The sequence below is a fragment of the Demequina litorisediminis genome, assembly GCF_030161615.1.
Taxonomy (GTDB): domain Bacteria; phylum Actinomycetota; class Actinomycetes; order Actinomycetales; family Demequinaceae; genus Demequina; species Demequina litorisediminis.
On record NZ_BSUN01000001.1, the window covers coordinates 1,439,211 to 1,492,602 of the forward strand.

A 53,392-nucleotide genomic window follows, 5' to 3' on the forward strand; every position below is an offset into this window, starting at 1 on the left:
GGCGTCGAGCGCACGCTCCAGGACGGCGGCGGCCTCGTCGCCGCGGCCCAGTCGCCTCAGCACGATGGCGCGCACGGCGGCACGCCTGGCGTCGTGGCTCACCACGCCATCGAGCGAGTCGAGCACCCTGAGCGCGGCGCGATGCCTGCCACGCCGGGCGAGCGAGCGAGACAGGCTCGAGTCCCGCGGCCGCCGCCCAGGTGCCATCCCAGCCGGCCTTACCCCATGCGGCCTCGGCCTCCTCGTCGCGTCCGAGCCGGGCGAGGATCAGGCCGGAGAGGTAGAACGCCTCGGCGTCGGCGGGGTTCGCATTGCGACGGGTCAGGCGGTCCAGGGCGTGCTCGACGCGCGTCAGGGCCTCCCCGTAGCGGCCGGCACGGTAGAGGCGATCGGCCATCGCCACCAGCGTGGGGACGTGGCCGGCGTCACGCGCGAGCGCGCGCTCCCAGTACGTCTCGGGAGAGCGTGTGGGGTGACGGTACTGGGCCAGGTGCAGGCCCGTGAGGTACAGGCTCGTCAACGCTCTCGGTGGCGTCAGCCGAGGGCGGCTCGGACGCGACCCATGGCTCCTCGTCGTCCACCTTCGCGGGTTCCCAACGCACCAGGAGCGAGCCGGCGGCGTCGGTGAGCTCCACCGCGGCATCGGCCCTGGCGGCGGCGGCGCTGATGCTCGCGACCTCGCCCGGCGCGAGGTCCACCACGGCCTCGGCGATCACCTCGCCGTGCGCCAGGATGCGCGCGCGTGCCCCCGCCTGCGGCGCGGTGACGGCGAACGATGCGACGAGCGAGCCGTCCTCGGTGACGTTGACGGCGGCATCGGGCGTGGCCTGGTGCGCGGGGCCGATGCCGGGGATGGGGTACCAGGATTGCGTGAAGGTCTTGGTTTCTCCCGGCAGCAGCCACGTGAAGTCGGGTTGGTTGTCCGTGTAGACGCCTGCCATGAGTTCCACGTAGGGGCCGTCGCCGTCGGTGAGCCTGGTCGTCCCAGGCGTGGCCGAAGGGTGCGTTGCCCCAGGTCCACTGCTTCTTGCCGGGAGAGACGCGGCGCTCGGCCCAGTGCACGAATCCGGCGCGCGCCGCGTGGTCGTAGCCGCCGAAGAAGTCCTGCTGCGAGTCGACGATCATGTAGGAGGTGGGCACGGGGATGTTGCGGTACCAGTCGATCCGGTCCGCACCCACCGTGGCCGAGTCCTGTTGCGCGGCGGCCAGCGCCGGATAGTCGACGTTGTAGTACGGCCGGTCCGCGGCGGGGAAGGCGGTCAGCGCCCGGCGCGCGTGGTCGGCGACGTAGCGCACGTCTTCGGGGAAGAACGACTGGTAGTCGTCGTGAACGCGCGCCGCCACGTTGGACCACCACAGGAACGTTTGGCGCTCGCTCGAACGATTGTGGACGCGCACCGCGAGCTCCACCACGGAGCCTGTCGGGCCGCAGCCTGATGCCGTGCTGCGCGGACATGCGCGCAAACGGGTCGTGATCGTGGCACCAGACGGTGACGGTGCCGTCCGCGTCGCGCTCGATCTCGGTCTCGACGGGGAGGTAGGTCGCGGGGCGGTGGTGCTGCGGCCAGTTGAACTCGACGCCGCCGCTGATCCACGGTCCCGCGAGTCCCACGAGGGCGGGCTTGATGACGTTGTTGCGGTAGAAGAAGTCGTAGCCGGTGGTCTTGTCGTAGCCGATGTGGATGCGGCCGCCGAGGCTCGGGAAGCACCACCAGGCGCACGTAGGCGTTCTCGAGGTGGACGGCCCGCCAGTCGCGCGCCACGGGGGTGTCAGCGATCGACTCGGTGAACGGCAGGGGGTAAACCCGGCCGCTGGAACCCTGGTAGACGCGTCGGTCCAGGTAGAGGGGGTAGTCGCAGGGCTCACCCGCCTCGTAGGTGCGGATGGTCAGGGGCTGCTCCCAGGCGACGGCGCCGCCCGCGGCAAGGGTGGCGGCGTGCTCGCCGGTGGCGTCCGGCAGCACGATGCGGTCGGGTCCGGTGCTCATCGGGCTTCCTCCGTCGCGCTCAGGGTCACGCGGCCGATGCGGTGGATGGTCAGCGCTCGCACGCTCACCCCCGCGGGCACCGGCCGGACGCTCGGGTCCACCCAGACGCCGGTCGCGTCACTCCAGGGCAGGAGCGCGAGCGTCACGTCCTCGCCGTCGGTGACGTCGATGTCCCATGCCCTGCCATGCCAGAAGTGGTCGCTGACCACCTCGCCGTGGCGCAGCGCACGGCCCACGTCGCCGGTCCACTCCACGCGCAGCAGGGCGCGGTCGGCGCCCGACACCACGGAGGCGGGGATGGCGACCTCCACGCGCGCGGCGTCGGAGAAGTCCGTGGGGGCGCTGAGACGGTCCATCGGTCCGCCCCGCTCGGGAGACGGCGCGGTGGCGGTGAGGTCCCCTGGGGTGTCGAGTGCCACGGGGCCCGCGGCCGCGGAGACGGTCCAGCGCGACCAGGTGAGGGCATCGGCCGCCGGGGAGGAGGTCCGGGCAGCGGTGCCGCCTGCGGCGGCGAGTCCGCCCACGCCCGGGAGGATGGCGAGCGAGGTCAGTGGTGCCTCCGGGTGGACCACGAGGTCGCCAGCCGTGGCGGTGACGGGCTGGTCGGCGAGGATCAGGCGCTCGCGGCCGAAGACGTCGAGGACGTACGCGCGGGTGGCGGAGGCCTCGTCCAGGATGAGGATGCGCGTGCCGTCGATGTCCACGACCGTGGTCTCGGAGGGCTCCTCCGTGAGGGTCACGACGGTGTGCCCGTCGACGGTGGCGGTGGTGACGGGGCCGGTGACGCTCGCCTCGCCGGTGAAAACGAGGCTCCACGGGGACGCCGTCCGTCGCCGTGAGCACCAGGAGCTCGTCGTCGCCATCGAGTGCGAGGCGCGTCAGTATCTGCGCCGTCGCCGAGCGCAGCGTGTGGCGCGCGAGCGGCAGATTGAGGGGCCACGCGACGTGGACGCCTGCGGGAAGACTGACCGGCGACGTGGGCACCGTCACGGTGTCGCCCGTCACGCTGTCTCCAGGCAGCGTGACGGCGAACTGCACGTCCGCGACCGCGGAGAGAGGCTGGCGAGCCGGCTGATACGTGGTCGCGAAGACGTAGCCGCGTGACGCATCGGCCCGCACGGCCCAGCGCAGCGCGTCGTCACCGCCCACGGTGCTCGCCATCGCGGCGATGCCCGCGCCGTCGGTGTGCAGCCACAGGTGCTGGCGGCGCAGCAGGTGGTGGTGCAGGCGAACCTGGCCGTGCTCGCCGAGAGGTGCGTGGAAGTCGTAGGTGCGCGTGGGGACGTCGTTGGGGTAGCCGGTGGCGTGGCTCTCCTGCTGGGTGCCCTCGGTGCCCACGCGCTGCGTGCCGCCGGAGTACATGTAGTAGCCCTGCCACACCGATCCCGAGCCGATCTTCGCGTGGGCGAGCGCCGCGACGTCGTGCTCGGTGACGAGCGGGCGGCGGTGGTAGGCGACGTGCATGCCGCCGCCGAGCCTCGCAGGTGGCGAACGGCACGGCGGAGTCGTCCTTGAGGGCGATGGCGCCGTCATCGACGCTGACCCCGTCGAGGGCCTCGCGCAGGTCGGCGCCCACGCTGAGGTCATCCCGCACCGTCGAGTAGTGGAAGTGCACGGGGGCGAAGGACGGCCAGTCGGTGTGCTCGTCCTCCCAGAACCCGTCCACGTAGGCGCTGTAGACGGGCAGCAGCGTGTCCGGCACCTGCGCTCCACCCCACCCCGTGGCGGTCCACAGGGGGACGTCGAGGCCCGCCTCCTCGGCGATGCGACGCAGCGTGGCGAGGTGCTCGGGCTGGTCGTAGAGCCTCGTTGTCCATCTGCGCCGCGATGATGGGCCCGCCCTCGGCGTGGGCCAACCCCTCGAGTTGCGCCACGATTGCGCCGTAGAGGCGGCGCACCAGGTCCAGGTAAGCGGGGTCATCGGTGCGGGGGGTGAGGGGAAGGGCGAGCAGCCAGTCGGGGAAGCCGCCATTGCGGGCCTCTCCGTGCGCCCACGGGCCCATGCGCACCACCACGTCGAGGCCGTGCTGGCCAGCGAGGGTGACGAATGCGCGCAGGTCGAGGTTGCCGTCCCAGCGGAAGTCTCCGGGGCTGGGCTCATGCGCCTGCCACAGGACGTAGGTGGCGACCGAGGTGAGGCCGCCGGCCTTGGCGTGAGCGAGGGCATCGTCCCAGCGTTCGCGGGGAAGGCGGGAGTAGTGGATCTCGCCCGTGATGGGGAAGGTGGGGTCGCCGCCGCGCTCCACCGAACGGCTGGTGATCTCGATGCGGTCGGCGGTGCCTGCGTGCTCGCCCATGGGCAGATGGCCCCGGCGAGGCGCCTCAGGAGTGTCGAGGGTGATGGTGTGTGCCGGCGTCATCGCCGGCCGGGGTGCGTCCGTGGCCATGGAGTCAGCCTATGGAGATTGTCGCGCGTCTTGAAGGCAGATTCTCCGGTTCTCTATGGACAAAACGATGGTGCGTGGCAGGCTGGGTGCGTGACGATCTCCGAGGGCTTCGCGAGCGAGCGACTGTGCGTGGTGCCGCGCCCCGAGGTGGCACTGGCCCTGACCCGGCCGGTCACGAGGCGCCTGGTGGTGACCGATGCAGGAATGTTCCCCGAGGCCCGCGGTCACGGACGTGCCAGGGGTCATGGGGCACGCGAGGCAATCGTGATGGTGTGTGCGAGGGGTGCGGGCTGGGTCCAGGTCGAGGGGCGCAGGTACGGGGTCGGCGCAGGCGAGGCCGTGGTGCTTCCGCCGGGAGTGCCGCACCGGTACGGGGCCTCGCCGGCCGCGCCATGGACGCTGTGGTGGTGTCACCTGCGCGGGGCGGACCTAGCGGAACTGCTGGAGGCCACCGGGGCGTCGGTGGAGCGACCGGTGATCGCGCTGCATCGGCCCGAGCGGGTCATCGGGCTGATCGACGAGGTGGTCACCGCACTGGAGGGGGCGCGACGCCCGCACGGCTCCTGGAGGCGTCCGGGGCGGCGTGGCGCATGCTCGCACAGGTGGCCGCCGACCGCGTGACGCCGGGGGCTGGCAGCCCGCTGGAGCGAGCCATCGGCTACCTGGAGGACAACGTGGCGCGCGCGGTCGCGGTGGGGGACCTTGCTGCGCTCGTGGGGGTTTCCGCCTCGCATCTGGGCGCGCTGTTCAGGCAGGCGACCGGCGGCGGCGTGCTCGCGTACCAAACGTCGCTGAGGATGGGGCGCGCTCGCGGGCTGCTCGATGGCACGGAGTTGACGGTGGCCGAGGTCGCCGCCGCCGTGGGTTACGACGACCCCCTGTACTTCTCGCGCCGGTTCTCGCGGGTGCACGGGCTGAGCCCGCGCGCCTACCGTGCCCTCGGCAAGGGGTAGGGGTGGCGGTCCGGGACCGCTGGCGCACGCGGTGGCTCGCGGGGCGCGGTAGTTTCGCCTCATGACCCTCACCGGACACCAGATCACCCTGACCCACGGCGCCCAGGTCGCCACGCTCGCCACGCTCGGAGCGGCGCTGCGCACCTACACCGTCGACGGCCGCGACGTGGTGCTGCCGTACGGCGAGGACGAGTTCCCGCCCGCCTACGCGGGCATGGTTCTCGCGCCGTGGCCCAACCGCCTGCGCGACGGCCGGTACACCTTCGCCGGTGAGGAACTTCAGGTTCCGGTGTCCGAGCCCGACCGCGGCACCGCGCTCCACGGCCTCGCGTCGTTCCAGTACTGGGCGGTGGGCGAGACCACCGACACCTCGGTGACCTTTACCCTCGACCTCGCTCCGAGCCCCGGGTACCCGTTCCAGTTGGCGCTGGCCACGACGTACGCGCTGTCCGACGCCGGGCTCAGCATCACGACCGAGGCCCGCAACATCGGCCCCACGGCCCTGCCCTACGGCGTGGGCTTCCACCCGTGGTTCGCCCCCGGCGGCACCGAGGTGGACGCCTGCACCCTCCAGGCTCACCGCGGGCAAGAACGTCACCATCGACGAGCGTCTGCTGCCCACCGGAGCGGTGGACGTCGAGGGCTCGTTCGATGTTCGCGAGCCGCGCTCGCTTGAGGGCGTCGCGTTCGACGACGCGTGGGTGGAGCCGACCGTGGATGCCGACGGACGCTCGTGGGCCCGCCTGGGCTGGGCCGACGGTTCGACCGTCGAGATCTGGGCCGACTCCGAGGCGAAGGCCTGGCAGGTGTGCACCGGCGACTTCGTCGACAGCATCCGCCGCGCCGGTGTCGCCATCGAGCCGATGACCTGTATTGCGGACGCGTTCCGCACGGGCGACGACCTCATCACCCTCGAGCCGGGCGCCTCGCACTCCCTCACCTGGGGCGTGCGCCTCACCCCCGCGCGCTAGGAACGTCAGCGCTCATTTTCCGGCTGGCGTGCGTCCTGGAGGAACGTCAGCACTCATGGGATGCTGCGGCGCGTCAACTGCGCCGCAGCATCACCACGTCCGTCTCGCGGTTGCCGCCCACCACGAACGTCCGGGCGCCCACTTGAGTGAAGCCGTGACGGCGGTAGAACGCCCGGGCACGCAGGTTCTCGTCGTTGGTGCCGAGCCACACGGGGCCGATGCCGTGGGCTGCCCTGGTCGCGACCACCGCCGCCTCCATGAGTGAGGCGGCAAGGCCGCTGCCGTGGGCGTCGGCGCGCACGTAGATCTTCGACAGTTCATGGATGGGATCGGTGTCTACCCCTGCGGCCGTAAGCGCCACCGCGGCCTCGGGGTCGCAGCACGGGCCAAACGTGGCGAGGGCATAGCCGTCCAGGCGGCCGGCGACCCCGGCATCGGCCACGACGACCGAGTGCGTGGCGGCGGTGATCCAGCCACCGATGACGTCCGCGTTGAGCCTTGTCCGCGATGTGGTCGGTGATCGCCTGGGCGGGCGTGCTCGCCGGGCAGGCGAGGGGGAACGTGACTGCGGCGAGGCTCGACCAGGGCCGGGAGGTCCGATGCGGTGGCGGGGCGGACGGTATGCGTGGCGGTCACGCGGGCAGTGTGGCACACGGGGTGCGGAGCCTGCGCCCAAAAGGTGAGGAGCGCCTCAACTGGCTCGCCTTCCGACCGATCGGGGAGTCACCATGTCAGACGCACTCACCATCGCACCCCTCCTTGATGCCGACGACGCGGTCGACGGCGCGGTGTCCGACCACGCCAAGGCCATTGCCGAGGCCGACGACGCGTCCCGTCGCATCGGTGAGGTCCCCTGGTGGCGTCGCCGCGCCGCCCGGGCCGAGCACGCCGCACTCGTGCGTCTCGCCGAACGGCTTGCCGACCACGTGCGTGCGATCAATGGCTGGGCCCGCTTCGTGGACAGCCTCGTCATCGACGAGTGGCGCACCATGCAGCGCGCCCTCAGCACGCGGCACGCGTTCCATCCGTCGCTGGCGAGCAGCGTCCCGGCGCATCGCGCCTCGATCGCGCAGAGAGTCGGCGCGAAGCACGCCACCCTCCTGCCTGAGGTGGCGCACGGCATCGCCCCGACGGATGCCGTACGTGTGGAGGCGGTGCCGCAGCCTGCGCGAACTGTGCACGGCGGACCGGGTCGAGGAAGTCCTGACCGCCGAGTTCCGTCGCGTGGATCGAGTGCGCGCGGCGACACCCCTGACCCGCTGGACCGACCCTCAACGACAGGCTCATTGTTGAACACCCGATGAGCGCCCACCGCGCCACGTTCACCAGTTGCATCAACGACCCGTTCGGCGCGATCAACTCCAACCCTGCCCAGGTGCCGTCCCTCGCTGCAGGCGACGGAGACCGGCACCCGGACGTCGACGCCACGATGAACGGCCTCGGCATCGGGGAGCAGATTTACCTGGCAGGAGCGGCGGAGTTCCCCGGAACCCGCTGGTCGGCCGCTGGTCTCGCCGCACCCGAGATCAAGGGACTTCGCAACAAGGCTCCACAGGACCGATCCGTACACGTGGGAGGCGTCCGCATGCGACTGGTGCGACGACAACGTGGCCCTTTGGGCGCAGGCCACTCCGGCCGACTTCGAGGGGCACAGGTAGGTCGTCGTCGAGAGAGGTGCCTACCAGGCTCACGAAGGCATCGGCGACAGCGGCTCTCTCGGCTTCGGACCACCACGACAGGATCCTGGTGTCCTGTGCCAGTCCGAAGCCGTCGAGTACTCCCATCAATGTCTCTCTCGGCTGATCCTTGATCAGCACCGAGAACGTGTCCGTGCTGGTGTGCGTGACGAGGACTTGTGCGTTGGCGAGTGCCACCCAGGCCTTGGGCTCGAGATCATCCGCATACGGCTTGCTGAGAGTGACCAGTGCGCCTGGCATCAGCGATGTCACTGCACTGACGAGCCTGCGTCGATGAGCGCCGGGAGAACTCCACGAGATCGCCACCAACGAGCGGAAGGCGAGTGGCGGAGTCGGCCAAGTGTGCACTATTGCTGCCTTGGCCGAAGGGGAGCAATGTGACCTCTTCTACAGCCACGCGACCGTCCCTGAGCGAACCGAGCGACGCCGTCACTGGAGGCTCAACGGGGTGTCCGATGAGGTCATGTGCCGAAGCCTGTCACGGTGCCCCCTCTGCGGTGGTCTTCAACGCGGTCGAGTCGGATGGGCCCTGGGAGTCGGCATAGTGGCGAGCACTGTCGTGACGGGCCGCCGATGATCGCGCGCGTGGTCCCTACATCTCACCCTTGCGCGTCATCCAATTCATGGCCACGTAGCCCAGCGGGATGCGCAGCCAGTAGGTGATGAATCGGTAGATCAGCACCACGGGCGTCGCGACGGGCAGCGGCACGCCAGCACCCGTGAGTCCCGCGATCAGCGACGCCTCGACGGCACCGAGGCCACCGGGCGTCGGCACCACGGCACCCACCGCGTTGGACAGGAAGAACAGGATGGTCACGTCAATGATCGCGAGGTCTTGGCCAAACGCCTCGAGCGTGCAGTAGAACGTCCCCACGAACGCGACGGTCTGGATGAGGTTGCCCGCGAGTCCCACCGCCAGGCGCCACGGCTGGCCAAGGATCTGCACCAGGCGCGGCCAGGTCTGGCGCAGCGTCGGCATGATCTTCGCAAGCGTCCAGCGGCGCACCTTGGGGATCAGCATGAACGCCGTGATGACGGCCGCGGCGGCGCCGATGCCGATCAGCACCGCAGTCGAGGGCAGGGCCGCGAGCGTGCCCTGCGACCCGGTCACCAGGGTGAGGGTCAGCAGGCCGATGACGGTGACCACCACCGCGGACACCTGCACCAGGGCCACGGTCGCCACGGCGAGCGGCCCCGTCACCTTGCGCCGCGTCAGGAGGCGCAGGTTGAGCGCCGCCGGACCCACGCCTGCGGGGACGGCCACGGCGATGTAGCCCGCGGCTACCTGGGCGAGCAGCACGCGCATCCACGGCAGCCGTACAGGCGAGAACGCGAGCATGGCGAGCGCGGCACCGATGTAGGTCACGAAGGACCACAGCAGCGCCCCGAGGATCCACCACGGGTTTGCGGTGCTGAGCGCCCCCACAATGTCCTGGGTGTTGAACGTGGTGAGAATGACCGTGCCGATGAGCACGGCCGCGGCGAACAGCACGATGGTGCGCCACCCGAACCGCGTGATGTTCTGCTGCTCGATCTCCGCATCGGGCACCCGGGCCACGATGGCGGCGCGCGTCTCCTTGAGCACGTCGCCCTGCTCCTTGAGGACGCGTTGCGTGGCGCGGGGCAGCACGATGGCCTGAAGCAGCGGCGCCACCTGCTCGATGATGTCCTCGCCCAGCGCCCTGAACGCGGCGTCGACGGCGCGGTCGGCTCCCACGATCGCGGCCGTCGCCGCCAGCACCTGCACGTTGTCGAGACGCCTCGCCAGCGTGGACGTCGCCACCTCGCCCATGTCCCAGGCTCGTGATCCACACCAGCGGAGTGCCGGTCTCCTCGCCGTCACCCACCAGGATGGTGTCGCCGGAGATCTGGCGGTGCGAGATGCCCGCGGCATGGGCCTGGACGAACTGGTCCCAGATCGAGTCCAGCATCGCGTCGTCGACCTCGTCGCCGGACATCTCCGAGAGCGCTCGCATCGCGACGGGACGTTGGTAGACCACGAGCATCGAGTCGCGGGCCTGACTCATGCCGAGCACGCGGGCGGTGCGCACCCCGGCGCTGCGGGCAGCGTGGGACACGAGTGCGGTCGACTCGGCGGCGTGGCGCAGGCTGACCTCGGCGCGGGGGTCGATCCCGCGGAAGCGGATGGTCTGCCACCACTTTGCGAGGAAGCCGGCCGTGTGCTGGTCGCCGTCCATCGCGAGCACGATGAGCCTGGTGGCCTTCGATGGTGGTCACGGAGTAGATGCGGCCCGAGCGGGTGCGGCCGATGGCGGCGGCGACATCGTCGTGGGTGTCGGGCACGTTGGAGTCGCGGTGGTCGGCGCGCACAATGCGTCGTGGCTCAAAGCCCGCGCGCCTGATGCCGTCCGCCAGCGCCGCACCATACGCGCGGTCCGCGGTGGAACCCACGGCCCAGCGCAGCATCAGGCCCGATGCGCGGCCGATCAACACCACGGTGATGGCGGCGGGCAGCGTCACGATGCCGGAGATCACGGCGACGGCGGCGGCAATCCATACGAACGGCCACGAGATCGACAGCACCCTGCGCGTGGTTCTCAGCCCGGCCGCGGTGAGCATCGCGGCCACGGCGGCAAGGTAGGCGGGAAGCCTGCACCACCATGTCGCCCTCGGAACTGCGCACCGACAGCGAGGTGATGAGTTCGTCGGCGCCAAACTCGAGGGTGGTGATCGCCGCGATGACGGTCACGATGAACGCGAGGACGCCCGCGCCCAGCACCTCGAGGATGCGACGCGGCTCGCGACGGAAACCGAGATCGAGGATGACCGCGAGTGGCACCACGATGGTGACGATTCCGGAGAAGATGTTGACGGGCGCCACGAGGAGGCGCTGCAGCACGCGCGCGAAACCCTGCACGTCCTCCGTGAGGCCCTCCGTGGTGGCCGTGCCGTACGCGCCGAGCAACAGCACCAGGACGATTCCGAGAACCGTGAGGCTCGCGGCAAGCAGGTCGGACACGCGATGCACGCGCGACTCGGGGGCATCGATGACGGTGACCCCGCGCAGCGGATCGCTGCTCGCAGCGGCATGCTGCGTCGCGTCGGGTCCGGCCATGGATCCGAGTGTAGGAGGTAGGTGGCCCGGTCAGGCTCACCCCGAGCGCATCAAGCCACTCGGCTGGCACCACCTCGGGTCCGATGAACGACACCGCATCAAGCGTCCAGTGCGCGAGGATCAGTGGCCCCAGGCGGCCCGTGCGGTGGAACCAGTACGCAAAGACGAGGCCCATGACCACGTTGCCCAGCGCCATCGGCCACCCCTGATACAGGTGATAGGCGCCGCGCAGCAGCGCCGAGGCGAGGATGGCCGCATACGGCGACCACCTCAACTCCTTGAGGCGCGTCACGAGATACCCGACCGCGATGGTCTCCTCCAACACGCCCGCGACGGCCGCGGACAGCAGCAGGATGGTCGCCGCCCACCACGCGTCCGGCAGCCCGGAGGTGTCGATGCGCACCGTCTGGCCCAGGGCGCGCGACACCGCGTACAGCACGAGCCCAGGGATGCCGATGCACGCCGCCAGCGCGAGCGCACCAAGTGCGTCGCGTCGCAGCCCTCTCCAGCCGCCGGTGAGGCCAAGGCGCCTGCGCGCGGAGCGTCCGCCCATGCTCAGCAGGTACAGCGCGAGCGCCACCGGCATGAGCAGATACGCCTGGCGCACCACCTGGGAGATGAGGTCCACCCAGTCGATCGACGAGCGCGACGGGTTCAGCGTGGTGGACTGATCGCCGATCGCGGGCTCGGCCAGATAGCGCTCGATGAGCGTCAGCGCGGCCGTGATTGCGTAGTAGCCGAGCGAGAGGCCAAGGACGATGCCGATCTCGGCCTTGAGGCGGCGCGGACTGGGTGCGGCGGCATCGGTCTCGACGGCCGATGCCGCGGCCGGTTCGGCGCCGGCGTCCGGTGAGGTGCTCATGGTCACGCCACCCTAACGAGCGGCGGGAGCGGGCCGTCACCCGGGTGGGGCGAACATCGGCCCCCAACGATTCGCCGTGGCAGCCACGTTGTGTGGGCGACAATGCAAGCCGACCCTGTGGAGGACCGCGATGGCGCGATGGGAGCCGATGCTCGACACGCTGATGCGTGAACGGGCCGGAGGGCTGCTCGCCTACGCACGACTGCTCGCGGGGGACGATGCCGAGGACGTCCTCCAGGACGCGCTCGTGAAGGCGTTCTCGCGGGGCCGCTCGTTCCCCACGGTGCCGATGGCCGAGGCGTATGTGCGCCGCACCATCCCGAGCGTCTTCATCGATCGGGTGCGCCGCGCGGGCGCCGCCAGACGAGCCCACGACAAGGCTCCGCGAGGTGCCGGTGCATCGGCCGGATGCCGCCGAGGTGCTCGACGTCAGGGCCGCGCTGGCGCGCCTCAGCCCCCGCGAGCGTGCCTGCATTGTCCTGCGCTTCTACGACGACCTCACGGTGCCCGCGATCGCGGAACGCCTGGGGCTCGCCGAGGGCACCGTCAAGCGCTACCTGTCCGACGCATCGGCAAGGCTCGCGACGGAACTCCACACGGTCGCCGACTGGCGTGCCGAACCCACCACGGTGCCGGTCGTGGCACCCCAACTCAAGGGAGCAGTGCGATGAGTGACCTGAGGGATTTGCTGCATGGCGAGATGGGCGGCGGCGAGGGCTCCGACTTCGCGCATCGACACGGAGCCGCGGTGCGCGGCCGGGTGCGGCGCCGCCGCGTGGTCCGTGCCGCCGGGGTGGGCTCGGCGGCGGCCGTCTCAGCGGGTGTGCTCGCGTTCGGCGGCGTGGCGCTCGCGCAGGGGCGGTCGGCCTCGCTGGCGCCTGCGGGACAGTCCGCGAGCCCCTCCTCGGGGGCATGCCTCGATGTTTCCACCGGCAGCGCCGACGAGGAGATCACGATCAGCCTCGGCCCCGAGACGTCCCTTCCCGCTAGTACGGCCGCGCGGGATCAGTGGTCCGTCTTCGACGGCGAAACCGGGCTCACCACGCTGCAGGACGCCGCGAGTGGGGCCGTGCTGGCTGTCATCTCCACGGGTGCCGACGGCGACTTGGTGGTGCAGATCGCCGCAGATGCGGCGGTGGCGGTGACACCCGACGAGGATGGCGTCGCGGTGTTTCGCATCGCCGACGGCTCGTGGGTGACTTGGGATGCGAACCTCAACGTGCAACTCGACCGCACGGAGGAGATGCCGGACGGCGTCAGCGAGGCCGTCCCTGCCGAGCCCAGCGCCTACCCCGAGGCGGGCTATGCGTGCGCACCTGAGGTGGCTCTCGCCCCCGACGAGGCGCTCTACGCGTCCCTCGAGGTCGGTACCGACCGGGTCCTGACACTTCTCATGCCAAGGGCTGACGGCACCGCGGTGCTCACGCGTGAGGACGGCACCACCGAGGTCCTTCAGCCCACCGAGGAGGGCACGTTCACCTTTGACGACATCGACGCCGACGGCGTCACCACCCACGTCACGGTGGACCCCGATCCCGCGCAGGGCGAGAGCTCGGTGACGGTCGAGTTCGACTGACAGCCAAGCCCCCACGGCCGATGCGCCGGTCGCTCAGGTGACCGGCGCATCGGCCGTAGTCTCGAGGCATGACCCTCGTCACCGCACTGCGCCGCTATCCCGTGAAGTCCATGGGAGGCGAGGCGTTGGAGCGAGTGGAACTCGACGCGCGTGGGCTCGTGGGCGACCGCGGCTGGGCCGTGCGTGACGGCGACTCGCGGTTGGCCTCGGGGAAGAACACCAAGCGCATGGTGCGCCGTGATGGAGTGTTCGCGTTCCGCGCGGCCACGACCGCCGAGGGTGTCGTGGTGAGCGGACCCGGCGGCAGGCAGGCGCTCGCGGGAGACCCGGAACTCGACGCGTGGCTCTCGGAAGCACTGGCCGCGGACGCGACTCTCGCGCCCGAGACGGACGTCAAGCACTTCGACGACAGCCCCGTCTCGCTCGTAGGTACCGCGACGCTCGCCTGGTGCGCTCGCGAACTGGGCGCCGACGCCGACCCGCGCCGCCTGCGCGCCAACGTGGTGGTGGACACCACGGAGCCGTTCGAGGAGGAATCCTGGGTCGACGACGTCCGGATCGGCGGGGCGGTGCTGCGGCCCATCGGACGCATCGAACGCTGCCGGACCATCGACCTGCCCCAGGACGGCGTGGCCGAGAAGACCCGGTGGCTACAGCCGCTGGGCCGCCAGCGCGATATGCGCGTGGCGATCTACCTCGACGTGGTCACCCCAGGGGTGATCGCGGTGGGCGACGCCGTCGCTGTGGGGGCTCCTGCGAGTCATTGAGTGCCCGCTCTCCGGTGAAACCGCGCACTCAACGACTCGCAGGGCGCATTCGCGACGCCGTGCGCTTAGTCACGCGGTGCGTCGACGTCCACCGTGTGTCCCGCTCCGCGGAGCGCTCGATCGGCCTCATCGTGGCGGTCGCTGGGAGTCATGAGGACGTCGCCGTCGAACGTGGAGATCACGAAGACCGGGCAGCCGATTGCCGCAAGCGGGTCCACGAGCGACGCGACCACGCCGGTGAGGCCGAACGGGATCGGCCCGCCCGCGTACAGCGCCCGCCAGGGGCCATCGAGTTCCGCGCCCGAGGGAGCGGCATCGGAGCCGCAGACGATGGAGATCTCTTGGTCGGTCTGGGTGAAAGACACCAGGGACTCAGCCCGAAGCAGGCTCGGCGAGCACGGGAGCGACGTCCGCATCGGTGGAGAACCGCGCGATGACGTACTCGCCTGGCAGGGAGCGGAGGGGGACAGCAGGAAAAGGCATGGAAGCACCCGATCAGATAACGCGGAAGGCAACCTGGCGGTGCCACTGCAATCGCGCTGCCACGACTGTAGCGACTGGCCCGCCGGTCCCCTCACCATGTTCCTGGCGGGACATGAGTGCCACAATCTGGCCGAAAGTGACGCCCATGTCCCGCTGAGGCGTACCGCCTATGTAGCGGGCACGCCCTTGCAGAGCGCCACAGGGTTGGCGAACACCGCGTACCCGGAGAGGTACTTGTTCGACACTGCTGGGACATCGGCCCTGAGCCGATGCGGAACACGCCGGTGGTGTTGAGCGACATCGTGGTGGACTTGCCAACACCGAACGCCGAAGACGTGAACGCTCGGCTTCCATCGAGGTCAGCGCTGTAGATGACGTTCATCCCGCTGTCGCTGCTGTCGTCTAGCCCCATCGCTGACTTCACTGTGACGCACTTAAATGAGAGGTTGTACTCCGACGAGAAATCTGATCCGCCGTCGTACACGGAGTCTTTGACGACCTTGCCGTAGTACTTGCCCGCCACGGTGGCGGTGGACTCATAGAAGTCGCCGGACTGCTCCAGTGGACCTAGTGCAAGCCACTGCCAGAGCGTCACTTTCTTGGCGGAGGTGGATTGCGCCTTGGTTGACGAACCCTTGAAAGCGATCCGATAGTTCTTGCCTCCGATGCCCCGCGGGGTGAACTTGAGCGAGAACGTTTTGTCCTTCTTGATGGTCGTCGCGTATCCGGTGTCGACCCACTTCTTGCCCTTCTTGGTGAAGGTAGACCTTTGCGCCTGCGAGGTTGGCGGACGACTTGCCTTTGACGAGCACCGGCGAGCCCGAGATGATCCGGGTCCCGGACACCTGCTTGAACGACGTGATCGTCACCGAGGTCTTGGCCTTGGCGGCTGCATCGGCGGCGGGGCTCGTCGCGATGCCAGCGCCGAGCGCCAGCGCGACAGCGACCAGGAGCGCGATGAGAACGCGTGAGCGAGATGACACTGAAGAATTCATGGCTTCCTCAAGCATGGATTCACTTCAAGCACCCACAGGCGGGGAGGCTCGACCCCCTCGGGCTCCGCCCCGACGGCCTGCGCGCACGCGGCCCATCTGCTCGCTCGCAAATTAGCACCCAGGGGTGATGGACACAACGATCGCACGAAAGTGACGCCCATGTCCCGCCAGGGCACGGAGTGCTCAGCGCAGGTAGGAATCCACGAGCCTGCTCGGCGAGACCCACGTACTTGCCGGGGGTCAGCGCTGCCAGGCGTGACTTGGTCTCCGCGGGGAGCTCGAGCCCGTCCACGAAGGTGCGGATCGCTTCGGCGTCGATGACGTGACCGCGCGTGAGGTCCTTGAGGCGCTCGTAGGGGTTCTCCATGCCGGGCACGCCCGCGATCGCCGCGGCGCGCATCGCCGACTGGATGGGCTCGGCGAGCACCTCCCACGACGAGTCGAGGTCTGCCGCCAGCGCCGCCTCGTTCACGGACAGGGCTCCCAGCCCGCGGCGCACATTGTCGATCGCCAGCAGCGAGTGGCCGAACGCGACGCCAATATTGCGCTGCGTGGTCGAGTCCGTGAGGTCCCGCTGCAGGCGCGAGGTGACCAGCGTCGAGGCGAGCGTGTCCAGCAGTGCCGCGGAGATCTCGAGGTTGGCCTCGGCGTTCTCGAAGCGGATGGGGTTGATCTTGTGCGGCATCGCGGACGAGCCGATGGCGCCGGCGACCGCGGCCTGCGCGAAGTAGCCCAGCGAAATGTAGGTCCACACGTCGGTGGCCAGGTTGTGCAAAATGCGGCCGAAGCGGGCAACGTCCGCGTACAACTCGGCCTGCCAGTCGTGGCTCTCGATCTGGGTGGTGAGGGGATTCCAGGTGAGACCGATGCCCTCCACGAAGGTGTGCGAGACGCTCACCCAGTCGGTGCCGGGGACGGCAGCGGTGTGTGCGCCGAAGGTGCCGGTGGCGCCGTTGATCTTGCCCAGGTACTCCTGGCGCTCGATGCGGCCGAGCCTGGCGGCCGAGGCGGTGGGCGAGCACCGCGAGGCTCCTTGCCCAGCGTGGTGGGCGTGGCGGTCTGACCGTGGGTGCGCGAGAGCATCGGCACGGCCTTGGTCTCGCGCGCAAGGTCCGCGACCTGCGCCACGAGCGAGGAGGCGGCGGGTAGCCACGCCTGCACGACGGCGCCCTTGACCATGAGCGCGTAGGACAGGTTGTTGATGTCCTCTGAGGTGCACGCGAAGTGGACCAGTTCGCTCAGCGGCTCGAGCGACGTGCCCTCGATGCGGCGCTTGATGTAGTACTCGACCGCCTTGACGTCGTGAACGGTGACCTTCTCGATCTCGGCGTGCTCACGGATGCCGTCGGCACCGAACTCGGCGGGGATGGCACGCAGCAGCGCCACCTCTTCCGCCGTGAGCTCGCGCGTGCCGGGCACGGCGGCGGTCGCGCACAGGTGAATGAACCACTCCACCTCGACGAACAGGCGCGCACGGTTCAGTGCGGGTTCGCTCAGGTGGTCGATCAGCGGCGCCGCCGCGGAACGGTAGCGGCCGTCCAGCGGGGTGAGCGCGATCGCGGGCTCGACGTCGGCGAGGGTCACATACGAGGCGGGGTTCCACTCAGTCACGGCCCTCATTGTTCCATGCACAGGCCACCGCGCCACGGCGCGTTGTCCACAGGCGCCACGACGGCCGATGCCGGGGCCGGGCCGCGTACCTAGCGTCGCCCCATGAGCGATCCCGAATCCCTGTTCGATGCGTGGCAGCCTGAAGCCTCGTACCTGCCGGATCTGTGGCTGCCCGTGGCGGACCTCGAACGCGCCTTCGATGAGGCACAGGCGGCCTGCGCGAGCCTCGCCGATGCCGACGACGTCGAGTGGGCATCGGCAGCGGCGGAGTTGTACCGGGCGGAGCCGGCGGCGATGCGCGACCGGGTGGTGGCCCTTGTCGGGCGCCTTGAGGAGGCACGCGGCACCTGGTGGCAGATGCAGATCGCGGCGCGCGAGGCTGGGCAGTGAGCACGCCCGAGCCCGTTCCCGTGGGCGTCGCGGGTGGCGCGGGCGGGACCCAGGCCGTGACGGAGGACCTCGCCTCGGCATCGGCGGTACTGTCCCGCGCTGGCGATGCGCTCGACACGTGCCTGCGCGCGCTCGACTCATGTGCGGCGTTGCTGGATGACGCGGCGCGCGACGCGGGTCCCGCAGTGGCGGGGGCCGTTACGAGGGCCGATGCCGCCGTGGGGCACGCCCGTTGGGGCTTTGGCGGGGTGGGGGCCTTGGCGCGGGACGCCGATGACCTGGGGGTGCGGTTGACGGCAGTGGCACGTACCTATGAGGAGGCGGAGGAGCGGGCCCGCGGCGGCATCGGCATCGCGACGAGCGTCGCGCGCGCTGCGCACGATGCCGTGGCGACCCAGACCTGGGTGACGCGGACGGCCATGGGGCTGGGCTGGGCGATCTCGGTGCCGGGCATCGTGGGACGCCTCATGGGCAGGGACCCGGTGGGCGAGGCCGTCATGCCCGACGGCGCACCGCCCATGACGGGCTACATCAACCGCGGCACCGTGGGCACGGTGACGGGAGCGCTGGGCACGGACGTGATCATGGACCAGAGCGCCTACGACGCTGTCGTGATGGCACTGCTCGGCGCCACCCGCGGGCTCGACGCGCTCTTCGAGGATCGCTACACCGCCGCGGTGCCGCGCGGCCCGCGCACGCGCTCCGAGGTGGCGACCTCCATGGAAGACCTAGCCTCCAGCCTCGCGGACCTCCCCGCTCCGCCCGAGGGCGCCGTCGCGATCGACGAACTGATGGGTGCCGACGGCAAACGCCGCTACGTGGTGACCATTCCGGGCACCGCCGACTGGGGACACCGCAGCGTCAACACCGCCGACGGCGAGGGCAACGCCGCCGTCGCGGCAGGTCAGGAGTCCGACGCGATGCGGCTCGCCGTCGACGCCATGGAGCGGATGGGTATTCCGCGAGACGCCGAGGTGATGCTCGTGGGCCACAGTCAGGGCGGCATGGTGAGCACGGCCATCGCGGGCGTTGAAGGGATCAGTGAGCGTTTCACCATCACCGACGTGGTGACGTTCGGTTCGCCGGTGGGACACCTGCCGCGCGTCGACGGCGTGAGGTACGCGCATGTCGAGGACGTGTCCGACATGGTTCCCGCGCTCGACAAGGGGGCCAACCCGGAGTCAGCCAACGTCACCACGTGGACGGGAGACGCACGCGCCTCGGGCGACAAGACCGTCGCGGCGGCAGCGGCGACGGTGCTGGGCGCGCATGCGATGACCACCTACCGGGCTACGGGCAAAGCCATCGACGGACTCGACGACGCCTCGACCAAGGCGTGGCGCGACGGCACCAAGGGCTACACCACGTCGGTCAGCGCCAACCGGACGCTGTTCAGCCCGGCCACGCCACCGCGCGAGGTGGGCTCCCAGCCCGCGCCGCAGCGCGAACCCGAGCCGGTCCCTACTCCTGCGCCGAGCCGGTGAGGCCGCGCACGATGGACGAGATGATGGTGATGACGAGCGCGCCGACGAGCGCCAGCCAGAAGTCACCAATCACCAGGCTCGATGCCCCCGAACCACGTGGTGACCCACGCCGCGAGCCACAGTACAAACCAGTTCACCACCAGGGCGAACAGTCCGAGCGTCAGGATGGTGATGGGGAGCGCGAGGATCTGCAGGATGGGCTTGATGACCTGGTTGAGCAGGCGCAGGATGACACCGACGGCACCGAACACCAGCAGGCGCGTCCACCATTCGCCCTCTCCGCCCGTCACGGCGATGTCGAGGGGCAACAGCGTCGCAACCCACACGCCCACGGCCATGGCGATCACGTTCAGCACGAACCTCATGCCAAGGAGTCTTTCACACCTGGCACGATGTCCCCATGAGCCTTCCCGTGCCCCGCCCCGCCGTCGCCGGCCTCCCCGCGTACGTTCCCGGTGCTCGTGGTGCGGCCGACAGGCTCCCGCCCGTCGGCTCTCCTCCAACGAGACGCCCTTCGACCCGCTGCCCTCGGTGGCCGCCGCGATCGCGCGAGCCGGTGACGGCATCCACCGCTACCCCGACATGTTCGCGGTCGACCTGCACGAGCGGCTCGCCGCCCGGTTCGGCGTCACGCCGCGCCAGGTCGCGGTGGGCGGCGGCTCGGTAGCGGTCCTGCAACACATCCTCACCGCCTACTGCCAGGCGGGCGACGAGGTGGTGTTCGCCTGGCGTTCCTTCGAGGCGTACCCGATTCTCACCCACATCGCCGGGGCCACCCCGGTGATGGTGCCGGTGACGCAGGACGGCCGCCACGACATCGACGCGATGATCGCCGCCGTCACCGACCGCACCAAGGTGGCGATGCTGTGCTCACCGAACAACCCCACCGGGCCGGCCCTCACCCGCGATGAGTTCGCTCGCTTCATGGCGGCCGTGCCCACGTCCGTCCTCGTGGTGCTCGACGAGGCGTACGTCGAGTTCGTCACCGACGCCGACGCGGTGGCGGGCCTGGAGGAGATTCCTCGCCACGACAACCTCCTGGTGTTGCGCACGTTCTCCAAGGCCTACGGCCTCGCGGGCGCCCGCGTGGGCTTCGCGCTCGGATCCGAGGCTCTGATCGCGCCCGTCAGCGCATGTGTCACGCCCTTCTCGGTGTCCTCGGCCGCTCAGGCCGCGGCCCTCGCCTCGCTCGAGCCCATCGCCGAGCAGGAGTTGCTGGAGCGTGTCCAGCAGGTGGTCGCCGAGCGTCCACGCCTGCGCGACGGCCTGCGTGAGCTCGGCTGGGAGGTGCCCGAGGCACAGGGCAACTTCGTATGGATTCCGGCGGGTGACCGCACGGTCGAGATCGCCGTAGCGCTCGCGGCCCTGGAGCCTGCCGTGTTGGTGCGCCCGTTCGCGGGTGAAGGCATCCGCGTGACCGTCGGCTCGACCGTCGAGAACGACGCGGTTCTCGCCGCGATGGCGTCGCATCGGGCCGCGTGAGGGGGCTGGGGTAATCTTGTCGCGTGTTCCGATGCCCCTGCGTCTGTCCGGCGCCGAGAACTGAGCCTGGAACTGTAGGAGCCTACGTGACCCCCATCGATTACGAGGCGATCGCGCGCGACGCGGGCCTCGAGCGCGTCGGAGCCCGCCCGCCGCTCGGCGAGTACCTTGCCGAAATGTGGCGGCGCCGCGCCTTCGCCACTTCCCTTGCGAAGTTCCGCATCCAAGCGACCGTGGCCGAGAACCGCCTGGGTCTCGCCTGGATCGTGCTGCGCCCACTGCTGAACGCGGCGCTGTACGGCACCATCTTCGGCATCATCCTGCCGCGCTCCACTCGCCCCGGCGACGTCGCCTTCATCCCGTTCCTGGTCGTCGGCGTCTTCATCTTCGAGTTCTTCTCGAAGTCGTTCTCCGACGGCGCCAAGGCGATCACCGGCAACGCGTCGCTCGTGCGGTCCCTGAACTTCCCGCGCATGCTGTTGCCCGTCGCACAGATCATTCAGCAGGTCATCGAGCCTCATTCCGATGCTCGTGATCATGGGCATCATCGTGCTCGCGTTCGGGCTACCACTCACATGGTGGTGGCTCCTCGTGATCCCGGCCATGGTGTTGATGGCGATGTTCAACCTCGGCATCGCGCTCCTGGCGGCCCGCCTGACGGTGCACCTGCGCGACCTCACGCAGGTGATCCCGCTCATCTCGCGCCTGTTCTTCTACGCCTCGGGCATCTTCTACTCGCTGGAGGAGGTCCTCAAGGACCAGCCGGACTGGATGCTCACGGTGGCGCAACTGAACCCCGTGCACGACTACATCACCATCGTCCGTGACACCGTGCTGCTCGGCGAGAGCGGACCCGGCTGGATGTGGATCATCGCGGCCGGGGCCGGCGTGGTGACCTTGGCGGTGGGCATCGTGTTCTTCTGGCGTGCCGAGGAAAGGTACGGACATGACTGACACCCTCGGTGCGCCCACGGTCGTGGTCGACGACCTCCACATCAAGTACAAGACGTTCACGTCCGGCAAGCGGGCCGCGCAGAACCGTGCGCTGCTGACCCGCCAGCGCGGCATCCGCGTGGTGCATGCGTTGAAGGGCGTGTCCTTCGTGGCGCGCGAGGGCGAGTCCATCGGCGTCATCGGCCACAACGGCTCCGGAAAGTCGACCCTGATGCGGTCCATCTCCGGCCTCATCGCTCCGGCTCAGGGCCGTGTGTTCGCCTCGAGCCGCCCCGCACTGCTGGGTGTCAACGCCGCACTCATCCCGAGCCTCTCGGGCGAGAAGAACGTCATCCTCGGTGGTCTGGCGCTGGGATTGACGCCCGCGGAGATCGAGGCGAAGTACCAGAGCATCGTGGACTTCGCGGACATGGAAGAGTTCATCGACCTGCCCATGAAGAGCCTACTCGTCGGGTATGTCCTCGCGCCTGCGCTTCTCCATCGCGGTCTCCCGTGACCACCAGATTCTGTTGGTGGATGAGGCGCTCGCGGTGGGCGACAAGGGCTTCCGCCAGAAGAGCGAGGCCCGTATCCGTGACATGCGTGAGCAGGCGGGAACCGTGTTCCTCGTCAGCCACTCCATGACGTCCATCCTGGACACCTGTAACCGGGTCATCTGGATCGACCACGGCGAGCCTGCGGATGGACGGCGACCCCGACGAGGTCGTGAAGGCCTACAAGGCTTCCAAGTAGACACACACTCGCAACCGACCGTTCAGGTCGCTGTGCTGTGCTGTGCCCATGGCACGCATGGGCTGGGTGGAATCACCCTTACAACTGGTGAACGCAGTGGAGTACGCCGCGGCGACGGGCGACGGCGTTCACCTCTGCCTGCGCGAGGGCGCCCGCCGGCTCGGTGACACCGGACGCCTCCTCGCGCCGCGACTTCCGCGCGGCGTGACGATGTCCGGGCCGTGGCGCCACGCCACCCTGTCGCCGTTCGCCACCGCGCGCCGCAGGCTCGCGGGTGATGCGAACTCCGGTCAGGTCCGCGCAGTCGCCACCTTCGCTGGCGCGCAGGACACGGTACTGGTGGACGACGGCTCGGGGATGCTGTCCATGGCGCGCCGCCTCATCGAGGGCCGCCCCCTTGGCCGCCACGCGAAGAACGAGTCTCGCCTGCACCGCGCCCTCGGAGCCGCGGCGGCCGTACGACTGCGCACCGCCGCCCAGGAGGGCAGGCTGACCGTCTTCACCGCCTACTCCGACACGGAGACCATGGCGCGTCTCGGCGCGCTCGGCGCGACCGTCATCCACAACGACTACGCATGGCTGCGCGGCACCTCCCTGGTGGCCGATGCCGCGGTGGGCTCGCACGTCGTGGTGGGCTCGGCGCTCGTGGACGACGGCTACCTCGACACCGATGCGTACGCAGGCTGGCTGCGTGACCTCGCCGCACAGGGCCCCGTCACCTACTACCCGCACCGGCGCGAGCGCCGCGACTCGCTGCAGCGCTGGGCCCAGGTGCCTGGCGTGGCGGTCCAGCGGCCCCTGCTGCCCATCGAGGTGCTGCTGGCGAGCGCGCCGGGAGTACGCCGGGTCAGCACGCTGCCATCTTCGGTGGTGGCGACGCTGTCCACCATCTTGGACCGCTCGGTGGACCTGGACGTCTCCGCGGTGCCTCATCACTGGCTGACGTCCGCGGCGGACGACTCCCTACGGAGTCTGCTGGAGGATGTTTCCGCACGGGGGCGAGCGCGTGCCGTCGCGTAAGGGTATGACCGTCGCGATCATTCCCGCGCGCGGCGGCTCCAAAGGTGTGCCCGGCAAGAACATCGCCAGGGTGGGCGGCGTGCCGCTCGTGGCGCGCGCCGTCGCATCGGCTCTCGATGCGCCGGGGATCGATGCGGTCTACGTCTCGACCGATGACGCCGCCATCGCGGCCGTGGCGCGCGCCGCGGGCGCGGGCGTCATCGACAGGCCCGCGAACATCGCGGGCGACCTCGCCAGCAGCGAGGATGCCCTGCTGCACGGGCTGGGGGTCCTCGCCGACCAGGGTCACGATGTTGCGGCGTTGGCGTTCCTCCAGGCCACCTCCCCGTTCATCGATCCCGATGCCCTGGGCAGGGCCGTGGCACGGGTGCGTGACGGCGACGAGGACGCGGTGTTCTCCGCGTTCGAGACCCACGGCTTCCTGTGGCGAGTGGGACCCGACGGCGCCGACGGTGTGAATCACGACAAGTCCTTCCGGCCGCGCAGGCAGGACCGCGAGGCGCAGTACCAGGAGTCCGGAGCGTTCTACGTGATGGACGCCGCGGGCTTCGTCGAGGCCCGTCACCGCTTCTTCGGCACCGTGGGTCTCGAGGTGGTCGACGCGCTCGCGGGACTCGAGATCGACGACCCGCACGAGCCTAGAGGCGGCGCGAGCCCTCGCGCCCCTGCTCAGTCGCCCCCGCATCGGCGCCATCGACGCTCTCGTCATGGACTTCGACGGCGTCCACACCGATGACCTCGTGGAGGTCAATCAGGAGGGCACGGAGGCCGTCACCGTGAGTCGCTCGGACGGCATGGGGCTGTCCATGCTGCGTGCCGCGGGCGTGCCCATGCTCATCCTCAGCAAGGAACGCAACCCCGTCGTCGAGGCCCGCGGCCGCAAGCTCGGTATCGAGACGGTGTACGGCGCTGACGACAAGGTGAACATCCTGCGGCAGTGGAGTGAACTTCGCGGTTTTTCGCTGTCGAAGGTTGCCTACGTGGGAAACGATGTGAACGACGTGGAAAGCATGGCCTCGGTCGGCTGGCCCGTCACCGTCCCAGACGCCCATCCCGCTGCGCTCGCCGTGGCCCGGGTCCACTTGACCCGGCCGGGAGGGCGCGGAGCACTCCGCGAACTCGCGGAGATGATCCTCACCACACTTGAAGGAGCATGACATGGCTGAAGCAGTGCAGATCGGTGCCCACAAGGTCGGACCCGGCCAGCCCGTCTACATGATCGCGGAGATCGGACTCAACCACAACGGCTCGGTCGACAACGCGCTGCGCCTAATCGACGTCGCGATCGAGGCCGGATGCCAGGCGGTGAAGTTCCAGAAGCGCACCCCCGAGATCTCCACCCCCGAGCACATGAAGGACACGCCTCGCGACACCCCGTGGGGCACCATGACGTACCTCGAGTACCGCTACAAGGTGGAGTTCGAGAAGGACGAGTACGCGCAGATCGACGCCTACTGCAAGGCGCGTGGCGTGGACTGGTTCGCGTCGCCGTGGGACGAGCCGGCCGTCGACTTCCTCGAGGAGATGGACACCGTCGCCTACAAGATCGCGTCCGCCTCGGTCACCGACCTCGGCATGCTGCGCCGCATTCGTGAGACCGGCAAGCCCGTGATCCTCTCGACCGGCATGTCCACCATCGAGCAGATCGACCGTGCCGTCGAGACCCTCGGCAAGGACAACCTGGTCATCCTGCACGCGACGTCCACCTACCCGCTGCCCCCCGAGGAGGCCAACCTCCTCATGATCCCCGCCCTCGCGGAGCGCTACGACCTCCCCACGGGCTACTCGGGTCACGAGCCCGGCCTCCAGATCTCCGTGGCCGCGGTGGCCCTCGGGGCGGTGGCCGTCGAGCGCCACATCACGCTGGACCGCACCATGTGGGGTTCGGACCACGCCGCCTCGCTGGAGCCCACGGGCCTGAAGAACCTGGTGCGCGACATCCGCATCATCGAGCAGGGCCTCGGCGACGGCGTGAAGCGCGTGTTCCCCGGCGAGGCTCGCCCCGCTGAGCAAGCCTGCGTCGCGTTGACGCTTGAGTCCCACTCGGCGCCTTCCGGAGCGGAATCGTCCGCCCGGGAGGCCGCCGCGGCGGTCTCGACCCCGCTCGCCGAGCGTGTGGTCGTCTTCGTCGAGAATCGCAACGGAGTGCGCATCCTCGCGGCGCTCCATGATCGCTTTCCCGCGCCGCGAGCGTGACGGTCGTCACCGCGGACGTGAACACCGACGTCCAGGTGTGGGTCGAGGACGAGGCCGAGCGCCACCCGATCGTTGGCGAGGTCGTGAACCTCGCCCGCGAGTGGGGCGTGCGCCGCCACGACGAACTTCGCGGCGCCATCGTGGAGCGCCTTCCCGGCTGGCTCGCCGACGCAGGCGCCGACCGCATCGTGCTGTTCAACGATCAGTCGGTGCGCGGCTCCGCCATCGTCGCCGCCCGCGGCGACGTCCCGGTGGTGCTGGTGCAGGACGGCACCCTCGAGTTTGTGGAGCGCGTCACCACCCCCGGGCTCGGTGACCAGAACGCCCGCTATGGCACCTCCGACGTCGCGCGCATCTGTGTGTGGGGACCCCGCGGACGCGAGCGGGTGCTCGCCGCACGCGAGGACCTGCCCCAGCCGGACATTCGGGTCACCGGTGCCGTGCTGCACTCCGCCAACCCGGAGGCTCGCGACTGCCTACGAGCACCGCGCCCGGGTGCTGCGCTCCGGTGAGCCGCGCACGGGCCTCGACATCGTGCTGCTGGACCAGCCGCTCGGCGCCCAGCGCAAGACCACGGTGCAGGCGCATCGGGCCATGATTGGTGACTTGGTCGCGGCACTGGACGCGTCCGACCGCCTCACCATCAAGCCGCACCCGTCCAGCGACGCCCGCCACCTGGCCTTCCTTGAGTCCCTCCCTGGCGTCACCGTGCTGGAGGCCTCCGAGCCCCTAACCGCGGAGCGCCTTCACGAGGCCGATGTCGCGGTCACCTGGTTCTCGACGGCCTACCTGGACACCATGCGGGCAGGCCTGCCGCTCATCGCCATCGGCGACCCCCGTATCTCCCTTGCCCTGCCTACCCTGAAGTCGGAGCCTGCTGCGTTCCGTCGGCTCCGTCCCGGAGGCCGTGGAGGTGCTGACCGAGCCTACGCGAGGTGGGCCGCTTCCGCGCCAACGCGGAGGGCGTGGTGCCGGACGCGCTGCTCCGGCTCAACCCTGACGTCGAGCGCGACGTTGCGGACGCGATCCTCGCGCCCATCGACGTCCCCGAAGACAGCCCCGCCGGTCCCGCCGCCGAGCGCTTCCCGCGCAGCGCACGCCGCGAGGCCGCCCTCTTCGCACTCGGCGCCCCGCCCGCGCCGCGGACCAAGATTGCGGTGCTGGGCGAACGCTTTGTGCAGTCGATCGGCGTCTCGCTGCCCATCATGGCTGCGGCCCGTCACCTCACCGCGACGGCTCAGGCCGAGGTGCGCCTCATCGACGTGATGGAGTATCACAGCGTCGAGGCGGTCCTCGCGGAGCCGAGGCCCGACGAGGTGGTGCTGATCAATAGCCTGCGCCCGTTCTGGGTGAAGCCGTGGCTGCCCGACCTGGTCACCGCGCTGCGGGGCCGCGGTCGCACGCCCTTCGTCTACGCGCACGAGACCCGCGCGGTCGTCGAGCGTGAGCACGCCGCGTTCCGCTCGGCCCACCGGGCCATGCTTGAGGCGCTTGAGGGCTGTGCCGTGCTGTGCGTGTCGGAGTCGCAGGCCCGGATGTTCGCCGAGATGGGAGCCCCCACCACGCGCGTCGTCTACAACACGTCCCCCGGCATCGTCCCGGCCGCGATCACTCCTCGCCGCCGCGGCGAGCGCGCGCAGGTGGTCATGGTGGGGTCCGTTCAGGCTCGCAAGGGAGCCGACTGGTTCTCCCGCGTCGCAGACCTTGCGGCGGAGCGGCGGCTGCCGCTGGACTTCGTGTGGGTCGGAGGCGGAACGCCCGACATCTACCAGTCGCCCGCGGTCGCGTGGAAGGGTCACCTGCCGCGCCGGTCCGCCGAGGCCATCGTGCGGGCTTCCGACGTGTTCCTCCTGTCAAGCGTGGACGACCCGATGCCGCTTTCGGCCCTCGAGGCGATCGCCGCCGGCGTCAGGATTGTCGCGTACACGGGGGTGGGCAGCGACGAGGTGCTGGCGGGGGTGCGTGGCTACGCCTCGTATGACCGCCACGACCCGGAGGAGATGCTCGCCGCCGTCGAGGCCGTGCTGACCCAGGAGGTCGATGCCGCCGAATACCAGGCCATTGTCGACACCTTCAGTGTGGAGGCGTTCTCGGAGCGCCTGCTCGCCGTGGTGGCGGCCGATGCTGCAGCAGCCTCCGGCGCACGAGACGCCGCGAGACCTGCTGGGGGTGGCCCCGTGCCCGTCCGTGACGTGGCGCGAGCGCTGCGGGCGGAGCGGCTCGACGAGGCGCGCATCCTCACCCGCCAGGTGGTGCGCGCGCATCCCCATGAGGCGACCCTGCGTTCGCTCGCGACGGCGTGGCTGGGCGTCGGCGAGCGCGAGTACGCCCTGGCACTGCTGCGCACCGCGTACCTGGTGTCCGACAACGAGGACGAGTTCCGTGCCGCGGTGGATGTCACCTTCGCGAAGTACGGGGTGTCGATGCGCCACGTGGATCGCTGGTCGATGCGCAACGCCACGCGGCGCGCATGGCGTCGAGTCAGGCCGTACGCGCCTGGCTCGCGAGGGTGAACGCGGCGACGCCGCATCGGACCCGTGCCCTTGTCCTGTGTGATGCGGACTCCTATCTCAAGTGGGGCGTCAGCCGTGCGCTTGACCTGAGCGCCGCCGCGGACGTCGAGGTGGTGGTGGTGCGCTCGGCCGTGACGCCCTCGCGCGCGCAGGTGCGCGACGCGGTGGCGGGCCGGTGGCCAGACGTGCCGCTGCTGAGCCTCGATGAGGTGGCCTCCCGCCTCGAGGCCGATGCGCCCGACGTTCTGGTCCTCGCGGTGCGTGGACCGCTCGTGGAGCCTGGTGCAGCGCACGGTGGTGGCGCGGTTGAGCAAGCGTCCCGTGACCGTCTCGGGAATCCCTGGGGTCTGGTTTCCTCCCACGGTGCGCGGCGTCGATTTCCGGCGCGGCTGCGACGTGATGGTGGTGCACGCCCATGCCGAGCGAGAGGCGCTGACGACGATGGTCACGCCGGGAACCGTGGTGGCGCTCGCGTCGCTGGCGCGCGCCGCCGACCCCGTGCCCGCGCGCGGTGACGGTGCGGTGGTGTTCGCGCCGCAGGCGCTGGTGCCGCGCACCCGCGCCGAGCGAGCGCGCCTGTTGGAGGGCATCGTCGCCGCGGCGCAGGCGCATCCCGAGGTGCCGTTCATCATCAAGGTGCGTGGCGAGGAGGGTGAGGCGCAGACGCACGCGGAGTTCGCCTCGTATCCCGAGGCTCGCTGCGGCGCGCCCCGGGGTGCTGCCCCGCAACCTCGTGTTCGCACGCGGGCCGCTCAGCGACTTCCTGGGGGAGCGCGCGCTCTCGTCACGGTGAGCTCGACCGCCGCTTTGGAGTCAATCGCCGCCGACGTCCCCACGCTCATCCTCGACGACTTCGGAGTCGACGAGCAGCAACTCAACCTGGTGTTCGCTGCCAGCGGTTGCACGGGCCCGATGGCCCGCATGGTCACCCTGGACTTCCCGCGCGCGAGCGAGCGGTGGCGACGCTCCCACTACTTCCACGAGAACGCCGAGGATGACTGGGTCGACGTGACGCTCGCCCGGGTAGCCGCCGCCGCGCCGCATCCGGCCTTCATGCCTGAGCCGCGCGGGCTGCGCGGGGTGGCACGAAGGGTGCGGCTCAGGTCGCAGGCACTCGGAGCGGCCGATGCTCCCTGGAGGCGGGCACTCGCGCGGGTGATCGTGGCGCCCGCGCTGGCATGGAGGGCTGTGGTGGTGAGGCGATGACGCGGGTCGAGCATCTGGTGGCACACCTGGGAACGGAGCGCACCGGGTCCACGGCGATCCAGACGGCGCTGTCACGCCGCCGCGACCTGCTCGCCAGTCGCGGCGCGCTGTTCCCTCGGGCGTTCGGCAAGTCGAGCCACGGCGTTCTCGCGACGGCCTGCATGGACGGTCCGCTGGGGGAGTTCGAGCGGGCCGCGCTCAAGGACGCGGGCGCGGAACGGGAGGACCTGCCCACTGTCCTCGCCGAGCGGATCGACGCGGAACTCGCGCAGATCGCTGACCCGCGGCTCATCGTGGTGTCCAGTGAGCATCTGCACTCGCGGCTGCTGAACCTGGAATCCAAGCGGCGCCTCGCCGCGCACCTGACGCCGCTGGCGGAGCGCATCACCTTGCTGGTGTACCTGCGCCCCCAGGCGGATCTCGCCGCGAGCATCCATCACTTCCGCATCAAGAACGGTGCGCCCAGGCCGGGGAGATGTTCCCCGACCTGGATGAGCGCAGGTGGGCGTACTTCGACTACTGCACCATGCTCGACGAGTATCGCGAGGCGTTTCCTGCCGCACGCATCGTCGCCGTGCCGTTCGAGCGCGGGAGCCTTGCCGAGGGGGACGTGGTGCGCGACGCGCTCGGGCGTGCCGGCGTGCCGTGTGATGCCGATGACCCCTTGCCGCGGGAGGACAACGCGGCGCTGAGCGCCGAGGCGGGTCTGTTTGCGGAGCGGCTCAACGCGATGCTGCCGCGCCGCGTAGGCGGCGCCCCGAACCCCCGCCGCGACCCCGTGGTGGAGCGCGCGCTTGCCGACTTCTCCGGCTCCGCCCCCCGCATTGACCGGGCGGCGGCCTCCGCGTTCCAGGCACGCTTCGCCGCCTCGAACGCGGCCCTGCGGGAGCGCTGGGTGCCGGACCTGCCGCCGTCCTTCGATGCGCTCGCTGGCTCGGGTCAGACGCCCGAGCCCGACGAGGCGGCCCTGATGGAGGTGGCCGCCGCGGTCATCGGCCGGCTGAGCGCGGAGCCTGCGCCGCCAGCGTGGGCTCGTCGCGTCCGCGCGCGCGGACGCTGAGGGGGCTCGCGCGGAGGTCGAGGCGGCTCGCGAGATCGCGGCGCCGATGCCGTCGAACGCCGTCTCCGGAGACGGCGCGGAGGCCACACCCGAGGGGCCCTGAGAGCGCCACGCCACGGCGTCGTGTTGAAACCTACGGTTCCGTAGCCTACGCTTGCGTAAGTTACGAGAGCGGCCTCCGCGTACCCCGCGAATGCCGCCGCGCCGATGCGAAGGAGGCATGCGTGACCGCTGGAGGACCCCTCTCGACGGATGGACTGGTGCAACTGCTCACCCCTGCGGGTGAGCGCATCGGCCACGAGCAGTACGACCCCCACACGGCCCACCTGACGCCGGACGATCTCCGCGCGTTTTGGCGGGACATGACCCTCACGCGCGCGTTCGACATGGAAGCCACAAGCCTCCAGCGTCAGGGCGAGCCTGGGCCTGTGGGTGCAGTCGTGGGGTCAGGAGGCCGCGCAGATCGGCTCCGGCCACGCGCTGAACGGCCAGGACTTCGTGTTCCCCTCGTACCGCGAGCACGGCGTCGCCCTGACCCGCGAGGTGGACCTCGTCGAGGTGCTGCGGATCTTCCGCGGGCTCCAGCACGGAGCATGGGACCCCGCGGATCACCGCTTCCACCTCTACACGCTCGTCATCGGCTCCCACGCCCTGCACGCCACGGGCTACGCGATGGCGATGGCCAAGGACGGCATGGTCGCCACCGGTGACCCCGAGCGTGACGGCGCCGTCGTCGCCTACTTCGGCGACGGTGCCACCAGCCAGGGCGATGTCGCCGAGGCACTCACTTTTGCGTCGGTCTACGACGCCCCCATCGTGTTCTTCGTCCAGAACAACCAGTACGCCATCTCCGAGTCCGCCACCCGCCAGAGCCGCGTGCCCATCGCCGATCGCGGCAAGGGCGTGGGCATCCCCTCGGTGCGCGTCGACGGCAACGACGTCCTCGCCTCGCACGCCGTCACCCGGTGGGCCCTTGAGCACGCCCGCAGCGGCCAGGGCCCCGTCCTGATCGAGGCGTTCACCTACCGTCGCGGCGCACACACCACGTCCGATGACCCCACGCGCTACCGCTCGAAGGCGGAGGAGCAGGCGTGGGCCGAGCGCGACCCGATCGCCCGCCTCGAGGCGTATCTCACGGCCTCAGGCGAACTGTCCGACGACTACCGCGCGGCCGTCGACGCCGAGGCGAAGGCGCTGTGCGAGCGCACCCGCACCACCGTGCGCGGCTGGACCCGCGCGGATACCCGCGGCATGTTTGACCATGTGTATGCAGAGCCGCACGCCCTCGTCGAGGCGGAGCGCGCCTGGTTCGAGCGCTACGAACGCTCCTTCACGGACACGGAGGTGACCCGATGACCACCCTTGACGAGCGTCCCAGCACGGCCACGGCATCGGCCGTCCCCGAGCGCACCACCCTGACCATGGCTGGAGCCATCAACGCGGGGCTTCGCGCCGCGATGGAGCGCGACGACAAGGTCCTGCTGATGGGCGAGGACATCGGCGCGCTGGGAGGCGTCTTCCGCGTCACCGATGGCCTGCACAAGGACTTCGGTGACGAGCGCGTGATGGACACCCCGCTGGCGGAGTCCGGCATCGTCGGCACCGCCATCGGCATGGCGATGCGCGGCTACCGCCCCGTCATCGAGATCCAGTTCGACGGCTTCATCTTCCCCGCGTATGACCAGATCACCACGCAGTTGGCCAAGATGCACTACCGCTCGGGAGGCCTCATTCAGCTGCCCGTGGTCATCCGCGTGCCCTACGCCGGCGGCATCGGCGCCATCGAGCACCACTCGGAAAGCCCCGAGGCGCTGTTTGCCCACACCCCCGGGCTGCGCATCATCTCTCCTGCCACCCCGCAGGACGGCTTCGACATGATCCAGCAGGCCATCGCGTCACCCGACCCGGTGCTGTTCTTTGAGCCCAAGGCCCGCTACTGGGACAAGGGCGAGGTAGAGCGCGGCCGCGTGAAGGCCCAGGCTCGACGGCGTCGGCGGTGCCTCCGCCGGTACGGCCGAGATGTCGCGCGCCCGGGTGGCCCGCGAGGGAGCCGACGTCACGCTCGTCGCGTACGGCCCCACCGTGCGCCTCGCGCTCCAGGCCGCCGAGGTGGCGGCGGGAGATGGCACCGATGTGGAGGTCATCGACCTGCGGTCGATCTCCCCGCTAGATTCCGATGCCGTGGTTCGCTCGGCCCGGCGCACCGGACGGGTGGTGGTGGTCCACGAGGCGCCCACGTCGTTTGGTGCGGGCGCCGAGCCTGAGTAGCCGCGTCCACGAGCAGGCCTTCTTCCACCTCCATGCGCCCGTCCTGCGGGTTGGGGGCTTCCACACGCCCTACCCTGGGGCCGTCTTCGAGCACGACTACCTGCCCAGCCTCGACCGCGTCCTCGACGCCGTCGACCGGGTCATGGCTCACTGAGGGGAACGACGATGCCCAACTTCCAGCGCTTCAATCTGCCCGATGCTGGCGAGGGCCTCACCGAGGCCGACATCGTCACGTGGTCCGTCGCCGTGGGCGACTCGGTCGAGGTCAACCAGCCGATCGTCGAGATCGAGACCGCCAAGTCGCTCGTGGAACTGCCCAGCCCCTTCACCGGGGTGGTGACGCAGGCTCCTCGTCGCCGAGGGTGACACCGTCGAGGTGGGCGCCCCCATCCTTGAGGTCGACATCGACCCCGACGGTGAGCCCGCCGCCCCCGCACCCACTCCCGAGGCCGTTGAGGTGCCGTCGGCCGATGCCGCAGTCGCCCCCGCGCCGGCCGCACCTGCCGCTCCCGCCGAGGCGGCCACGGCGGTGCCCGCCGCAGCCGCACCCGTGGAGGAAGGCTCTGGCGCCGTCCTCGTGGGCTATGGCGTGAAGGCCGGTTCCGTGACGCGGCGTGAGCGCCGCGAAGGATCGCTCGAGCCGATCGGTGGTGAGGATGCAGGTGCCCAGTACCCGGTGCTCGCCAAGCCCCCGTGCGCAAGGCTCGCCAAGGAACTCGGTGTGGACCTGACCACCATCACGCCCTCGGGCCCCGGTGGGCTGGTGACCCGCGAGGACGTCGAGCAGCAGGTCAAGGCCACGGCAGCGCAGACGCTCGCGACGTACCCCGAGGACGACCAGCCGTGGCTCGCCACCGGCACCACCACGCGCGATGGACGCTCCACCCGTGTTCCCGTGAAGTCGGTGCGCAAGCGCACCGCGGAGGCGATGGTGCAGTCGGCGTTCACCGCGCCGCACGTCACCGAGTTCCTCACGGTCGACGTCACCGAGACGATGAACCTGGTCGCGCGCCTCAAGCAGGACCGCGACTTCGCCGATGTGCGGGTCACGCCCCTGCTCATCGTCGCCAAGGCGCTGTTGCTCGCGGTGCGCCGCCACCCCGAGGTGAATGCCGCGTGGGATGAGGCCGCGCAGGAGATTGTTTACAAGCATTACGTGAACCTCGGCATCGCCGCGTCCACGCCCCGCGGCCTGGTGGTCCCCAACATCAAGGACGCCCACCGGCTGCCGCTGCACTCGCTCGCGGTGGAGCTTCAGAATCTGACCGCCGAGGCACGCAACGGATCCACCACGCCGCGCGCGATGAGCGACGGCACCATCACCATCACGAACGTGGGTGCGCTCGGCATCGACACCGGCACGCCCATCCTCAACCCCGGCGAGGCGGCGATCCTCGCCTTCGGTTCCATTCGACAGCAGCCGTGGGTCCACGAGGGTGAGATCGCGATCCGCTCGGTGACTCAGGCTCGCGCTGAGCTTCGACCACCGCCTGGTGGATGGCGAACTCGGGGCGCGCGTGCTCGCCGATGTGGGCCGCGTCATGAACGACCCGAGCCAGGGCCTCGTCTGGGGCTAGGGCCGTCCGCCCCAGGTCACCGCGAGGGGTGACCCCACGAACACGCCGTAGGAGGCGAACGCTTCCTCGGCATGCCCGCGCTCGCGGGTATTGAGGCGCGTCAGGGGCGTCACGTCGATGGAGCACGCCTTCGCTCGCAGCGTGCGCTTCCACGTACCCACCACGCGCCCATCGCGCACCACGGTGGCGCGGAAGACGCCGTTCGAGCCGGGTACCACCGCGTCGAGATGGCCGTCGTCAAGAAAAGCGATCGTTCGCCGTAACCCAGCATGTACTCGTCGAAGCCGGGCGGCACCGCCCAGCCGGTCACAACCTCGACCCCTGCCCGAGCCTGCGGCGGCCGCATCGGCGCTCGCGAGCATCGGCCCGGCGAAGGTCTCCACCGTCTCGATGGCGTCCCCGGCCGCCACGACCCCGGCGCGGCAGTCGCGGACGCCGAGCCCCGTCCAACGCGCCAGGTCCTTGAGCGTGACGGGCCCATGGGAGCGGACGTACCGCACGGCAATCTCTCGCAGTGCGTCGTCGCGACTGAGGTCACGCTGCTGCGGTGCCCACTCGCGCAGCAGCACGAAGGTCTGCTCCTTGCCTACCTGCGGGGCGATACATGTGAGGCCCACCTGGGACGCGTACCACAGCAGGTGATAGCCCACCTGGCCGGGTGTTTCGACGCCGGTGGCCGCGATCGCATCGAGGCACTGTGCGCGCGTCAGCCGACCTCCGCCCGTCAGCGCCTCGTCAAGCGCGGCGTTGGCGCGCAGGACCGTGTCCTCGTCAAGGCCAAGGAACGCGCGGCGCCGGGCCGCATCGCGCAGGGGCTTCTCGCCCATGAGGCGAAGCATCCAGGCTCGCATCCTCGGGCGGCACCAGGTGCACGGTGCCGCGCATCGGCCACGTCCGCAGCGCCTCGCGGCGTTCCAGGGCGGCCTCCACGTCGGCCTGGGTGGCGCCGGTCGTCCCGGCCGCGAGTCGCATGCCCAGTGACCACAGCCCACTCGCCAGGTCCTGAGCCTGCATGGCCCCACACCACGTCACGATGTCATGCACCGAGGCCTCGCGCGTGCCGTCGAGCCGCAGCGCCCGCATCCTGAGCGACTGGACCTCGACCGCGGAGAGCATGCGGTCCACGCTAGCCTCGTCACCACTTGCACGCGCGGAAGGAGGGCACATGGGCCTTGAGGACTGGCGCGGTGAGCGCGCCGCTCTCGCCGCGCAGGTGCGCCTGTGGGCCGATGCGGTGCAGGACTCGCCGCTGTACCGGCTCCTTGCGCAGGGCGTCGCCGACGACGAGCCGATGCTCGATGTTCTCGCGCGCATCCCCGGGGTGCCGCCCATGAACCTGCTGCTCGGCGCGGTGCAGGCTTCATCTCGCCCCGGGCGACCCGCTCGCCGCCTGGTATCCGCACCTCACGGAGGCGGCACGCCCCGCGGGGCCCGATGCCTACGCGGCCTTCCGCGAGTATGTGCTGGAGCGGGCGGACCTGCTGGTCGCGGAGGCGACCGCGCGACGCACCCAGACCAACGAGACGGGCCGTGCCGCGGTGCTGTTGCCCTTCGTGGCGGCCTTCGCGCGCGACGAGCCGGTCCACGCCATCGACCTGGGGGCATCGGCCGGACTCAACCTGTGCCTGGACCGCTTCGCGTATCGCTATGTGACGCCTGGGCCGGACGGGGTCCGCGAGACCCGCCTGGGCGCGGGACCGGTGGACATGGTGTGCGAGTGGCGCGGCGACGGGCCGCCCGCGGGCGCGATCCCCATGATCGCGTCGCGCACCGGCATCGACCTGCATCCGGTGGACGTGACGGACGCCGACCAGGCGGCGTGGCTTGAGGCCCTCGTGTGGCCCGAGCACGCGCACCGGCGCGAGCGACTGCGCGCCGCCATCGACGTGCGCCGCGGGATGGACGTCGCGATGATCGCGGGCGATGCCGCCGCGCTGCTCGCGGAGGTCGAGGCCGGACTGCCCGCGGGGCCCCTCGTGATCTGGCACACGGTCGCGCTGTATCAGGCGCCAGCCGAGGTCCACACGGAACTCGACGTGGTGATCGCCGACCTCTCTCGCAGACGCCGGGTGTTGAGGCTCGGCATGGAGCCCGTGGTGGGCATGCCGGACACCCAGGTACGGGTGGGGCCGTCCTTCGATCGAGGGCGGCTGGCCGCCACCGCGCACGCGCACGGGAGGTGGGTCGCGCCCGCGTACCCTTGACGCATGTCCGTCGACGCCCTCGTCACGATGACGGGCGCCGTCCGCGACGTCTTCCTGGGCCTCACGGCTGGCGCCCTCGTGATCCTCGCCGCCGTGGTTCCCCCGCGCCATCCCGCGGCCGAGCGTGCCTCGCTGATCGCCCGCGTCGCCTCGGGAATCTGGGCGCTGTCATCGGTGGCCTACATCTTCCTGTCCTACGCGTTCATCAGGAACGAGGCAGTGGAGCCCGATCGGTTCATCGAAGAGGTGTGGTCCTTCGTCACCACCATCGACCTCGGCAAGGCCTACCTCCAGATGGCGATCGCCGCCGTCCTGGTCTCGGTCCTCGCGGGCCTGGTGCGGCGCCCCGCTGCGGCGGCCTGGACTCTCGTGCCCGTGGTGTGGGCCCTTGGATGGCAGGCGCAGACAGGTCACGCGGCGGGCGCATCGGACCACCACCTGGCCACCACGGCGATGTTCCTGCACCTGGTGGGCTCGGCGCTGTGGATGGGTGTCCTGGGAGCGCTGTTCCTCATGCGGGGGCCGCTGGGCCTTGACGCCAAGAACGCGGTGCGGCGCGGCTCACGCATCATGATCTGGGCGGCGATCGCGCTCATCGTGTCCGGCGTGGCGAACGCTTACATCCGCCTGGGAAGCCCTGCCGACCTCGTCACCACCACCTACGGGTGGTTGCTGGTGGCCAAGATCGTGCTCATGTCGCTGGCCGTGGGGCTTGCGGCGTGGCACCGACGTACCGCGCTGCCGCGCCTCACGGAACAGCAGGTGCGCGACCGGTTCTGGCGCGTGATGGCGGTGGACGTCGCCGCGATCGTCGCCGTCATCGTCATCGCCGCCGTCCTCTCGGGAACCGCGCCTCCGCTGCCCATCGTCGCGCTCGAGGACCCGAGCCCCGCGTACTACCTGACCGGCTACGAGCGCCGCCGGCGCCGTCCTTCTTCAACTGGATCGGACTGTGGCGTCTCGAGATCCTCACCGCGTTCGCCTGTGCGTCCGCCGCCGCCGTCTACGTGCGCTGGGTGGTGCGCCTGCGCCGCCGCGGCGACACGTGGCCCTGGTATCGCACCGCGAGCTTCCTGCTCGGCATCGTCGTGATGGTGTGGATCACCCAGGGTGGGCCCGCCATCTACGGCATGGTGACGTTCTCGGGGCACATGGTCGAGCACATGATGATCGTGATGCTGGCGCCGCTGCCCATCACGTTCGGCGCCCCCGTGACCCTCGCGCTGAGGGCCCTCGCCCCGCGCACCGACGGCACGCGCGGCCCGCGCGAATGGCTCCGGGTCATCGTCGAGTCCCGCTTCCTGGGGTTCCTCTCGAACCCCATCGTGGCGGCCGTCAACTTCGCCGGCTCGCTGTTCATCTTCTATTACTCGCCGCTGTTCGAGTTCGCCCTGCGCAACCACGTGGGCCACCTCGCGATGATCGTGCACTTCACGCTCGCCGGGTACCTGTTCGCGAACGCGCTCGTGGGCATCGACCCCGGTCCCAAGCGCCCCGGCTATCCGCTGCGGGTGGTGCTGCTCTTCGCGACCATGGCCTTCCACGCCTTCTTCGGCGTCTCGCTGCTCAGGCTCCGAGGTGCTCCTCGCGCCCACCTGGTTTGGGCTGATGGGGCGCACCTGGGGGCCCGATGCGATCACCGACCAGCAGTACGGCGGGCAGATCGCGTGGGGCATCGGCGAGCCTGCCGGTGCTGGCGCTCGCGATCGGCGTCATCATCACCTGGCGGCTGGCCGATGAGAAGGAAAGCAGGCGCAAGGACAGGCAGGCCGAGCGTGATGACGACGCCGAGCTCAAGGCCTACAACGAGATGCTTGCGCAGGCCGCCGAGAACGACCGACGGATGGGCTGAGTTTCCACAGATTTTGTCCACAGGGGTGTGAAGGAACGGTAAACGCGCACCAACACCTGTGGACAAACCTGGGGGAAACCGGTGGATAAAAATGGGGGCCCTGCCTGGCTTGCGTGGGGCCGAGTGGGGAGTACGACTAGTCGCATCGGAACTCCGGTGCAAGCGAATCATGACGGCCCTCGCAAGGGGGCGAGCGCAGGTCTGAATCGTCGGGGGATGAGTCGCCGAAAGGCAGCAAATCCCCTCGTAGATGGCAGAATGGCGAGAATCGTCAACGCTGGGGTGACGGGCGATCAGGACAACGGGAGACCACGGAGACCGCGCCTTTCCAGGGCACGGGTCCTCCGCCACTGCGGGTGACGGCGCAGGGTCTCGCGGCCCCGGTCGTCGGTCGAGAGGTCGTCTGTCCACAGCGGCGGCGAAGCCGGAGCGTCAATCACGGCTGTCGCGCGGGGGAGTTTTCCCCAGGCGCGTAAACTCTCGGTCCACGGCAAGGCCCCCGGACCCGAATTCCGGGGGCCTTCGCCTTGCGTGGACCGCGTCTTCCAGCGGCCGTCGACCACGCTAGGCGGCCCGCGCATCGGCCACGGTGACCGACACGCATCGGCCTGCTTCCTCATCCACCTGTGAGTGGCCTGGGCGTACCGTGGGATCACCCGACGACCCCAGGGAGACGCGCATGACCGACCCCCGCGACGACGACGTGACGGCGGCCGATGCCGCGGCGCCCACCGAGGTGATGGAACCCATCAGCGTGGACGACACGGCCGTCATGGACGGGCTTCCGCCCGTGGTGGCGCCCGCCGACCCCGACGACGATGAACCCGCGGACATCGACGCGATCGCCGAGGAAGCGGCGGAGCCGTCGCGCTCGTGGATAGGCGTGGTCGCGTTCCTCACCGGCGCCATCGGCCTGTGGGTCGTGGCGATCCCGCTGGGGCACGCGGGCATCGTGGCCGCGCGCCGAGGCCGTGCCACCACCCGCGGATTCGCCGTCGCCGGCACCATCCTGGGCTATGTGGGGCTCGCGCTCACCGCGGTGCTGGTGTGGTTCCTGCTGCGTGGCCCGCAGCCGGAAACGCTCGACGCCTACGCGTACCACGACGTGGTGGAAGTGGGCAACGCCGTGGCGCGCGCCGTCGAGCAGGACGAGAGCCTTCCCACCGTCGAGGTCGCAGGCGAGGGCTACACCGTGGCGGGGACGCAGGTCGCCGGGCTACTCGAGACGCAGCGCAGCGTGGCCCTCACCCCGGTGGGCGACGAGGGCTGGTGCCTCGAGGCTCGACTACGTGGGAGGCCTCGAGGGGTCGTGGTCCTTCCACTTTGCCGATGGCGTGACCAAGGGCGGGACCTGCGCGGCCGCGTAGGTCAGGCTCGACACACGAGAGCCCCGGGTCGCGCGATGCGGGCCGGGGCTCTGGCGTGTGACGGTGGGGCTAGCCCGCGAGCGTGGCGCCGGCCTCGACCGTGCGTGCCTCACCCTCGTCGGCGAGCGACGCGTCGCCCGTGACGGTGACATCCGCACCAAAGGTCCAGTCGCCCTTGACCGTCAGCGACGAGGCGTCCCTCAGGGACGGGGCGCCGTGCGGGAAGTGCGCGTCAAACGCCGCGACCGTCTTGAAGTGCTTCGAGTCGAGGTCGATCAGCGGTGCCTTCTCCACGGCGAGGCGGAGCCCCGCATCGTCGCCCAGGCTCGTAAGCATCCGAACGCAGCAGCAGCAGGTCGTTGGTGGTCTTCACGGGCAGGAAGCGCTCGCGGCCCACCACGATGGCGGTGGCACCCTCGAACACCTCGATGGCCGCACCCATGGCGGACTCGAGCCTGGTACACCTTGGGCGAGTCGCCGTCGGTGGGGTCCACGGTCTTCTCATTGCGGATCAGCGGCAGGCCAAGCACCGCGCCGCGCTCCGTGAGCGCCTTCTTGATGGCCACCAGGTCGAACCACAGGTTGTTGGTGTGGAAGAACGGGTGACGGAACTCGTCCGTGAAGTAGTCCATCTCCTCCGGCGCCGTCTGTGCGGTGTCGCGCAGGATCAACTGGCCGTCAGCCTTGCGGATGGCCAGGTGGCCGCCCTTACGGTCCGCGGGGGTGCGGGGGCACAGGCTCGGCGGCGTAGGGGGCGCCGGACTGCGCGAACCAGCCAGCGATCTGCGCGTTGGGCACCGCACCGAGGTTGTCCGAGTTGGACACGCTCGCGTACAGGAAGCCCGCGTCGAGGAGGGCGTCGAGCACCCCGGAGGACAGCAGTGCCGTGTAGATGTCGCCGTGGCCAGGGGGCACCACTCGAGGCTCGGGTCTGCGGGCCACTCAACGGGCGTCAGGTCGTCCACACGGAGCCTTGGGCTCGCGGTTCTGGAGGAAGTCGAGCGGAAGGCCCTCGACCTCGATGCCGGTGTGCTTGCCGAGGCTCCTCAAGCGAGTCGTCCTGCGTGCGGAACGAGTTCATCAGCACCAGCGGCAGGCGGGCGCCATAGGCCTCGCGGGCGTGCAGCACCTGCGCGGCGATGATGTCGAGGAACGACTTGCCATCACGCACGGGCAGCAGCGACTTCGCCTTATCCATGCCCATCGACGTGCCGAGGCCGCCGTTGAGGCGATGACGGCGGTCTTCTGAATGGCGGCGGCTGCTGCCTCGTCGGAGATCTCGACATCGGCGAGCCTTGTCGGGGTCGAGCAGCGGCTCGATGGTCTCCTCGAGGACCAGGCCGGTCGCGCCGGCCTCCAACTCCCCGTAGTAGTGGGTGAAGACGTCGATCGCGGCCGGGGCAACTCCCGCCTCACGCATCTTGTCCTGGGCCTGGGCAAGTCCTTCAGCGCTCATGGCCTTCAGCCTAGCCGGGACCGCGCACAGGGGAACCGGGACCGCGTGCTTGTGTACCGGGAGTTCACTCAGTGGGGAGGGTGGTCCGGCACCACGGGCCGGAGCGAAGCAGAGCGGGTGACGGGAATCGAACCCGCGCTATCGGCTGGGAAGGCTGAAGTTCTGCCATTGAACTACACCCGCGCGCGGCGCCTGAGGCGCCTCGGTCACCCATACTAGCGGGCCGCGCGGACGCCTTCCTCAGCGCAGGTCGCCGCGATGACCCAGCGCCTCGAGCCATGCGACCAGTTGGCGATGCAGGGCATCGGCGCCGTAGAGCAGGCCCGACGGTCCGGCGAGTGCCGGGTCCACTCGCCATCCGGCGGGGTGGACCAGTAGCGGCCGAGTCTGCCAGCCGCCCACGCCGCCGTGGCATCCCACCAGGCTCCTCGAACGCCGCGACCTCGTCGAGCACCGGGTCGTACGTGGAGTTGAGGTAGATATCCGGGGCGTGGTGGAAAGCCGATGCACGGGCGAAGTCGGCCGCCGTGTGGTCCGGGTAGGCGGCGAGAGGGTCCTCGCCCGCCACCTCGCCGGTGGACAGGTGGCGCGTGCCCGCGGCACCGATGGCGACGGCACCGCCACTCGTGCGCAGGACCGCGAAGCCCACCGCGGGATGCCCCACGAGGTCGGCCACGAGCCCCGGGTGCGCCTCCTCGACCTCCGCGAGTGACATCGCGTGGTCGACGGCCGTGAACCAGACCCCGCCAAGGTTGCCGGAGCCCACCACCGCGATCGGCGTCGCCTCGCGCGGCCCAGCGCCCGCATCGGCCGTCGCCTCGCGGTCCAGGGCCCGCGCCGCGACCTGCGCCGATCGCGCACCTTGAGCCGCCAGTTCCCGCACCAGCAGCGCCGCTGGTGCGCCCGCGCCTTCACGGTCATGCGCGGTCAGCACCGCCCTGCCCCCGGTGCGCTCCGCGATGAACTCCTCCAGGGAGCGCCCCTCGCGTTGCGCGAACGTGGCACCCTGGCTTTGACCGTGGTCGGACACGGCCACGATGTCGTACTCCCGCGCCGCGATGCCCGAGGCGGCGACGCGCTCGAGCGTGCCGAGCACCCGGTCGAGCCCGTACAGCGACGCCAACGACTCCGGCCGCGTCACGCCGGCATGGTGCGCGATCTCGTCGTAGTCCACGTAGTCGACGTAGACCGCCTTCGCGCCGCGCACCATCGATTCGACCACCAGCGCCGTGTTGAGGTCCCGCAGCATCACATTGGTGACGCCCCGCAGGGCGATGTACGACCCATGGCGCGCCACCCGCGGTTCGATGCCGCGGCGCTCCTGCGACCGCCCCTGCGCCACCTCCTTCAGCATCTCGCCCACCGTCATCACGAGCGCCCGCGCAAACCCCGCCGGGTGGGAGAAGAAGGCCGCGTACGGCCGCGAGGAACCCAGGGCCGATGCCCCACCCGCCACCGCAGACATCGTCAGGTGCACGGTCGCGGCATCGCCCGTAAAGAGATTGGAGATCGACACCCCTTCGTCGGCAAGGAGGCCCCTGCCGTCGGAGATGCGCGACTCGATGACAGCGGCATCGGCAGGCTTGTTGGCGACCAGCATGCGGCCCAGGTCCCTGTCCCACCAACGGAAGGCAGGGATGTCCTCGTTGGAGCCGTGCAGGATGCCCGCCTGGCTGACCGGCGTAGTCGATGGCACGCGCGCCGTCCACTCGGTCCACGTGTGGGTGCCGCCCCTGATCCAGCGCGACAAGGTGGGCAGATTTCCCGCCCGCAGTTCCGCCTGCAGGAGCGGCGCAGGCACGCCGTCGAGCCTGCACCATGATGACCCCGCGCGCCCCGTCTGACGGCGCCGCGGGCGCATCGCTCAGCGCCTGACGGGCCACGTGGGTGAGCAGGTACTCGTCGGTGCCCAGCGAAAATGCCCACGTCACCGCCGCCATCAGCGCCGCGAAGATCCACGACGCCACGAACGCCCACCCGGGGGACGCCACCACGATGCCAGGCGCCACCCACAGCGCCGCGCCAAGGATCGCGAAGTAACCGAGTAGCGCCGTGGCGAGCGCCCCGAGCCAGCCAAAGCGCGCGGCGATGCCCGTCAGCAGCGGCTGCAACGCCCAGGACACCAGCGCCACGGCGACGGCCGCCAGCGGCACGGCGAACCAGGCGTCGGCCCCCACACCCGGCGTCCACCACACCGTCAGCGCCAGCACCACGGCCTGCGCCAGTAGTTCGCCACCCCGGCGCCACGGTGAGCGTGGGCTGGACGCCATCGCCCGGGCCAGGCGACGGTCCGCCTCGGTCTCAAACCACCGGCGCGTGGGAGCGACCCACGCGAGCACCAGCACGCCCGCCGAGCCGGCCAGCGGCGCGAGCCATGCGCTCACGGGCAACGACTCGTGACCCAGGACGTCATACGCGACCGTCAGCAGCCGCAACACCTCCACCACCGTGAGCAGGACACGGGCGTTCGTGGACCGACGAAGTAGCCCCACGGCGACTGCGAGCCTGGGCGAGGCCCACGACCGCCAGCCCCACCCCTACCCCGAGCGTGGTGGTGTTCGAGGCGACGGCGGCGAGCGCGCCTGACCCCACCACCGTGAGGCCAGCGCCGAGCGCCACGTCAAAGGCGCCCGCAAGGAACGTCAGCGTGACGAGCGCGACCACGCTGAACGGGCGTCGCTCCCGCCGTGCCGTCGCCGTCACCGTCTGCGCGCCGTCACCAGATCCGCGGCGCGCATCGTGAACGATGCGCTGCGCGTCTCACCCGGCTGCAGCAGAAACAGGCCGTTGGCACCGATGCCGTGGGCGTCCAGCGTGAAGGCATCGTTCGCGTTCGAGACGGGCTCGAGCGCGAAGTAGTCCCTGTCGGTCGGGATGTAGAGCACGGCGTGGGCCAGCAGAGGATCGGCCGTGATGTCGAGGCGCACCGCACCGGGCCACTCGATGGTCGCCGCCTGCTCGCCCGTGCCCCCGGCCAGGCAGTCGTCGACGGCCTCGTGCCCCAGTTCCCGCGCCTGACGGAAGTCGGCGGCCGGGCGCAGCGGCCCCGGGGCGGCATCGGGCATGCCCCCGGTGAGCGCGAAGGCCGTCTCGCATTGCACGGCGAGCCGCGCATCGGGGGAGCCGGCGACGCTGCGCAGGAAGTACGGGTGGTGGCCAAAGCCTGCGGGGAACGTCTCGTGCGAGTCATTCGCGACGGCGTAGGTCCACACGAAGTCGTCACCGTCGAGGGCGTAGGCCGAACCGCGCCGTGAAGGACCACGGCCAGTTGACCCCGAACACGTCATGCGAGGTGAAGGTCAACACCACGCGATCAGAGGAGTGTTCCGCCACCGTCCAGGGATAGTCCCAGCCGGCCCCGTGGATCGCGGTGCCATCGGGCCAGTTCACCCGCAACTGATAGCGGCGTCCCGCGAACCGCAACAGCCCGTCACGGATGCGGTTCGACCACGGCACCAGCGGGTAGGACGCCATGACCTTGGGGACGGCGGCATCGGCGGGAGCGGGCCGCAGGAAGTCCTGCCAGTGGGCGTCCACCTTCACCTGGCCGCGCGTGACCGAGCCGCCGACGGCGGAAGCGAAGCCCACGCGCCAGCGATCATTCTCGATCACGACTGTCTCCACCATGGCTGTCATTGTGGCGCACGCGTGGACACAGCGCTGGGCGGCACGGCGCTCGCGGAGGCACACTGGGCGCATGCGTCGGCCAGGGGTGGGCTGGGGCGTCAGCGTGCTCACGTTGACGCTCCTCGCGGCGTGCTCCGGCGACGGCGGCACCGCGGTCACGCCGACCCCCACGCAGACTGCCGCGCCAGGCCCCGAGGCGCCCACCATTGCCCCCACCGGCACCATCGTCCGTCAGCGCACCCTCGAGGCGGACCGGAAGGTCGAGGTCCGGGTCACCGCCACAAGCGAGCCGCGCGGCATCGTCGCCTCGGTCTCCATGACGTCGCCCTACTTCACGTCATCGGGCACGGTGCCCACCAACGTGCTCCTCATCAACGGCGACGACGCGCGCCTGCGCGTGCCGCTCGGTGAGCCCGTGTGCCCCGCCGGGAACGGGGACACCATCGCGACCGTCGACGTGCGGGCCAAGGACGGTACGGCCCTGACCGCGACCGAGGTGGTCCTCGAGGACACGGCGCTCGCGGAGATCAACGCCGAGGAGTGCGCCATGAAGGTGGCGACCGACGCCGCCCAGCCGGGATTCGCGACCTCGCCCGACCTCTGGACGCTCGACGGGGACGCCCTCAGCACGGTCGTCACGTTGACCCGAGGCTCCTCCGACGCGGCCGCGACCCTGACCCTGCTGCGGGGCAACGTGATCTTCTCGCTCGAGCCGGCGCAGGACGCGGTCCCCGTGACGCTCGAGCCGGCCCAGGCATCGGCCACGGTGCCCGTCACCATCCGCGCCAGCCGGTGCGACGCCCACGCCTTCGCCGAATCGAAGAAGACCTACGTGTTCCCCGCCTGGATCGAGGTGGACGGCGAGGAGATCGCCGTCGAGTACCGCGCGGAGGGGACGGCTCAGGAGCGGCTCCACGCGCTCTTCACCGCGTGCGGCAAGGCCAACGACAGCACGGGGATTGGCGGCCAGTAGGGCCGATGCCGACGGCGGCACCCGTGGGGCCGCGGGAATAACTCCTGGTTGGAGGTCTGTTGGAACCGGTGCAGGCGGCGCCTTCCGGGGATGGTCCCCACCGCATGTGCGTGAACAGCAGCGTCGCCGTCAACGTCAGGAGAAGAACATGGCCATCGGTTCCGGAATCTTCCTCATCGCCGTCGGAGCGATCCTCGCCTTTGCCCTCAACGAATCGGTCGACGCCATCGACCTCGGCATGGTCGGCTGGATCCTGATGGCGGCCGGTGCGCTCGGCATCATCATCTCGCTCATCGTGAGCGGCCAGCGCCGCAACACCACCCACACGCAGGTCACCGAGGGGTACGTCGACCACCACCAGGTGCGCGATGAGCCGCACGCCGAGGGCGGCCCCGGCACCACACCGCGCGCCTAGCGGCCCGAGCCTGCTCGGCACCCAAGAGCCCGAGCGGCTACGGCTGTGACGAGGTGTCCTCGATCTGCTGAGCGCGCAGCCTGAGCACGGCATCGTCCCTGGAGTTCACCCGATTCGGGTAGGTGAACTCCAGGACGGGCCGATGCCGGTGGTACGTCACCTCGAGGTTCCAGTGCTGCACGGCCCACATGGTGCACGCCACCGCGACCGCGATCGCCGCGATCGATCCGACGCCAATCGACCAGCGCGCCCCCACGTTCTCGCCCACCCAGCCCACGATGGGAGCGCCGATGGGCGTGGAACCCATGAGGAGCATCGAGTAGAGCGCCATCACGCGGCCACGCATGAACGGCTCGGTGGTGGTCTGCACATACGCGTTCGCGCTGGTCAACATCGTGAGTTGCGAGAAGCCCACGGCCACCGAGGCCAGCATGTAGAGCCCGTAGTTGGGCATCGACGCCATCACCGCGCTCGACAGGCCGAAGAGTCCCGCCGCGCCCAGCACCAGACGTAGCCGCGGGCGTTCGCGCCGCGCGGCCAGCAGCGCGCCTCCCAGGGAGCCGATGGCTAGCACCGACCCCATGAGGCCGTAGTCCTCGGGCCCGCGCCCGAACTCGACGCGCGCCATCAGTGCGCTGGTCATCTGGAAGTTCAGCCCGAGCGCCGCGACGACCGACACCACGACCATCACCATGATGATGTCGGTGCGCCCGCGCACGTAGCGGATGCCCTGGCGCACCTGGCCCTTCTCGCGCGGCGCCCGCTCGACGTCGCTGAGTTCGGCCCGGCGCATGACGAGCAGCGCCACCACGGTGGCGGCAAAGGTGAGGCCGTTGACGATGAACACCCAGCCGATGCCGATCCACGCGACCGTGAGGCCCGCCACGGCGGGCCCGATGAGGCGGGCGGCGTTGAACGACGCGCTGTTAAGGCCGACCGCGTTGGACAGGCCCTCGGGAGGAACGAGCGCCGCGACGAAAGTCTGACGCGCGGGCACATCGACCGCCGAGACCACCCCGAGCCCGAACGCGAACAGATACACGTGCCACAACTGCGCGTGACCGGCCAGCACGATGACGCCAAGGCCGATGCCGAGCGTGCCCGCCGCGACCTGCGTGGCGATGAGGAGCCTTGCGCTGGTCGACGCGGTCCACGAGCACGCCCGCGAAGGGCCCCAGCAGCAGGAATGGCAGGAATTGCAGCGCCGTGACGGTGCCCACCGCGATGCCGGAGTCCTCGGACAGGACGGTCAGGACCAGCCAGTCCTGCGCGACGCGCTGCATCCAGGTGCCCACGTTGGACACCAGCGCTCCCGCGAACCACAGGCGGTAATTGAAGTAGCCCAGCGACGCAAACGTGCGGCTCATGCGAGCCCGGCGTCGGTCGAGGGCATGTCTCTCACCCTACGCCTGGTGTGCCGAAGGCTCGAAGGTCGCCCGCACCCCGCACCGTTTGCGAGAATCAAGCCCATGCAGTCCCGCCCCGCACTCGCCCTGTCCCTCCGCGTCCTTCTTGGCGCCGCCCTCGTCGCCGCATCGGTGGTGGCCATCGTGCAGGCCTGGAGCGAGGCGGGTGGTGCGCCGCTGAGCACCATCCTCGGCGTGGTGTTGTTCGCCGCGGTGTTCGCCGCTGGTGGCCTCGCGTTCCGCACCTCGTCCCACCTCATCTGGTGGGGCCTCCTGGTGATGTTGTGGGCCGTGATGCTCAACGCCAACAGCGGAGCCGAGTACCTCGCGCTCCCGCTGCTGGCCGTCGCGGGCGCCTCCGAACCCCTCATCTATGGCCTCATGGGCATCATCGTCGCGGTCGCGCTCGCCTCCGCCGTGGGTGCCGTCGGCGCAGCAGGGGCGGGCGTCCTCGCCGTCGCGGGGCTCGCCGCCTTCGCGCTCGGCCTCGCCTACCGCCGCCTCGGCGCCAAGGCTGCCACCGCATCGGCCGCCTGAACCCGGGCGGCATCAGGGCCGTCGCGGCCGATGCCTGGCGCCGGGAGTGAAACATCGGCGTCACCTGGCGGCTTTAGGCTTGGCGCCATGACCGGGGTCGACGACGACGCCCTCGCCACGTGGGTGAGGGCGGTGCTTCCAGACGGTGTCTGGTCGCGCGCGGGCGCCGCCGACATCGTCACGGAGCCTACGGTCCGTCCTGCGTCATGACCACCCGTCATGGGTCACGCGACTCGACGACCTGACCGCCCGGTTCACGCCCGCGCAGGCTGCCCGCGCACCTGAACGACGCGGATGCGCGCTGGTTCGCCTCGCTCGTGGGGCAGATCGGCGTCGCGATGCCAGGGGCGTGGACCGCGCTCGGCTGGGCGCCGTCCGCGGAGCCGATGCCCGTGGGCACCGACCTGCCCGAGGAGGTGGTGGCATGCGTCGTGGACCGCCGCGGCCTCACCTCTCGCTACGACGCGATCATCGTGGGCTCCGGCGCGGGCGGAGGCATCGCCGCGCAGGAGCCTGGCGCAGTCGGGCCGCACCGTCTTGGTCGTGGAACGCGGCGGCATGCCCTCCACGCCGGAACTTGCCCGCGACCACCTTCGCACCGCCCGCGCCGACGCGGGCCTGGGGGCACTCGCGGGGCTGCCCGTGCTCGGAAACCCGCACGCGATTCATGACGAGGCTCCTGGCGGACCCCACGGCGGCGCGCTGGAGCATCGGCGCGTTTGGCCTGGGGGGCGGCACCCGCGTCTCGGGCGCCCAGGCATGGCGGTACGCGCCCCAGGACTTTGCGCTCGCTTCGACCTACGGCGTGCCCGAGCGGTCCTCGCTCGCCGACTGGCCCGTCACCTACGACGAACTCGAGCCGTACTACGCGCACGCCGAGTTCGAGTGGGGCGTCTCGGGCGCGCAGGGCCACGGCATCAACGAGGGACATCGCTCGGCGCCGTTCCCGCTGCCGCCGATGCCGCGCACCCGCCCCTCGGGAGTGCTGAGGGAGGCTGCCGAGCGGCTGGGATGGACCACGCAGTCCGTGCCGCTGTTGATCAACTCCGAGCCGTATCGCGGACGCCCCGCCTGCGTGCGGTGCGCGCAGTGCATCGGCTTCTCGTGCCCCATCGGCGCGAAGGCCGGCAGCCAGAACACGGCCCTGTGGCGTGCCGCCCGCACGTCGCGGACGTCGATTGTGCTCGATGCCCGCGTCAGCGAACTGATCGCGGACGCCGACGGGCGCATTACGGGCGCCGTGGTGCGTGGAGTCGACGCGGACGGCACCTGGGAGGAGCGCATCTCGGCCGACGAAGTGGTGCTCGCCGCCGGGGCCGTGGAGACGGCACGGCTCATGCTGTCGACCCGCACCGCTCGGGAGCCCGACGGGCTCGGCAACGCCTACGACCAGGTGGGACGCAACCTCCAGGGCCGCCCCGGCGTGGAGGTACTCGGCGTCTTCGACGATGCCGTCAACGACGGCCTGGGGCCCGGCCCAGCGATCGCAACCCTCGACTTCCGTCACGGCAACGCCGGGCACGTGGGCGGCGCGGTGCTCGCGAACGAGTACGTGCCCACGCCCGCATCGGCGCTCGCGGCGCTCCAGGGCGCGGGCCTGGTGCCGATGGCGGGCGACGAGGTGCTGCCTACGCTCGCGCGGCTCATGCCGCGCATGCAGCGCGTGGCGGGCATGGGCCACGCCATCCCCAGGGCCGATGCCAGGGTCACCCTGGATCGCTCCGCCGTGGACGCGTGGGGTGTGCCGGTGGTGCGCATCTCGCGCGAGCCGCATCCCGAGGACGCGCGGCTGTGCGACCTGCTCGCGAACCGCGCCGAGCAGTGGCTTCGTGAGGCGGGCGCGACCCAGACCGCGCGGCGTCCCGGTGCGGGGGCCGAGGCGCGCCAGACCGGCACGGCCCGCATGGGAAGCGATCCGTCGAAGTCCGTGATCGATCCGCTCGGCCGCGTGTGGGGACACACCAACGTGCGCGTGGTGGATCCGTCGTCGCACGTCACCACCGGGGGCACCGATCCGCTGCTGACCACCATCGCGCTCGCGTATCGCGTGATGGACCACGTGGACGAGGGCTCCGGCGACGCGTTCTGAGCGTCGGCCCGACCGAGTCCCTGTGCAGACGCCGGGAATCGTTGAGCCTTCATGTAAGTTCCATGGTCATGAGCTCTGACACCCCCGTAACCGTTGACGTGTGGGCGGACATCGTCTGCCCCTTCTGCTACATCGGCGAGGCGCGCCTGCGCAAGGCCGCCGACGCCTCCGTCGAGATCGTGCCCCGCGCGTTCCAGGCGAACCCCGAGGGAGGCGAACGCGAAAGCGTGCTGACCTACCTCGCCAGGAAGTTCGGCGGCTCCGAGGAGCAGGTCGCCGCCAGCCAGCAGCGCATCGTCGACCTCGCCCACGCCGAGGGCCTGCCCTTCACCAACGACCGCGTGGTCGGCGACACCCTTCCCGCGCATCGGCTGATCGCAGAGGCCGCCGAGGACTCCGCCGCCCTCGCCCTCGACGTGCGCGAGGCCATCCAGCGCGGCCACTTTGGCGGCACGCTCGACATCACCGATCACGCCGCACTGCTCGACGTCGCCGTGGAGGCGGGCCTCGACCGCGCCAAGGGCGAGGCCGTCCTCGCCTCGGACACGCACGCCGAGACCGTCCGCGGCGAGCACGCTCAAGCCTCCGCGATGGGTGCCACGGGCGTGCCCTTCACGGTGGTGGGCGAGCGTTTCGGCATCCCCGGCATGGTGGAAACCGACCAGTACGCCCAGGTCATTGCGCGGGTGCGCGAGGCGTAGCCGGCCCTAGCCCTCGATGACGGGCACCGCCGCGGTGTGGCTGGCGCGCTCGGCCGCACGCTCGCGCTTCGAATGGTCGGGAGCGAAGTAGAGCACCGTCGCGCCGGCTGCGGGGATGAACTCCTGGTCGTGTGAGTACAGCCGGAAGGCCCCTCCGCATCGACGGCGCCCACGAGCATCCATTCGACGCCGCGTTCGTCCTGGCGTTCGCGCCACGCCTGCCAACCGAACCCCTCGGTGAGTTTGGTGGTGTGGATGGACCACCCGGACGCGACCCGCTCATCGAGCGCGAACCAGTCGTAGCGGCCGTCGAACGCGATCGAGCCGCGGCGCTGGAAGGTGAGGCGGCGCAGTTCGTTGGCGCTCTCGGAGTGCGTGGCCAACTGGAACGTCCGGTGATAACCGAACTCGGTTCCCTCCGAGCGGGACACGAGCGCGTTGTAGTAGTCGTTGTCAGAGGCGCACAGCAGATAGGACAGGTTCGCCGTCTCGAGGGTGCGCTCCGCGTGCTCCGAGAGAATCTCACCGAAGTAGGTGGGCACCCCCGCCATGCGCAGCCGCTGCAAACGCTGATAGGTGCCATCGGCCACCAAAACCGAGACCTGGAGCCGCTGCAGCGTGGTCGCAAGCGACTGAGCGAACGGCGAGGCACCCACGATGAGGAGGCCGTTCTTAGGCTCCCGCCGACAGGCCAAGACGGCGCGAGAGCCAGCCCAGCGAGAAGCCGTGCGCGAGCACGGTGACGATGATGACGAGGAACACGGTGGGCAGGAACACCGCGCCGTCCTCGTAACCGGCCTCGATCAGTTCCGGGCCGAACACACCCGCGGTGGCCGCCGCCACTATGCCGCGCGGCGCGATCCAGCCCATCAGGATGCGGTCAGCCTTGCGGATGGGGGAGCCGATGGTGACGAGCGCCACGGTGAGAGGGCGCACCACAAACATGAGCACCACCACGAACGCGATGATGCGCCAGTTGATCTCCAGCAGGCTGGTCGAGGTCCAACTGCGCGGGGATGATGATGAACAGCGCGGACAGGATGACCACCGAGAGGCCCTCCTTGAAGTCCAGGAGTTGCTCGCGCTCCGCCAGGTTCATGTTGCCCAGCACCACACCCATGAGGGTCACGGCGAGCAGGCCGGACTCGTCGACCACGATGTCCGCGAGGCTGGAGACCACCAGCACGGACACCAGCAGCAGCGGCGACTTGAGGTGCGCGGGCACCCAGCCGCGCCGGAACACCGTGCCAAGCGCGTAGCCCAGGCCTCCGCCGAGGACGACGGCGGTGATGATGGCGCCCACCACGGTGACCACCACGGCGGCGATGCCGAGGCCGCGGGCGATGAACTCGAGGTCGCCGTCGGCGCCCGCGTCGACGATGAGGATGTACAGCAACGTGAGCATCGCGAGGAGCACGCCGATGGGGTCGTTGATGATCCCCTCCCACTTCAGCAGCGAGGACGACTCCTTGTTGAGGTTCGCCTGGCGCAGCAGCGGAATGATGACGGTGGGGCCGGTGACGACGAGCAGCGCACCCAGGACCCAGGCGACCGGCCATTCGAGGCCGCCGACGTAGTGCGCGGCGAGCGCGCCCAGGATCATGGCGACCGGCGGGCCCACGAGTGTGAGGCGCCTGATGCCCTTGCCGACGCGTTCGATCTCGCCGAACCGCAGGTCCATCGCGCCCTCGAACAGCACCACGGCGACGCCGAGCCCGATGAGTGCCGAGACCTCCTCGGAACCGGCAGGCACCGTGACGACGCCCGTGATGGGGCCCAGCAGCAGCCCCGTCGCGATGAGCACCACGATGGCGGGGATGCGCAGGCGCGCGGCGAGCAGTTGCGCGGCGAGGCCGGCCGCGAGGATGACGACGAGCGTCGACGCGATGGTCATGGGGCCGAGCCTAGGGCCGCCATGCCCTGCTCGCCGTGCAGGCCCGCGTGGTCCCCGGCACACTGGCGTCATGGACGACGACGCCACGCTTGACCCCGCCGACCAGGGACGGGTGATTCACCAGGACGGGATGGACGACGACGCCACGCTTGACCCCGCCGACCAGGGACGGGTGATTCACCAGGACGGGATGGACGTGCTGCGGTTCGAACGCACCCTCGCCGCCGACCTCCGTGCCGTCTGGGATGCCGTCACGACGCTCGAGGGCACGGGCGCCTGGGCGTTCCCGCTCGAGTTCGAGCCGCGCGCGGGAGGTGCGGTGACATCGGACCTGGGGGAGTACGGCACCATGCGCGGCGACGTGCTCGCGTGGGACGAATTGCAGTTGCTCGAGTATGCCTGGGGCGCCCCGGAGGGCCGCTGGCACGTGATCATCATGCTCGACGAGGCCGGTGACCGTACGGCGTTGACCTTTGATCACCTGGGCCCCGATCCGCACCATCCCGACTACGCGGCCGGATGGCACTGGCACCTTGACCGGCTCGCGCAGTACCTCGCAGGGGTCATGCCTGCGCAGGTGCCGCAGGACGCGCACTTCGAGGAGGCTCCAGCGGCTCTACTCA

At 70.4% G+C, this 53,392-nt stretch carries 57 protein-coding genes, 1 tRNA gene and 15 pseudogenes (2 of these 73 only partly in view); 40 read left to right on the top strand and 33 right to left on the bottom strand.

The features are described 5' to 3' along the window. The 7 genes and pseudogenes from QQK48_RS08835 to QQK48_RS08860 all read right to left on the bottom strand — a co-directional run. On the bottom strand, positions 1–63 hold the 5' portion of the coding sequence (locus QQK48_RS08835; RefSeq protein ID WP_284328208.1) for a hypothetical protein. It extends 963 nt beyond the left edge of the window; the window shows 63 of its 1,026 coding nt (coding positions 1–63); it begins with the start codon at positions 61–63; its stop codon lies beyond the left edge, outside the window. A 362-nt stretch (positions 64–425) separates the two neighbouring features. Beyond that, complete coding sequence (locus QQK48_RS22455; protein ID WP_488798419.1) at positions 426–941, bottom strand: hypothetical protein; 516 nt, start codon at positions 939–941, stop codon at positions 426–428. Between the two features lie 94 nt (positions 942–1,035). Beyond that, positions 1,036–1,413, bottom strand: a pseudogene (locus QQK48_RS22460) (DUF5107 domain-containing protein); the annotation flags it as partial. A gap of 88 nt (positions 1,414–1,501) precedes the next feature. Continuing rightward, positions 1,502–1,867: pseudogene (locus tag QQK48_RS21650) on the bottom strand (DUF5107 domain-containing protein); the annotation flags it as partial. A gap of 117 nt (positions 1,868–1,984) precedes the next feature. Then, a complete protein-coding gene (locus QQK48_RS08850) occupies positions 1,985–2,851 on the bottom strand; it encodes a hypothetical protein (protein ID WP_284328210.1) in 867 nt (288 codons plus the stop codon). A 275-nt stretch (positions 2,852–3,126) separates the two neighbouring features. After that, positions 3,127–3,654, bottom strand: coding sequence for a hypothetical protein (locus QQK48_RS08855; RefSeq protein ID WP_284328211.1), 528 nt, complete (start codon positions 3,652–3,654; stop codon positions 3,127–3,129). After that, a complete protein-coding gene (locus tag QQK48_RS08860; RefSeq protein ID WP_284328212.1) occupies positions 3,572–4,375 on the bottom strand; it encodes a beta-galactosidase in 804 nt (267 codons plus the stop codon). The genes QQK48_RS08855 and QQK48_RS08860 overlap by 83 nt, the downstream gene beginning before the upstream one ends. Before the next feature lie 90 nt (positions 4,376–4,465). Between QQK48_RS08860 and QQK48_RS08865 the strand changes: the two genes are divergently transcribed. The 4 genes from QQK48_RS08865 (at position 4,466) to QQK48_RS19700 (ending at position 6,299) form a co-directional block, all read left to right on the top strand. Further along, positions 4,466–4,996: an AraC family ligand binding domain-containing protein gene (locus tag QQK48_RS08865; RefSeq protein ID WP_284328213.1), complete on the top strand. Its 531-nt coding sequence runs from the start codon at positions 4,466–4,468 to the stop codon at positions 4,994–4,996. Next, positions 4,978–5,328 (top strand): helix-turn-helix transcriptional regulator, encoded by a 351-nt coding sequence (locus tag QQK48_RS08870; RefSeq protein WP_284328214.1) that lies wholly within the window; start codon positions 4,978–4,980, stop codon positions 5,326–5,328. The genes QQK48_RS08865 and QQK48_RS08870 overlap by 19 nt, the downstream gene beginning before the upstream one ends. 61 nt (positions 5,329–5,389) lie before the next feature. After that, complete coding sequence (locus QQK48_RS08875) at positions 5,390–6,004, top strand: aldose epimerase family protein (protein WP_348523552.1); 615 nt, start codon at positions 5,390–5,392, stop codon at positions 6,002–6,004. After that, positions 5,958–6,299 carry an aldose epimerase family protein gene (locus QQK48_RS19700; RefSeq protein WP_348523553.1) on the top strand — a complete coding sequence of 114 codons (342 nt, stop codon included), beginning with the start codon at positions 5,958–5,960 and terminating at the stop codon, positions 6,297–6,299. Before QQK48_RS08875 ends, QQK48_RS19700 begins: the two co-directional genes overlap by 47 nt. Before the next feature lie 73 nt (positions 6,300–6,372). Here QQK48_RS19700 and QQK48_RS08880 read toward each other — a convergent pair whose 3' ends face one another. Continuing rightward, entirely contained in the window at positions 6,373–6,741 is a 369-nt protein-coding gene (locus tag QQK48_RS08880) for a GNAT family N-acetyltransferase (RefSeq protein ID WP_284328215.1), read from the bottom strand. A gap of 286 nt (positions 6,742–7,027) precedes the next feature. Here QQK48_RS08880 and QQK48_RS08885 point away from each other — a divergent pair, with 286 nt between their 5' ends. Beyond that, a complete protein-coding gene (locus QQK48_RS08885) occupies positions 7,028–7,603 on the top strand; it encodes a hypothetical protein (protein ID WP_284328216.1) in 576 nt (191 codons plus the stop codon). A gap of 222 nt (positions 7,604–7,825) precedes the next feature. Here the strand turns inward: QQK48_RS08885 and QQK48_RS08890 are convergent, their stop codons facing one another. The 4 genes from QQK48_RS08890 to QQK48_RS08905 all read right to left on the bottom strand — a co-directional run bounded on the left by QQK48_RS08890 (position 7,826) and on the right by QQK48_RS08905 (position 11,934). Continuing rightward, positions 7,826–8,305, bottom strand: a complete 480-nt coding sequence (locus QQK48_RS08890) for a hypothetical protein (protein ID WP_284328217.1) — start codon at positions 8,303–8,305, stop codon at positions 7,826–7,828. A 283-nt stretch (positions 8,306–8,588) separates the two neighbouring features. Beyond that, the gene (locus tag QQK48_RS08895; protein ID WP_284328218.1) at positions 8,589–9,788 is read right to left on the bottom strand and encodes a lysylphosphatidylglycerol synthase transmembrane domain-containing protein; all 1,200 of its coding nucleotides are present in this window, start codon (positions 9,786–9,788) and stop codon (positions 8,589–8,591) included. A gap of 47 nt (positions 9,789–9,835) precedes the next feature. Then, complete coding sequence (locus QQK48_RS08900; protein WP_284328219.1) at positions 9,836–10,585, bottom strand: hypothetical protein; 750 nt, start codon at positions 10,583–10,585, stop codon at positions 9,836–9,838. Beyond that, the gene (locus QQK48_RS08905; RefSeq protein ID WP_284328220.1) at positions 10,555–11,934 is read right to left on the bottom strand and encodes a CPBP family intramembrane glutamic endopeptidase; all 1,380 of its coding nucleotides are present in this window, start codon (positions 11,932–11,934) and stop codon (positions 10,555–10,557) included. The genes QQK48_RS08900 and QQK48_RS08905 overlap by 31 nt, the downstream gene beginning before the upstream one ends. Before the next feature lie 163 nt (positions 11,935–12,097). Between QQK48_RS08905 and QQK48_RS08910 the strand changes: the two are divergent. The 4 genes and pseudogenes from QQK48_RS08910 to QQK48_RS08925 form a co-directional block, all read left to right on the top strand. Next, a pseudogene (locus QQK48_RS08910) lies at positions 12,098–12,229 on the top strand (SigE family RNA polymerase sigma factor); the annotation flags it as partial. Positions 12,230–12,329: 100 nt separating this feature from the next. Next, positions 12,330–12,605 (top strand): RNA polymerase sigma factor, encoded by a 276-nt coding sequence (locus tag QQK48_RS08915; protein ID WP_284329353.1) that lies wholly within the window; start codon positions 12,330–12,332, stop codon positions 12,603–12,605. Next, positions 12,602–13,510 (top strand): RICIN domain-containing protein, encoded by a 909-nt coding sequence (locus QQK48_RS08920; protein ID WP_284329468.1) that lies wholly within the window; start codon positions 12,602–12,604, stop codon positions 13,508–13,510. The genes QQK48_RS08915 and QQK48_RS08920 overlap by 4 nt, the downstream gene beginning before the upstream one ends. A 68-nt stretch (positions 13,511–13,578) precedes the next feature. Further along, positions 13,579–14,277 carry an MOSC domain-containing protein gene (locus QQK48_RS08925; protein ID WP_284328221.1) on the top strand — a complete coding sequence of 233 codons (699 nt, stop codon included), beginning with the start codon at positions 13,579–13,581 and terminating at the stop codon, positions 14,275–14,277. A 65-nt stretch (positions 14,278–14,342) separates the two neighbouring features. Here QQK48_RS08925 and QQK48_RS08930 read toward each other — a convergent pair whose 3' ends face one another. The 4 genes and pseudogenes from QQK48_RS08930 to purB form a co-directional block, all read right to left on the bottom strand. Continuing rightward, positions 14,343–14,642 (bottom strand): ACT domain-containing protein, encoded by a 300-nt coding sequence (locus QQK48_RS08930; RefSeq protein WP_284328222.1) that lies wholly within the window; start codon positions 14,640–14,642, stop codon positions 14,343–14,345. A 209-nt stretch (positions 14,643–14,851) separates the two neighbouring features. After that, positions 14,852–15,355: a hypothetical protein gene (locus tag QQK48_RS08935; protein ID WP_284328223.1), complete on the bottom strand. Its 504-nt coding sequence runs from the start codon at positions 15,353–15,355 to the stop codon at positions 14,852–14,854. Then, a complete protein-coding gene (locus QQK48_RS08940) occupies positions 15,297–15,755 on the bottom strand; it encodes a hypothetical protein (RefSeq protein WP_284328224.1) in 459 nt (152 codons plus the stop codon). Before QQK48_RS08940 ends, QQK48_RS08935 begins: the two co-directional genes overlap by 59 nt. Before the next feature lie 208 nt (positions 15,756–15,963). Then, positions 15,964–17,375: pseudogene (purB, locus tag QQK48_RS08945) on the bottom strand (adenylosuccinate lyase); the annotation flags it as partial. Between the two features lie 93 nt (positions 17,376–17,468). On the opposite strand from purB, the gene QQK48_RS08950 reads away from it, so the two are divergent. Both QQK48_RS08950 and QQK48_RS08955 read left to right on the top strand, forming a co-directional pair. After that, on the top strand, positions 17,469–17,756 hold the full coding sequence (locus QQK48_RS08950) for a hypothetical protein (RefSeq protein WP_284328225.1): 288 nt from the start codon (positions 17,469–17,471) through the stop codon (positions 17,754–17,756). After that, positions 17,753–19,240 carry a hypothetical protein gene (locus QQK48_RS08955; RefSeq protein WP_284328226.1) on the top strand — a complete coding sequence of 496 codons (1,488 nt, stop codon included), beginning with the start codon at positions 17,753–17,755 and terminating at the stop codon, positions 19,238–19,240. The genes QQK48_RS08950 and QQK48_RS08955 overlap by 4 nt, the downstream gene beginning before the upstream one ends. 62 nt (positions 19,241–19,302) lie before the next feature. Here QQK48_RS08955 and QQK48_RS08960 read toward each other — a convergent pair whose 3' ends face one another. Then, the gene (locus tag QQK48_RS08960; protein WP_284328227.1) at positions 19,303–19,605 is read right to left on the bottom strand and encodes a phage holin family protein; all 303 of its coding nucleotides are present in this window, start codon (positions 19,603–19,605) and stop codon (positions 19,303–19,305) included. 166 nt (positions 19,606–19,771) lie between these two features. Here QQK48_RS08960 and QQK48_RS08965 point away from each other — a divergent pair, with 166 nt between their 5' ends. Further along, positions 19,772–20,722, top strand: coding sequence for a histidinol-phosphate transaminase (locus QQK48_RS08965; RefSeq protein ID WP_348523554.1), 951 nt, complete (start codon positions 19,772–19,774; stop codon positions 20,720–20,722). 100 nt (positions 20,723–20,822) lie between these two features. Here the strand turns inward: QQK48_RS08965 and QQK48_RS21655 are convergent, their stop codons facing one another. Beyond that, complete coding sequence (locus QQK48_RS21655) at positions 20,823–21,221, bottom strand: hypothetical protein (RefSeq protein ID WP_431308321.1); 399 nt, start codon at positions 21,219–21,221, stop codon at positions 20,823–20,825. A 38-nt stretch (positions 21,222–21,259) separates the two neighbouring features. Between QQK48_RS21655 and QQK48_RS21660 the strand changes: the two are divergent. The 11 genes and pseudogenes from QQK48_RS21660 to QQK48_RS09015 form a co-directional block, all read left to right on the top strand. Continuing rightward, positions 21,260–21,493 (top strand): annotated as a pseudogene (locus tag QQK48_RS21660) (ABC transporter permease); the annotation flags it as partial. 27 nt (positions 21,494–21,520) lie between these two features. Next, entirely contained in the window at positions 21,521–21,676 is a 156-nt protein-coding gene (locus QQK48_RS08975) for a hypothetical protein (protein WP_284328229.1), read from the top strand. Next, complete coding sequence (locus QQK48_RS08980; protein ID WP_348523555.1) at positions 21,669–22,172, top strand: ABC transporter ATP-binding protein; 504 nt, start codon at positions 21,669–21,671, stop codon at positions 22,170–22,172. The genes QQK48_RS08975 and QQK48_RS08980 overlap by 8 nt, the downstream gene beginning before the upstream one ends. A gap of 284 nt (positions 22,173–22,456) precedes the next feature. Next, on the top strand, positions 22,457–23,428 hold the full coding sequence (locus QQK48_RS08985) for a hypothetical protein (protein WP_284328230.1): 972 nt from the start codon (positions 22,457–22,459) through the stop codon (positions 23,426–23,428). A 4-nt stretch (positions 23,429–23,432) separates the two neighbouring features. Continuing rightward, on the top strand, positions 23,433–24,164 hold the full coding sequence (locus tag QQK48_RS19705) for an acylneuraminate cytidylyltransferase family protein (RefSeq protein WP_348523556.1): 732 nt from the start codon (positions 23,433–23,435) through the stop codon (positions 24,162–24,164). Next, positions 24,136–24,585 carry a KdsC family phosphatase gene (locus tag QQK48_RS19710; RefSeq protein ID WP_348523557.1) on the top strand — a complete coding sequence of 150 codons (450 nt, stop codon included), beginning with the start codon at positions 24,136–24,138 and terminating at the stop codon, positions 24,583–24,585. Before QQK48_RS19705 ends, QQK48_RS19710 begins: the two co-directional genes overlap by 29 nt. Position 24,586: 1 nt before the next feature. Continuing rightward, a pseudogene (locus QQK48_RS08995) lies at positions 24,587–25,464 on the top strand (N-acetylneuraminate synthase family protein). Between the two features lie 156 nt (positions 25,465–25,620). Beyond that, entirely contained in the window at positions 25,621–26,136 is a 516-nt protein-coding gene (locus tag QQK48_RS09000; RefSeq protein ID WP_284328231.1) for a hypothetical protein, read from the top strand. Positions 26,137–26,559: 423 nt separating this feature from the next. Then, the gene (locus QQK48_RS09005; protein ID WP_284328232.1) at positions 26,560–28,137 is read left to right on the top strand and encodes a glycosyltransferase family 4 protein; all 1,578 of its coding nucleotides are present in this window, start codon (positions 26,560–26,562) and stop codon (positions 28,135–28,137) included. After that, positions 28,095–28,403 (top strand): annotated as a pseudogene (locus QQK48_RS19715) (DUF6716 putative glycosyltransferase); the annotation flags it as partial. The gene QQK48_RS09005 and the pseudogene QQK48_RS19715, both read left to right, overlap by 43 nt. Next, the gene (locus QQK48_RS09015; protein WP_348523558.1) at positions 28,369–29,343 is read left to right on the top strand and encodes a DUF6716 putative glycosyltransferase; all 975 of its coding nucleotides are present in this window, start codon (positions 28,369–28,371) and stop codon (positions 29,341–29,343) included. The pseudogene QQK48_RS19715 and the gene QQK48_RS09015, both read left to right, overlap by 35 nt. Positions 29,344–29,414: 71 nt before the next feature. Here QQK48_RS09015 and QQK48_RS09020 read toward each other — a convergent pair whose 3' ends face one another. Beyond that, positions 29,415–29,783, bottom strand: a complete 369-nt coding sequence (locus tag QQK48_RS09020) for a hypothetical protein (RefSeq protein ID WP_284328236.1) — start codon at positions 29,781–29,783, stop codon at positions 29,415–29,417. 35 nt (positions 29,784–29,818) lie between these two features. On the opposite strand from QQK48_RS09020, the gene QQK48_RS09025 reads away from it, so the two are divergent. The 4 genes and pseudogenes from QQK48_RS09025 to QQK48_RS09040 all read left to right on the top strand — a co-directional run bounded on the left by QQK48_RS09025 (position 29,819) and on the right by QQK48_RS09040 (position 34,248). Beyond that, on the top strand, positions 29,819–30,403 hold the full coding sequence (locus QQK48_RS09025; protein WP_284328237.1) for a hypothetical protein: 585 nt from the start codon (positions 29,819–29,821) through the stop codon (positions 30,401–30,403). 224 nt (positions 30,404–30,627) lie between these two features. Further along, positions 30,628–31,759 (top strand): annotated as a pseudogene (locus QQK48_RS09030) (thiamine pyrophosphate-dependent dehydrogenase E1 component subunit alpha). Then, positions 31,756–32,825 (top strand): annotated as a pseudogene (locus tag QQK48_RS09035) (alpha-ketoacid dehydrogenase subunit beta). Before QQK48_RS09030 ends, QQK48_RS09035 begins: the two co-directional pseudogenes overlap by 4 nt. Positions 32,826–32,836: 11 nt before the next feature. Then, a pseudogene (locus tag QQK48_RS09040) lies at positions 32,837–34,248 on the top strand (dihydrolipoamide acetyltransferase family protein). Here QQK48_RS09040 and QQK48_RS09045 read toward each other — a convergent pair. After that, a complete protein-coding gene (locus QQK48_RS09045; RefSeq protein ID WP_284328238.1) occupies positions 34,245–35,087 on the bottom strand; it encodes a DNA glycosylase AlkZ-like family protein in 843 nt (280 codons plus the stop codon). The pseudogene QQK48_RS09040 and the gene QQK48_RS09045 overlap by 4 nt on opposite strands. Further along, on the bottom strand, positions 35,020–35,364 hold the full coding sequence (locus QQK48_RS09050) for a DNA glycosylase AlkZ-like family protein (protein ID WP_284329354.1): 345 nt from the start codon (positions 35,362–35,364) through the stop codon (positions 35,020–35,022). Before QQK48_RS09050 ends, QQK48_RS09045 begins: the two co-directional genes overlap by 68 nt. A 269-nt stretch (positions 35,365–35,633) precedes the next feature. Here QQK48_RS09050 and QQK48_RS09055 point away from each other — a divergent pair. The 4 genes and pseudogenes from QQK48_RS09055 to QQK48_RS09070 all read left to right on the top strand — a co-directional run. Next, positions 35,634–36,452, top strand: a pseudogene (locus QQK48_RS09055) (DUF2332 family protein); the annotation flags it as partial. A gap of 3 nt (positions 36,453–36,455) precedes the next feature. Next, positions 36,456–37,544 (top strand): copper resistance D family protein, encoded by a 1,089-nt coding sequence (locus QQK48_RS09060; protein ID WP_284328239.1) that lies wholly within the window; start codon positions 36,456–36,458, stop codon positions 37,542–37,544. Continuing rightward, a complete protein-coding gene (locus QQK48_RS09065; protein WP_284328240.1) occupies positions 37,469–38,335 on the top strand; it encodes a cytochrome c oxidase assembly protein in 867 nt (288 codons plus the stop codon). Before QQK48_RS09060 ends, QQK48_RS09065 begins: the two co-directional genes overlap by 76 nt. A 648-nt stretch (positions 38,336–38,983) precedes the next feature. Next, positions 38,984–39,814 carry a DUF4190 domain-containing protein gene (locus QQK48_RS09070; protein WP_284328241.1) on the top strand — a complete coding sequence of 277 codons (831 nt, stop codon included), beginning with the start codon at positions 38,984–38,986 and terminating at the stop codon, positions 39,812–39,814. Here QQK48_RS09070 and QQK48_RS21665 read toward each other — a convergent pair. From QQK48_RS21665 to QQK48_RS09085, 3 genes and pseudogenes are all read right to left on the bottom strand, one after another. Then, positions 39,741–41,127, bottom strand: a pseudogene (locus QQK48_RS21665) (UTP--glucose-1-phosphate uridylyltransferase). The gene QQK48_RS09070 and the pseudogene QQK48_RS21665 overlap by 74 nt on opposite strands. A gap of 112 nt (positions 41,128–41,239) precedes the next feature. After that, positions 41,240–41,310, bottom strand: a tRNA-Gly gene (locus QQK48_RS09080). A 57-nt stretch (positions 41,311–41,367) separates the two neighbouring features. Further along, positions 41,368–41,547, bottom strand: coding sequence for a hypothetical protein (locus QQK48_RS09085; protein ID WP_284328242.1), 180 nt, complete (start codon positions 41,545–41,547; stop codon positions 41,368–41,370). 163 nt (positions 41,548–41,710) lie between these two features. Between QQK48_RS09085 and QQK48_RS09090 the strand changes: the two genes are divergently transcribed. Beyond that, a complete protein-coding gene (locus QQK48_RS09090) occupies positions 41,711–41,839 on the top strand; it encodes a hypothetical protein (RefSeq protein WP_284328243.1) in 129 nt (42 codons plus the stop codon). A 225-nt stretch (positions 41,840–42,064) separates the two neighbouring features. Here QQK48_RS09090 and QQK48_RS21670 read toward each other — a convergent pair. The 4 genes and pseudogenes from QQK48_RS21670 to QQK48_RS09110 form a co-directional block, all read right to left on the bottom strand. Beyond that, a pseudogene (locus tag QQK48_RS21670) lies at positions 42,065–42,988 on the bottom strand (alkaline phosphatase family protein); the annotation flags it as partial. Between the two features lie 548 nt (positions 42,989–43,536). Further along, positions 43,537–43,830, bottom strand: a complete 294-nt coding sequence (locus QQK48_RS09100) for a hypothetical protein (RefSeq protein WP_284328245.1) — start codon at positions 43,828–43,830, stop codon at positions 43,537–43,539. Beyond that, positions 43,827–44,339 carry an aldose epimerase family protein gene (locus QQK48_RS09105; protein ID WP_284328246.1) on the bottom strand — a complete coding sequence of 171 codons (513 nt, stop codon included), beginning with the start codon at positions 44,337–44,339 and terminating at the stop codon, positions 43,827–43,829. Before QQK48_RS09105 ends, QQK48_RS09100 begins: the two co-directional genes overlap by 4 nt. Before the next feature lie 7 nt (positions 44,340–44,346). Then, a complete protein-coding gene (locus QQK48_RS09110) occupies positions 44,347–44,754 on the bottom strand; it encodes an aldose epimerase family protein (protein WP_284328247.1) in 408 nt (135 codons plus the stop codon). 70 nt (positions 44,755–44,824) lie between these two features. Here QQK48_RS09110 and QQK48_RS09115 point away from each other — a divergent pair, with 70 nt between their 5' ends. Beyond that, positions 44,825–45,727 carry a hypothetical protein gene (locus QQK48_RS09115; RefSeq protein ID WP_284328248.1) on the top strand — a complete coding sequence of 301 codons (903 nt, stop codon included), beginning with the start codon at positions 44,825–44,827 and terminating at the stop codon, positions 45,725–45,727. A 106-nt stretch (positions 45,728–45,833) separates the two neighbouring features. Then, a complete protein-coding gene (locus tag QQK48_RS09120) occupies positions 45,834–46,142 on the top strand; it encodes a DUF6458 family protein (RefSeq protein ID WP_284328249.1) in 309 nt (102 codons plus the stop codon). A 37-nt stretch (positions 46,143–46,179) separates the two neighbouring features. Here QQK48_RS09120 and QQK48_RS09125 read toward each other — a convergent pair whose 3' ends face one another. After that, positions 46,180–47,214 carry an MFS transporter gene (locus QQK48_RS09125; RefSeq protein ID WP_348523563.1) on the bottom strand — a complete coding sequence of 345 codons (1,035 nt, stop codon included), beginning with the start codon at positions 47,212–47,214 and terminating at the stop codon, positions 46,180–46,182. Between the two features lie 118 nt (positions 47,215–47,332). Further along, a pseudogene (locus QQK48_RS19745) lies at positions 47,333–47,509 on the bottom strand (MFS transporter); the annotation flags it as partial. Between the two features lie 102 nt (positions 47,510–47,611). On the opposite strand from QQK48_RS19745, the gene QQK48_RS09130 reads away from it, so the two are divergent. From QQK48_RS09130 to QQK48_RS09150, 5 genes are all read left to right on the top strand, one after another. Further along, on the top strand, positions 47,612–48,085 hold the full coding sequence (locus QQK48_RS09130; protein WP_284328250.1) for a hypothetical protein: 474 nt from the start codon (positions 47,612–47,614) through the stop codon (positions 48,083–48,085). Positions 48,086–48,172: 87 nt separating this feature from the next. Beyond that, the gene (locus QQK48_RS09135; protein WP_284328251.1) at positions 48,173–48,295 is read left to right on the top strand and encodes a hypothetical protein; all 123 of its coding nucleotides are present in this window, start codon (positions 48,173–48,175) and stop codon (positions 48,293–48,295) included. A 107-nt stretch (positions 48,296–48,402) separates the two neighbouring features. Then, on the top strand, positions 48,403–48,756 hold the full coding sequence (locus tag QQK48_RS09140; protein ID WP_284328253.1) for a hypothetical protein: 354 nt from the start codon (positions 48,403–48,405) through the stop codon (positions 48,754–48,756). After that, positions 48,753–50,174 (top strand): GMC oxidoreductase, encoded by a 1,422-nt coding sequence (locus tag QQK48_RS09145; protein ID WP_284328254.1) that lies wholly within the window; start codon positions 48,753–48,755, stop codon positions 50,172–50,174. Before QQK48_RS09140 ends, QQK48_RS09145 begins: the two co-directional genes overlap by 4 nt. A gap of 68 nt (positions 50,175–50,242) precedes the next feature. After that, positions 50,243–50,875 (top strand): DsbA family oxidoreductase, encoded by a 633-nt coding sequence (locus tag QQK48_RS09150; RefSeq protein ID WP_284328255.1) that lies wholly within the window; start codon positions 50,243–50,245, stop codon positions 50,873–50,875. A gap of 350 nt (positions 50,876–51,225) precedes the next feature. On the opposite strand, the pseudogene QQK48_RS09155 reads toward QQK48_RS09150, so the two are convergent. The 3 genes and pseudogenes from QQK48_RS09155 to QQK48_RS09165 all read right to left on the bottom strand — a co-directional run. Beyond that, positions 51,226–51,531, bottom strand: a pseudogene (locus QQK48_RS09155) (NAD-binding protein); the annotation flags it as partial. 16 nt (positions 51,532–51,547) lie between these two features. Beyond that, positions 51,548–51,811 (bottom strand): cation:proton antiporter domain-containing protein, encoded by a 264-nt coding sequence (locus QQK48_RS09160; protein ID WP_284328256.1) that lies wholly within the window; start codon positions 51,809–51,811, stop codon positions 51,548–51,550. Next, positions 51,756–52,769: a cation:proton antiporter domain-containing protein gene (locus QQK48_RS09165; protein WP_284328257.1), complete on the bottom strand. Its 1,014-nt coding sequence runs from the start codon at positions 52,767–52,769 to the stop codon at positions 51,756–51,758. The genes QQK48_RS09160 and QQK48_RS09165 overlap by 56 nt, the downstream gene beginning before the upstream one ends. 70 nt (positions 52,770–52,839) lie before the next feature. Here QQK48_RS09165 and QQK48_RS09170 point away from each other — a divergent pair, with 70 nt between their 5' ends. After that, on the top strand, positions 52,840–53,392 hold the 5' portion of the coding sequence (locus QQK48_RS09170; RefSeq protein ID WP_284328258.1) for an SRPBCC domain-containing protein. The gene runs 110 nt beyond the window's last position; 553 of the gene's 663 nt are visible here — the first part of the coding sequence; it begins with the start codon at positions 52,840–52,842; its stop codon lies off the right edge, out of view.

Bases quoted from the DNA above. Each gene is read 5' to 3' on its own strand.
- QQK48_RS22455 (WP_488798419.1), bottom strand. From the start codon at position 941: ATGGCAGGCGTCTACACGGACAACCAACCCGACTTCACGTGGCTGCTG.
- QQK48_RS08850 (WP_284328210.1), bottom strand. From the start codon at position 2,851: ATGGCGACGACGAGCTCCTGGTGCTCACGGCGACGGACGGCGTCCCCG.
- QQK48_RS08860 (WP_284328212.1), bottom strand. From the start codon at position 4,375: ATGGCCACGGACGCACCCCGGCCGGCGATGACGCCGGCACACACCATC.
- QQK48_RS08875 (WP_348523552.1), top strand. From the start codon at position 5,390: ATGACCCTCACCGGACACCAGATCACCCTGACCCACGGCGCCCAGGTC.
- QQK48_RS08885 (WP_284328216.1), top strand. From the start codon at position 7,028: ATGTCAGACGCACTCACCATCGCACCCCTCCTTGATGCCGACGACGCG.
- QQK48_RS08895 (WP_284328218.1), bottom strand. From the start codon at position 9,788: ATGGGCGAGGTGGCGACGTCCACGCTGGCGAGGCGTCTCGACAACGTG.
- QQK48_RS08905 (WP_284328220.1), bottom strand. From the start codon at position 11,934: ATGAGCACCTCACCGGACGCCGGCGCCGAACCGGCCGCGGCATCGGCC.
- QQK48_RS08920 (WP_284329468.1), top strand. From the start codon at position 12,602: ATGAGTGACCTGAGGGATTTGCTGCATGGCGAGATGGGCGGCGGCGAG.
- QQK48_RS08925 (WP_284328221.1), top strand. From the start codon at position 13,579: ATGACCCTCGTCACCGCACTGCGCCGCTATCCCGTGAAGTCCATGGGA.
- QQK48_RS08940 (WP_284328224.1), bottom strand. From the start codon at position 15,755: ATGAATTCTTCAGTGTCATCTCGCTCACGCGTTCTCATCGCGCTCCTG.
- QQK48_RS08950 (WP_284328225.1), top strand. From the start codon at position 17,469: ATGAGCGATCCCGAATCCCTGTTCGATGCGTGGCAGCCTGAAGCCTCG.
- QQK48_RS08960 (WP_284328227.1), bottom strand. From the start codon at position 19,605: ATGAGGTTCGTGCTGAACGTGATCGCCATGGCCGTGGGCGTGTGGGTT.
- QQK48_RS21655 (WP_431308321.1), bottom strand. From the start codon at position 21,221: ATGATCTGTGCGACGGGCAACAGCATGCGCGGGAAGTTCAGGGACCGC.
- QQK48_RS08980 (WP_348523555.1), top strand. From the start codon at position 21,669: ATGACTGACACCCTCGGTGCGCCCACGGTCGTGGTCGACGACCTCCAC.
- QQK48_RS08985 (WP_284328230.1), top strand. From the start codon at position 22,457: ATGGCACGCATGGGCTGGGTGGAATCACCCTTACAACTGGTGAACGCA.
- QQK48_RS19705 (WP_348523556.1), top strand. From the start codon at position 23,433: ATGACCGTCGCGATCATTCCCGCGCGCGGCGGCTCCAAAGGTGTGCCC.
- QQK48_RS19710 (WP_348523557.1), top strand. From the start codon at position 24,136: ATGGACTTCGACGGCGTCCACACCGATGACCTCGTGGAGGTCAATCAG.
- QQK48_RS09015 (WP_348523558.1), top strand. From the start codon at position 28,369: ATGCGCCCGACGTTCTGGTCCTCGCGGTGCGTGGACCGCTCGTGGAGC.
- QQK48_RS09025 (WP_284328237.1), top strand. From the start codon at position 29,819: ATGTTCCCCGACCTGGATGAGCGCAGGTGGGCGTACTTCGACTACTGC.
- QQK48_RS09045 (WP_284328238.1), bottom strand. From the start codon at position 35,087: ATGCTTCGCCTCATGGGCGAGAAGCCCCTGCGCGATGCGGCCCGGCGC.
- QQK48_RS09050 (WP_284329354.1), bottom strand. From the start codon at position 35,364: ATGCTCTCCGCGGTCGAGGTCCAGTCGCTCAGGATGCGGGCGCTGCGG.
- QQK48_RS09060 (WP_284328239.1), top strand. From the start codon at position 36,456: ATGTCCGTCGACGCCCTCGTCACGATGACGGGCGCCGTCCGCGACGTC.
- QQK48_RS09070 (WP_284328241.1), top strand. From the start codon at position 38,984: ATGACCGACCCCCGCGACGACGACGTGACGGCGGCCGATGCCGCGGCG.
- QQK48_RS09110 (WP_284328247.1), bottom strand. From the start codon at position 44,754: ATGGTGGAGACAGTCGTGATCGAGAATGATCGCTGGCGCGTGGGCTTC.
- QQK48_RS09115 (WP_284328248.1), top strand. From the start codon at position 44,825: ATGCGTCGGCCAGGGGTGGGCTGGGGCGTCAGCGTGCTCACGTTGACG.
- QQK48_RS09130 (WP_284328250.1), top strand. From the start codon at position 47,612: ATGCAGTCCCGCCCCGCACTCGCCCTGTCCCTCCGCGTCCTTCTTGGC.
- QQK48_RS09135 (WP_284328251.1), top strand. From the start codon at position 48,173: ATGACCGGGGTCGACGACGACGCCCTCGCCACGTGGGTGAGGGCGGTG.
- QQK48_RS09145 (WP_284328254.1), top strand. From the start codon at position 48,753: ATGACGAGGCTCCTGGCGGACCCCACGGCGGCGCGCTGGAGCATCGGC.
- QQK48_RS09150 (WP_284328255.1), top strand. From the start codon at position 50,243: ATGAGCTCTGACACCCCCGTAACCGTTGACGTGTGGGCGGACATCGTC.
- QQK48_RS09165 (WP_284328257.1), bottom strand. From the start codon at position 52,769: ATGACCATCGCGTCGACGCTCGTCGTCATCCTCGCGGCCGGCCTCGCC.